This window comes from Pedococcus sp., from assembly GCF_036554925.1.
In the GTDB taxonomy this organism is placed as follows: domain Bacteria; phylum Actinomycetota; class Actinomycetes; order Actinomycetales; family Dermatophilaceae; genus Pedococcus_A.
This window is the reverse complement of sequence record NZ_DATBMI010000082.1, coordinates 1-44,177: the sequence shown is the minus strand read 5'-3', so window position 1 is coordinate 44,177 and position 44,177 is coordinate 1. Positions and strand designations below refer to the sequence as shown.

General features: G+C 72.9%; 43 protein-coding genes. 28 read left to right on the top strand and 15 right to left on the bottom strand.

Going from position 1 to position 44,177, the window contains the following annotated elements:
- The first annotated feature begins 391 nt into the window (after window positions 1-391).
- On the top strand, window positions 392-1,762 hold the full coding sequence (locus VIB11_RS06965; protein ID WP_332029687.1) for a C40 family peptidase: 1,371 nt from the start codon (window positions 392-394) through the stop codon (window positions 1,760-1,762).
- A gap of 72 nt (window positions 1,763-1,834) precedes the next feature.
- Here VIB11_RS06965 and VIB11_RS06960 read toward each other — a convergent pair whose 3' ends face one another.
- On the bottom strand, window positions 1,835-2,458 hold the full coding sequence (locus tag VIB11_RS06960) for an inorganic diphosphatase (RefSeq protein WP_332029685.1): 624 nt from the start codon (window positions 2,456-2,458) through the stop codon (window positions 1,835-1,837).
- A 52-nt stretch (window positions 2,459-2,510) separates the two neighbouring features.
- On the opposite strand from VIB11_RS06960, the gene VIB11_RS06955 reads away from it, so the two are divergent.
- From VIB11_RS06955 to VIB11_RS06915, 9 genes are all read left to right on the top strand, one after another.
- Window positions 2,511-3,998 carry a D-alanyl-D-alanine carboxypeptidase/D-alanyl-D-alanine-endopeptidase gene (locus VIB11_RS06955; RefSeq protein ID WP_332029682.1) on the top strand — a complete coding sequence of 496 codons (1,488 nt, stop codon included), beginning with the start codon at window positions 2,511-2,513 and terminating at the stop codon, window positions 3,996-3,998.
- A 14-nt stretch (window positions 3,999-4,012) separates the two neighbouring features.
- A complete protein-coding gene (locus VIB11_RS06950; protein WP_332029680.1) occupies window positions 4,013-5,080 on the top strand; it encodes a zinc-dependent metalloprotease in 1,068 nt (355 codons plus the stop codon).
- Between the two features lie 7 nt (window positions 5,081-5,087).
- Window positions 5,088-6,071: a tRNA lysidine(34) synthetase TilS gene (gene tilS, locus VIB11_RS06945; protein ID WP_332029678.1), complete on the top strand. Its 984-nt coding sequence runs from the start codon at window positions 5,088-5,090 to the stop codon at window positions 6,069-6,071.
- A 52-nt stretch (window positions 6,072-6,123) separates the two neighbouring features.
- Entirely contained in the window at window positions 6,124-6,660 is a 537-nt protein-coding gene (gene hpt, locus VIB11_RS06940) for a hypoxanthine phosphoribosyltransferase (protein ID WP_414695778.1), read from the top strand.
- A gap of 147 nt (window positions 6,661-6,807) precedes the next feature.
- A complete protein-coding gene (gene ftsH / locus VIB11_RS06935; RefSeq protein ID WP_332029674.1) occupies window positions 6,808-8,895 on the top strand; it encodes an ATP-dependent zinc metalloprotease FtsH in 2,088 nt (695 codons plus the stop codon).
- Window positions 8,873-9,496, top strand: a complete 624-nt coding sequence (folE, locus tag VIB11_RS06930) for a GTP cyclohydrolase I FolE (protein ID WP_332029672.1) — start codon at window positions 8,873-8,875, stop codon at window positions 9,494-9,496. Before ftsH ends, folE begins: the two co-directional genes overlap by 23 nt.
- Window position 9,497: 1 nt before the next feature.
- The gene (folP, locus tag VIB11_RS06925) at window positions 9,498-10,331 is read left to right on the top strand and encodes a dihydropteroate synthase (RefSeq protein ID WP_332029671.1); all 834 of its coding nucleotides are present in this window, start codon (window positions 9,498-9,500) and stop codon (window positions 10,329-10,331) included.
- On the top strand, window positions 10,328-11,212 hold the full coding sequence (folK, locus tag VIB11_RS06920; protein ID WP_332029669.1) for a 2-amino-4-hydroxy-6-hydroxymethyldihydropteridine diphosphokinase: 885 nt from the start codon (window positions 10,328-10,330) through the stop codon (window positions 11,210-11,212). The genes folP and folK overlap by 4 nt, the downstream gene beginning before the upstream one ends.
- Complete coding sequence (locus VIB11_RS06915) at window positions 11,206-11,742, top strand: DUF3180 domain-containing protein (RefSeq protein ID WP_332029667.1); 537 nt, start codon at window positions 11,206-11,208, stop codon at window positions 11,740-11,742. Before folK ends, VIB11_RS06915 begins: the two co-directional genes overlap by 7 nt.
- A 3-nt stretch (window positions 11,743-11,745) precedes the next feature.
- On the opposite strand, the gene VIB11_RS06910 is transcribed toward VIB11_RS06915, so the two are convergent.
- Complete coding sequence (locus VIB11_RS06910; protein ID WP_332029665.1) at window positions 11,746-12,918, bottom strand: NADH-quinone oxidoreductase subunit D; 1,173 nt, start codon at window positions 12,916-12,918, stop codon at window positions 11,746-11,748.
- An 84-nt stretch (window positions 12,919-13,002) separates the two neighbouring features.
- On the bottom strand, window positions 13,003-13,566 hold the full coding sequence (locus VIB11_RS06905; protein WP_332029663.1) for a hypothetical protein: 564 nt from the start codon (window positions 13,564-13,566) through the stop codon (window positions 13,003-13,005).
- A gap of 93 nt (window positions 13,567-13,659) precedes the next feature.
- Here VIB11_RS06905 and VIB11_RS06900 point away from each other — a divergent pair, with 93 nt between their 5' ends.
- Window positions 13,660-14,883 carry a cytochrome P450 gene (locus VIB11_RS06900; protein ID WP_332029661.1) on the top strand — a complete coding sequence of 408 codons (1,224 nt, stop codon included), beginning with the start codon at window positions 13,660-13,662 and terminating at the stop codon, window positions 14,881-14,883.
- On the opposite strand, the gene VIB11_RS06895 is transcribed toward VIB11_RS06900, so the two are convergent.
- Complete coding sequence (locus tag VIB11_RS06895; RefSeq protein ID WP_332029659.1) at window positions 14,867-15,811, bottom strand: SAM-dependent methyltransferase; 945 nt, start codon at window positions 15,809-15,811, stop codon at window positions 14,867-14,869. The genes VIB11_RS06900 and VIB11_RS06895 overlap by 17 nt on opposite strands.
- A 79-nt stretch (window positions 15,812-15,890) precedes the next feature.
- Here VIB11_RS06895 and VIB11_RS06890 point away from each other — a divergent pair, with 79 nt between their 5' ends.
- The 8 genes from VIB11_RS06890 to VIB11_RS06855 all read left to right on the top strand — a co-directional run bounded on the left by VIB11_RS06890 (window position 15,891) and on the right by VIB11_RS06855 (window position 22,946).
- Entirely contained in the window at window positions 15,891-16,790 is a 900-nt protein-coding gene (locus VIB11_RS06890) for a Rossmann-like and DUF2520 domain-containing protein (RefSeq protein WP_332029657.1), read from the top strand.
- A gap of 23 nt (window positions 16,791-16,813) precedes the next feature.
- Window positions 16,814-17,728: a pantoate--beta-alanine ligase gene (gene panC / locus VIB11_RS06885; protein ID WP_332029693.1), complete on the top strand. Its 915-nt coding sequence runs from the start codon at window positions 16,814-16,816 to the stop codon at window positions 17,726-17,728.
- 9 nt (window positions 17,729-17,737) lie between these two features.
- Complete coding sequence (gene panD / locus VIB11_RS06880) at window positions 17,738-18,166, top strand: aspartate 1-decarboxylase (protein WP_332029655.1); 429 nt, start codon at window positions 17,738-17,740, stop codon at window positions 18,164-18,166.
- Entirely contained in the window at window positions 18,159-19,904 is a 1,746-nt protein-coding gene (locus VIB11_RS06875) for an L-aspartate oxidase (protein ID WP_332029653.1), read from the top strand. Before panD ends, VIB11_RS06875 begins: the two co-directional genes overlap by 8 nt.
- Window positions 19,901-20,788: a carboxylating nicotinate-nucleotide diphosphorylase gene (gene nadC / locus VIB11_RS06870; protein ID WP_332029651.1), complete on the top strand. Its 888-nt coding sequence runs from the start codon at window positions 19,901-19,903 to the stop codon at window positions 20,786-20,788. Before VIB11_RS06875 ends, nadC begins: the two co-directional genes overlap by 4 nt.
- A gap of 138 nt (window positions 20,789-20,926) precedes the next feature.
- A complete protein-coding gene (gene lysS / locus VIB11_RS06865; RefSeq protein WP_332029691.1) occupies window positions 20,927-22,384 on the top strand; it encodes a lysine--tRNA ligase in 1,458 nt (485 codons plus the stop codon).
- On the top strand, window positions 22,381-22,542 hold the full coding sequence (locus tag VIB11_RS06860) for a hypothetical protein (protein ID WP_332029649.1): 162 nt from the start codon (window positions 22,381-22,383) through the stop codon (window positions 22,540-22,542). The genes lysS and VIB11_RS06860 overlap by 4 nt, the downstream gene beginning before the upstream one ends.
- Before the next feature lie 71 nt (window positions 22,543-22,613).
- Window positions 22,614-22,946, top strand: coding sequence for an Lsr2 family protein (locus VIB11_RS06855; RefSeq protein WP_332029647.1), 333 nt, complete (start codon window positions 22,614-22,616; stop codon window positions 22,944-22,946).
- Window positions 22,947-23,092: 146 nt separating this feature from the next.
- On the opposite strand, the gene ligD (VIB11_RS06850) is transcribed toward VIB11_RS06855, so the two are convergent.
- Genes ligD (VIB11_RS06850) through VIB11_RS06840 form a run of 3 tightly spaced genes read right to left on the bottom strand, consistent with a single transcriptional unit; the run spans window position 23,093 to window position 25,553 of the window.
- Window positions 23,093-23,968 carry a non-homologous end-joining DNA ligase gene (gene ligD / locus VIB11_RS06850; RefSeq protein WP_332029645.1) on the bottom strand — a complete coding sequence of 292 codons (876 nt, stop codon included), beginning with the start codon at window positions 23,966-23,968 and terminating at the stop codon, window positions 23,093-23,095.
- Complete coding sequence (gene ligD, locus VIB11_RS06845; protein WP_332029689.1) at window positions 23,965-24,909, bottom strand: non-homologous end-joining DNA ligase; 945 nt, start codon at window positions 24,907-24,909, stop codon at window positions 23,965-23,967. The genes ligD (VIB11_RS06850) and ligD (VIB11_RS06845) overlap by 4 nt, the downstream gene beginning before the upstream one ends.
- Before the next feature lie 35 nt (window positions 24,910-24,944).
- Window positions 24,945-25,553, bottom strand: coding sequence for a TetR/AcrR family transcriptional regulator (locus VIB11_RS06840; protein ID WP_332029643.1), 609 nt, complete (start codon window positions 25,551-25,553; stop codon window positions 24,945-24,947).
- A gap of 741 nt (window positions 25,554-26,294) precedes the next feature.
- On the opposite strand from VIB11_RS06840, the gene VIB11_RS06835 reads away from it, so the two are divergent.
- From VIB11_RS06835 to VIB11_RS06825, 3 genes are all read left to right on the top strand, one after another.
- Entirely contained in the window at window positions 26,295-27,374 is a 1,080-nt protein-coding gene (locus VIB11_RS06835) for a hypothetical protein (RefSeq protein WP_332029642.1), read from the top strand.
- Window positions 27,375-27,416: 42 nt separating this feature from the next.
- A complete protein-coding gene (locus tag VIB11_RS06830) occupies window positions 27,417-28,343 on the top strand; it encodes a Ku protein (protein WP_332029640.1) in 927 nt (308 codons plus the stop codon).
- A gap of 124 nt (window positions 28,344-28,467) precedes the next feature.
- Window positions 28,468-29,295 (top strand): Fpg/Nei family DNA glycosylase, encoded by an 828-nt coding sequence (locus VIB11_RS06825; RefSeq protein WP_332029638.1) that lies wholly within the window; start codon window positions 28,468-28,470, stop codon window positions 29,293-29,295.
- Window positions 29,296-29,357: 62 nt separating this feature from the next.
- Here VIB11_RS06825 and VIB11_RS06820 read toward each other — a convergent pair whose 3' ends face one another.
- Window positions 29,358-29,885, bottom strand: coding sequence for a hypothetical protein (locus VIB11_RS06820; protein WP_332029636.1), 528 nt, complete (start codon window positions 29,883-29,885; stop codon window positions 29,358-29,360).
- A gap of 83 nt (window positions 29,886-29,968) precedes the next feature.
- Here VIB11_RS06820 and VIB11_RS06815 point away from each other — a divergent pair, with 83 nt between their 5' ends.
- From VIB11_RS06815 to VIB11_RS06805, 3 genes are all read left to right on the top strand, one after another.
- The gene (locus VIB11_RS06815) at window positions 29,969-30,580 is read left to right on the top strand and encodes a CGNR zinc finger domain-containing protein (RefSeq protein WP_332029634.1); all 612 of its coding nucleotides are present in this window, start codon (window positions 29,969-29,971) and stop codon (window positions 30,578-30,580) included.
- Between the two features lie 403 nt (window positions 30,581-30,983).
- Window positions 30,984-32,561: a glycoside hydrolase family 68 protein gene (locus tag VIB11_RS06810; protein ID WP_332029633.1), complete on the top strand. Its 1,578-nt coding sequence runs from the start codon at window positions 30,984-30,986 to the stop codon at window positions 32,559-32,561.
- Between the two features lie 154 nt (window positions 32,562-32,715).
- Window positions 32,716-34,329: a glycoside hydrolase family 32 protein gene (locus VIB11_RS06805; RefSeq protein WP_332029631.1), complete on the top strand. Its 1,614-nt coding sequence runs from the start codon at window positions 32,716-32,718 to the stop codon at window positions 34,327-34,329.
- Window positions 34,330-34,342: 13 nt separating this feature from the next.
- Here VIB11_RS06805 and VIB11_RS06800 read toward each other — a convergent pair whose 3' ends face one another.
- From VIB11_RS06800 to VIB11_RS06780, 5 genes are read right to left on the bottom strand one after another with little or no spacing between them, the layout of a single operon-like run.
- Entirely contained in the window at window positions 34,343-35,452 is a 1,110-nt protein-coding gene (locus VIB11_RS06800; protein ID WP_332029629.1) for a VWA domain-containing protein, read from the bottom strand.
- Window positions 35,453-35,454: 2 nt separating this feature from the next.
- Window positions 35,455-36,456, bottom strand: coding sequence for a VWA domain-containing protein (locus tag VIB11_RS06795; RefSeq protein WP_332029627.1), 1,002 nt, complete (start codon window positions 36,454-36,456; stop codon window positions 35,455-35,457).
- Complete coding sequence (locus tag VIB11_RS06790; RefSeq protein WP_332029625.1) at window positions 36,453-37,346, bottom strand: DUF58 domain-containing protein; 894 nt, start codon at window positions 37,344-37,346, stop codon at window positions 36,453-36,455. The genes VIB11_RS06795 and VIB11_RS06790 overlap by 4 nt, the downstream gene beginning before the upstream one ends.
- A complete protein-coding gene (locus tag VIB11_RS06785; protein WP_332029623.1) occupies window positions 37,325-38,359 on the bottom strand; it encodes a MoxR family ATPase in 1,035 nt (344 codons plus the stop codon). Before VIB11_RS06785 ends, VIB11_RS06790 begins: the two co-directional genes overlap by 22 nt.
- Before the next feature lie 29 nt (window positions 38,360-38,388).
- Entirely contained in the window at window positions 38,389-39,243 is an 855-nt protein-coding gene (locus tag VIB11_RS06780; protein WP_332029621.1) for a S1C family serine protease, read from the bottom strand.
- A gap of 224 nt (window positions 39,244-39,467) precedes the next feature.
- On the opposite strand from VIB11_RS06780, the gene paaK reads away from it, so the two are divergent.
- The gene (gene paaK, locus VIB11_RS06775; RefSeq protein WP_332029619.1) at window positions 39,468-40,757 is read left to right on the top strand and encodes a phenylacetate--CoA ligase PaaK; all 1,290 of its coding nucleotides are present in this window, start codon (window positions 39,468-39,470) and stop codon (window positions 40,755-40,757) included.
- Window positions 40,758-40,764: 7 nt separating this feature from the next.
- Here paaK and VIB11_RS06770 read toward each other — a convergent pair whose 3' ends face one another.
- Together VIB11_RS06770 and VIB11_RS06765 are read right to left on the bottom strand one after the other, a co-directional pair.
- Window positions 40,765-41,538, bottom strand: coding sequence for a class F sortase (locus tag VIB11_RS06770; RefSeq protein WP_332029617.1), 774 nt, complete (start codon window positions 41,536-41,538; stop codon window positions 40,765-40,767).
- A 43-nt stretch (window positions 41,539-41,581) separates the two neighbouring features.
- On the bottom strand, window positions 41,582-42,415 hold the full coding sequence (locus VIB11_RS06765; protein WP_332029615.1) for a DUF4397 domain-containing protein: 834 nt from the start codon (window positions 42,413-42,415) through the stop codon (window positions 41,582-41,584).
- A gap of 230 nt (window positions 42,416-42,645) precedes the next feature.
- Here VIB11_RS06765 and VIB11_RS06760 point away from each other — a divergent pair, with 230 nt between their 5' ends.
- Together VIB11_RS06760 and VIB11_RS06755 are read left to right on the top strand one after the other, a co-directional pair.
- On the top strand, window positions 42,646-43,161 hold the full coding sequence (locus VIB11_RS06760; RefSeq protein ID WP_332029614.1) for a hypothetical protein: 516 nt from the start codon (window positions 42,646-42,648) through the stop codon (window positions 43,159-43,161).
- A gap of 246 nt (window positions 43,162-43,407) precedes the next feature.
- A partial coding sequence (locus VIB11_RS06755) for a Clp protease N-terminal domain-containing protein (RefSeq protein WP_332029611.1) occupies window positions 43,408-44,177 on the top strand: 770 nt, incomplete at its 3' end.

Below are 44,177 nucleotides of genomic sequence, written 5' to 3'. Positions count from 1 at the left end.
TCTGCGCATCGTGCTTCTCCCCTGTCGACGGCGTGCCCCCTTGCCGTCACGCTACGCACGCTGCGAGGTGCCGCCAAGGGGCTGTCGTTAAAAGAACTCCTCCCGGTCCGGGGACGCTTCCGGAGGAATGCCGCACAGCCGCCTCGGGACCTCTCCGGTCGGGGCTGACCTGCGGGAACGGCGAATCTGTGACCGACTTGTGATGTGGCCGACGCCGTCGCTCTGAGCACGCGGGCCGACCTGCTGAAAAACATCGCTGTCATTTCCAGAATGACACTTCTGTTATTTCGTGATTTCCCTCGTCGGCCGTCATTTCTGTGTGACTGGTGTTTCTCGAGTGAATATCCAGCCTTACTCTTCAGCGGCTGACCTCCGACGCGAAAGGCCCCCTGTGACGAGCCGCGCCCCTGCCTCCCGCCCCGCGCGGCTGGCGCTCGCCCTGGCCCTGTCCGGCGCCCTCGCCACCGGCACCGCGACCGTGGCCGCCGCCGACCCCGGTCCTGGAGGGGTCTTCCCGTCCCAGCAGGAGGTCGACCGCGCCCGGGCCGCGGCCGCCAGCACGGCTGGGCGGGTCGCCGCCCTCGACGCGCGGTTCGCCGCCTCCCAGGCGCGTCTTGCCCAGGTCCAGACCGAGGCCGCCGCCGCGTCCGAGGCCTACAACGGCGCCCGCGTGGCACTGCAGAAGCGGGTGGCCGAGGCCGACGCCGCGCGCGCCCGGGCGGCCTCCGCCCAGCGCCGCGCCGACGCCGCCTCGCTCGAGGTCCGCCAGTACGCCGCCGCCGTCTACCAGCAGGGCGGCAGCCTCGGCGACCTCGAGGCCTTCCTCAGCAGCAGGGGCCCGCAGGAGCTGCTCGACCGCGCGGCGTCCCTCGAGGCGGTCGGGGCGGCCCGCCACCGCACGCTGCAGACCGCCTCAGCGACCTCGGTCGTGGCCGACACCATGCGCCGGCAGGCAGCCGTCGCCGAGGCGCAGCAGCTCGCGGCCGCCCAGCGGGCCGAGACCGCCCGCCGCAGGGCCCAGGCCCAGGCCAGCTCGGTCGCCGCGGCCACCGCCCAGATCCAGCGCGAACAGCAGGCCGTCGCCACCGAGCTCGCGGCCCTGCGCCACACCAGCGTCGCGCTCGAGCGGCAGCGGCAGGACGGCCTCCGGGCCGCGGCCCAGGCCCGCGCGGCGGCCGCGGCGGCTGCCGAGCAGGCCCGCCTCGCCGCAGCCAGGGCCCAGGCAGCCCGCTCGGCCGCCGCACGCCGGGCGGCGGCCCGAGCCAGGGCCGAGGCGGCCCGTCAGGCCGCGGCGGCTGCCGAGGCCGAGCGGGCGGCCCGCGAGGCGGCCAACCGGCCGACACCCAGGCCCAAGCCGAAACCGACGACCCCGCCGCCCCCGCCGCCGCCCCCCAGCACCAGCGGTGGCGTGTCGGCGGTCGTGGCCTATGCGAGGGCGCAGATCGGCAAGCCCTACCAGTGGGGCGGTGAGGGGCCGGGGTCCTTCGACTGCTCAGGCCTGACGATGATGGCCTGGCGGCAGGCAGGTGTGTACCTCTCGCACTACACCGGGGCGCAGTGGGCCGAGACGGCGCGTGTTCCGGTCAGCGACCTGCGGCCGGGCGACCTGGTCTTCTTCGGCTCCTCCGGCGAGAGCAGCCACCACGTGGGCCTCTACATCGGCGGCGGGCAGATGATCGAGGCGCCCTACACGGGGGCCACCATCAGGGAGGCGAGCATCTACCGCTCCGACCTGCTCCCGTACGGCGGTCGCGTCCGCTGACCCGGCCCTACGGCATACGCGAGCAGCCCGCCCGAGACCAGGTCTCCGGCGGGCTGCCCAGGTGTGCGGGGGTCAGGAGTCGTGGAGCGGGTTCTCCTTGGTGGCGAGCTCCTCGGTGGCCCTGGCGCTCGCGCTCAGCGTCTCCTCCGGCGTGTGGGCCACGGGCTCCTTGGCCTCGCCGTGCTGCGGGAGGTTCCACCGGGCGGTCGTCATGCCGGCGTCGGCGGCCCTCTCCAGGGCCTCCTTGACGCACTGCTCGGCCTCGGTGCGGCCCGCCCAGTGCGCGCCCTCGACCGACTTGCCCGGCTCGAGGTCCTTGTAGGTCTCGAAGAAGTGCTGCACCTCGAGCCGGTCGAACTCGCTGATGTGCTCGAGCTCGGTGATGTGGGCCTGGCGCGGGTCCCCGGCGGGGATGCACAGGATCTTGTCGTCGCCGCCGGCCTCGTCGCGCATGTGGAACATGCCGATCGGGCGCGCGCGCACGATGCAGCCCGGGAACGTCGGCTCCTGGAGCAGGACCAGCGCGTCGAGCGGGTCACCGTCCTCGCCGAGGGTGTCCTCGACGTAGCCGTAGTCGGCCGGGTAGCTCATCGCGGTGAAGAGCAGGCGGTCGAGCCGGATGCGTCCGGTCTCGTGGTCGACCTCGTATTTGTTGCGGTGTCCCTTGGGGATCTCGATGGTGACGTCGAACTCCACGACGGCTGGCCCCTTCTTGTGGTGGTGCGGAAATGACCTAGGCTCGCGCCAAGTGTCCCGTATCCGCGCCGGCGAGCACCGAGGGGGTGGAGTGCGCCGTTTCCTGACGGCTGTCCTGGCCGTGATCCTCCTCGCCGTGGGCTACCTCGCCCTGGATGTCGCCGACGTGGTTCCGGGCATCCTGACGCGCGACGCCGCGGCGGCGACCCCTGCCGCCCCGACGCCGTCCGGCACCGCGACGGCGACGTCGCCTCCGGCCACGGTCCCCACGCCCGCCGTCTCCGCCTCGCCCCTCGTGGCGGCCGACGTCTCCGCTCCGCTCCCGGCACCCACGGTGCTCGAGGCCGCGCTCGCCGACGAGCTGGCCGATCCCGCCCTCGGGCCGTCGGTGGGTGTCACGGTGCGCGACGCGTACACCGGGGCACGCCTGCTCGACGTCGACGCCGACCGGCCGCGGGTGCCGGCCTCCACCGCCAAGATGCTGACCGCGCTCGCCGTCGGCGTCACCCTCGACCCGGCGAGCACCCTGCCGACCACCGTCGTCCAGGGGCGCACGCCCGGCGAGGTCGTGCTCGTCGCCGGGGGCGACGCGCTCCTCGGCGTGGGCAAGGGGCGTACCACCGCCGTCGCTGGTCGGGCCGGGCTCGGTGACCTCGCCGCCCAGGTGGCCGCTGCGCTGCAGGCCGCCGGCACCGGTGCCGTGACCGTGCGGCTGGACATGACGTATGCCGCGGGGCCGCGGTACGCGCCCGGCTGGAGCATGGCCGACGTCCACGCCGGCTTCAGCCAGGGCGTCTCGATGCTGGGCCTGGCCTCCCAGCGCCCGCGGCCCGGCCATCCCTCCCCGTCGGTCTCGGAGGACGCCGTGCTGGAGGCCTTCGTCGCGGCGCTGCGCAAGGCCGGGATCAGTGCCAAGGCCGCGCCCGACGGCACCCGCACCCTCGCCGCGGCGGCTGACGCAGCCGAGCTGGGGCGGGTGGAGTCGGCGCCGGTGCGCGACGTCCTGGCCCTCGCCCTCGACGACAGCGACAACGCCCTGACCGAGTCCCTGGCCCGGCAGGCCACGGTCCGGGCGGGTGGTGCCTCCACCTTCGCCGCCGCCGTGGCGCACGTGCGAAAGACCGTGGAGGGGCTCGGCGTCGACCTGACGGGAGTGCGGCTCACCGACACGAGCGGCCTCGCCCGGGGGCAGGTGGTCCCGGCCCGGGTCCTCGGCGACGTCCTCGCCCTCGGCGCCAGTGGCACCGTCCCCACGATGCGCGACACCCTGGCCCAGCTGCCGGTGGCGGGACTCGACGGCACCCTCGCAGACCGGTTCGACGAGAGGGGGAGCAGGACCGCGGCGGGCGTGGCCCGGGCCAAGACCGGCACCCTCACCGGGTCGAGCGGGCTCGCCGGCACCGTCGTCGACCGCGACGGCCGCGTGCTGACGTACGTGGTGCTGGCCGACCGGGTGCCCGGGGGCTTCGCGGGAACGGTCACCGCGCGCGCGGCGTTGGACCGCTTCGTTGCGGCGCTCGCGTCCTGCGGCTGCCGCTGACCTACCGTGAGGGAATGACCGTGACCCAGATGCCCCACGCCGCCGGCCCCGTCGACTGGGCGTTCGCCAAGAGCACCGGCGCCCGGCTGGTGCCGCCGGGGCCCAAGGTCAGCGCCGACGAGGCGGCGGGCGTGGTCGCGTCCATCCGCGCCGCCTCCCGACGGGCGCAGGCCCCGGTCTCCGAGACCTCCCGGCTGCACGCCCCCGGCGAGGCGCCGCCGCCACTCGTCGTGGACCGTCCCACCTGGATCGGCATCAACGCCGACTCGATGTCGGCCATGGTGGACCCCGTCTTCGTCGACATCGTCGCGCGGCGCAACCAGCGCCCGTCGGCGGCGGTGGCCGCTGTCGGCGGGAAGGTCACCGGAGGCGAGGCCGGAGCGCTCCTGGCCTTCATGGCGAGCAAGGTGCTCGGGCAGTACGACCTGGCGCCGGAGGGCACCCCCCGGCTCCTGCTCGTCGCCCCCAACCTGGTGCACGTCGAGCGCGAGCTCGGCGTCGACCCCGAGGACTTCCGGCTGTGGGTCTGCATGCACGAGGAGACCCACCGCGTGCAGTTCACGGCCGTGCCCTGGCTGCGCGACCACATGATCGACCGCGCCCGGGCCCTCGCCCGCGAGATGGCTCCCGACCCCGACCAGCTCCAGGACACCCTCTCGCGGATCAGCAGGCAGCTGCCCGACGCCCTCAAGAAGGGCGGCAGCGGTGTCGTCGACCTCATCGCCACCCCGGAGCAGCGCGAGAAGCTCGCCCAGATGACCGCCGTGATGTCCCTCCTCGAGGGCCATGCCGACGTGATCATGGACGAGGTCGGCCCGCAGGTGATCCCGTCCGTCGCGCAGATCCGGGCGCGCTTCAACGAGCGACGCCAGGGCGTGGGGGCCTTCGACCGGCTGCTGCGCCGCCTGCTCGGGCTCGAGGCGAAGATGCGGCAGTACCGCGACGGTGCCGTCTTCGTGCGCGCGGTGATCGACGAGGTGGGCATGGACGGCTTCAACCAGGTCTGGTCCTCGCCGGAGACGCTCCCGCTCCCGCGCGAGATCGAGGAGCCGTCGGCGTGGGTGGCGCGCGTCCACCGGTGACCCCGACGTGACCGGCCCGCACCCGGCGGTCGCGGCCACCCGGGTGGCCGTCCGCGAGGTGCTCGCCGCGCTCGACCCGGGATCCCGCGTGCTGGTGGCGTGCAGCGGGGGCGCCGACTCCCTGGCCCTGGCTGCCGCCACGGCGTTCGAGGCGCCCCGGCTGGCCGTCTTCGCCGGCGCGGTGGTCGTCGACCACGGCCTCCAGGAGGCCTCGGCCGACGTCGCCGAGCGGGCCGCCGCCCAGTGCCGCGGCCTGGGGCTCGACCCGGTGGACGTGGTCAGGGCCCGGGTGGGCACCGCAGCAGGGCCGGGCCCGGAGGCCGCGGCCCGCAACGCCCGCTACGCCGCGCTGGACGCGGCCGCCGACCGGCGAGGGGCGGACGTCGTGCTGCTCGGGCACACCCGCGACGACCAGGCGGAGCAGGTGCTCCTGGGCCTGGCCCGGGGGTCGGGGGCCCGGTCCCTCGCCGGTATGCCGCCGCGGCGGGGGCGGTACGCGCGCCCCCTCCTGGGCCTGTCACGGCGCGAGACGGCTGCCGCGTGCGCGGCCACCGGGCTGGAGCCGTGGGCCGACCCGCACAACGCCGACACGGCATACGCGCGGGTGCGGGTGCGCGGGCTGCTCGCACAGCTGGAGGAGGCGCTCGGCCCGGGCGTCGCGGACGCGCTCGCCCGGACCGCCGACCAGCTGCGGGAGGACGCCGACCACCTCGACGGGGAGGCCGCCCGCCGGGCCGCGGCACTGGGGGAGGGCCCCCACGCGGTCGCCGACCTGCTCGACGTGCCGCGGCCCGTGCGCACCCGGCTGTGGCGCCTGCTGCTCGTCGCCGCCGGCGCACCCGCCGGATCGCTCACCTTCGCCCACGTCGAGGCGTGCGACGCCCTGCTGACGCGGTGGCACGGCCAGGGTGCGGCGAGCGTCGCCGGCGGCCTGCGGGTGACCCGCTCCGGTGGGCGGGTGTCCATCGCCGGGTCAACTCGGGTTGAATAGGCCGAGCCCCCCGAGCCGAGCGGTCAGGAGTAGGAACGTGGACGCTGCCCACATGGGAGCCGACCTCGAGAAGGTCCTCATCACCGAGGAGCAGATCCTCGCCAAGCTCGAGGAGCTCGCCAAGGAGATCTGGGCCGAGTACGAGGGCAAGGACCTGCTGCTGGTCGGCGTCCTCAAGGGCGCCGTCATGGTGATGGCCGACCTCTCCCGGGCACTGCCCGGCACCGCGCCCGTCGACTGGATGGCCGTCTCCTCCTACGGCTCGGGCACCAAGTCCTCCGGCGTCGTGCGGATCCTCAAGGACCTCGACACCGACATCACGGGCAAGCACGTGCTCATCGTCGAGGACATCGTCGACTCCGGCCTGACCCTGTCGTGGATCCGGGCCAACCTGGAGTCGCGGTCGCCGGCCTCGGTCGAGATCTGCACGTTGCTGCGCAAGCCCGACGCCGCCAAGGTCGACATCGACGTCAAGTGGGTCGGCTTCGACATCCCCAACGAGTTCGTCGTCGGGTACGGCCTCGACTACGCCGAGAAGTACCGCAACCTGCGGGTCGTCGGCACCCTCGCCCCGCACGTCTACTCCTGAGCACTGGAACACCCGTCACGGGTCCGTCGTTGAGCACCACGGACGGCCGTGCCGCCGGTGTACCGTCGTCCCATCGCCACGCCCCGTCGGGGTGTCGGCGCACTGGCTGATCGAAGCAGGAGGCACGGGGCCGAGCCCCGCACACACATGGACTTCAAGCGCATTCTCCGGACCCCGCTGTTCTGGGTCATCGTCGTGGTCGCCACGACGCTCATGGTGTTCTCCTTCAGCGACGGCGGCGGCTACACCCGGATCGACACCTCGGCCGCCGAGAAGCTCATCGCCGAGGACAAGGTCGAGAAGGTCAAGCTGACCAACAACGAGGTCATCGACATCGACCTCAAGTCCGGCCAGACCTACTCCGACGGCGAGAACGTCAAGGACGCCACCAAGGTGCGCGCGCAGTACGTCGACGCCCGCGGCCCCTCGATCATCGACCTGCTCGCCAAGAACCCCCCGCCCGGCGGCTACACCGACGAGATCAAGGACACCAACCCGGTCCTGGCCCTGCTGGGCTCGCTGCTGCCGATCATCATCCTGCTCGGCCTGTTCTGGTTCCTCATGTCGCAGATGCAGGGCGGCGGCTCGCGCGTCATGCAGTTCGGCAAGTCCAAGGCCAAGCTCGCCTCCAAGGACACCCCCAAGGTGACCTTCGCCGACGTCGCCGGGGCCGACGAGGCCGTCGAGGAGCTCCACGAGATCAAGGAGTTCCTCGCCGAGCCCGCCAAGTTCCTCGCGGTCGGCGCCAAGATCCCCAAGGGCGTCCTGCTCTACGGCCCGCCCGGCACCGGCAAGACCCTCCTCGCGCGCTCCGTCGCCGGCGAGGCGGGCGTGCCGTTCTACTCGATCTCCGGCTCGGACTTCGTCGAGATGTTCGTCGGTGTCGGCGCCTCCCGCGTCCGCGACCTCTTCGAGCAGGCCAAGGCCAACGCCCCCGCCATCATCTTCGTCGACGAGATCGACGCCGTCGGCCGTCACCGCGGAGCCGGTCTCGGCGGTGGTCACGACGAGCGTGAGCAGACCCTGAACCAGCTGCTCGTCGAGATGGACGGCTTCGACGTCAAGACCAACGTCATCCTCATCGCCGCCACCAACCGCCCCGACATCCTCGACCCGGCGCTGCTGCGTCCCGGCCGCTTCGACCGGCAGATCGCGGTCGAGGCGCCCGACATGATCGGCCGCCACCGCATCCTCGAGGTGCACTCCCAGGGCAAGCCCATGGCCACCGGCGTCGACCTGCTCGCCGTGGCGCGCCGCACCCCGGGCTTCACGGGCGCCGACCTGGCCAACGTCCTCAACGAGGCAGCGCTGCTGACCGCCCGCAGCGACCAGAAGCTCATCGACAACGCCGCCCTCGACGAGGCGATCGACCGCGTCATCGCCGGCCCCCAGAAGCGCACCCGCATCATGTCCGCCAAGGAGCGGAAGATCACCGCCTACCACGAGGGCGGCCACGCCCTCGTCGCCGCGGCGATGAACCACACCGACCCGGTGACGAAGGTGACGATCCTGCCGCGCGGCCGGGCCCTCGGCTACACCATGGTCATGCCGACCGACGACAAGTACTCCACGACCCGCAACGAGATCCTCGACCAGCTGGCCTACGCGCTGGGCGGCCGGGTCGCCGAGGAGGTCATCTTCCACGACCCGACCACCGGCGCCGCCAACGACATCGAGAAGGCCACGGCGATGGCGCGCAAGATGGTCACCGAGTACGGCATGAGCGAGCGCATCGGCGCGATCAAGCTCGGCCAGAGCCAGGGCGAGGTCTTCCTCGGCCGCGACATGGGCCACCAGCGTGACTACTCCGAGGAGATCGCGAGCGTCGTCGACGAGGAGGTCCGCCGGCTCATCGACGCGGCCCACGACGAGGCCTGGCACGTCATCAACGACAACCGCGGCATCCTCGACCACCTCGTCCTCGAGCTGCTCGAGAAGGAGACGCTGAACGCCGCCGAGCTCGCGGAGGTCTTCGCCACGGTGCGGAAGCGCCCGCTGCGTCCGACCTGGCTCTCCAGCGAGACCCGGCTGCTCTCCGACCAGCCGCCCGTGCTGACCCCGGCCGAGCGCGCGGCCGCCAACGGTGGCGCGGAGAGCGCCGACGGCGCCCAGGCGACGGCGCACGCCATCGACCAGGCCGCAGAGGCGGGTGCCTACCCCCGCCACGAGGAGCACCCCCCGACCAAGGTCATCGAGGTCCCCGAAGGCGGTCATGTCGACCCAGACACGCACTGAGGCCGAGGGTGACGCCGCCGGAGCGCGCAACGCGATCGACTTCGAGCGTGCCGAGGCAGCGGTCCGCGAGCTGCTCATCGCGGTGGGGGAGGACCCCGACCGCGATGGCCTGAAGGAGACGCCGGCGCGGGTCGCCCGTGCCTACGCCGAGACCTTCGCCGGCCTGCGGATGAGCCCGGAGGAGGTGCTGTCAGCGACCTTCCCGATCGAGCACGACGAGATGATCCTCGTGCGCGACATCGAGGTCTACAGCACGTGCGAGCACCACCTCGTGCCCTTCCACGGCGTCGCCCACGTCGCGTACATCCCGGCCAAGGACGGCCGGGTCACCGGGTTGTCGAAGATCGCCCGGCTCGTCGAGGTGTTCGCCCGCCGGCCCCAGGTCCAGGAGCGGCTCACCACGCAGGTGGCCGATGCCCTCGTCGAGCACCTCCACGCCCAGGGCGTGATGGTGGTCGTCGAGGCCGAGCACCTCTGCATGTCGATGCGCGGCGTCCGCAAGCCGGGCTCGCGCACCATCACCTCGGCCGTGCGCGGCCAGCTGCGCAACGCAGCCACGCGCGCGGAGGCGATGTCGCTGCTGCTGGGCGGCAAGCGCTGAGATGATCCCGACGACGTCCGGCGGGAGGCCGCTGGTGATGGGGGTCGTCAACGTGACCCCCGACTCGTTCAGTGACGGCGGCCAGTGGTTCGAGCCCGAGGCCGCGATCGCCCACGGCCGCGCGCTCCTGTCACAGGGAGCCGACCTGCTCGACGTCGGAGGCGAGTCCACCCGGCCGGGCGCCGACCGGCCTCCCGTCGAGGAGGAGCTGCGGCGGGTCCTCCCGGTCGTCGAGTCCCTCGCCGCGGAGGGCGCGACCGTCTCGGTCGACACCATGCGGGCGGAGGTCGCGGCTCGCGCCATCGAGGCGGGCGCGTCGATCGTCAACGACGTGAGCGGTGGCCTGGCCGACCCCGAGATGGCCGCGGTGGCGGCCGACAGCGGCCTGCCCTTCATCGCGATGCACTGGCGCGGCCACAGCCGCGACATGCAGGACAGGGCGGTGTACGCCGACGTCCCGGCCGAGGTGTGCGCCGAGCTGGCGGAGCGGGTCGAGCACCTCCTCGCCGCCGGCATCGCCCGCGAGAACCTCGTCGTCGACCCCGGCTTCGGGTTCGCCAAGCTCGCCGCCCACAACTGGAGCCTGCTGCGCCACCTCGAGCAGGTCGTCGGCCTCGGGTACCCCGTCCTGGTGGGCACGTCGCGCAAGGCCTTCCTCGGCCGGCTCGGGTTGCCCGAGGGCAGCGCACCGCGCCCGCCGGTGGAACGTGACGTCGCCACCGCCGCCACCTCCGTGTATGCCGCGTTGGCGGGAGTGTGGGCGGTGCGGGTCCACAACGTCCCGCCGACGCTGGACGCCCTCCGCGTGGCAGCTGCCGTCACGGGGGCGCCATGACCGACCAGATCGTCCTGACCGGTGTCTCGGCGACCGGCTACCACGGCGTCCTCGAGCACGAGCGGCGCGAGGGCCAGACCTTCGTCGTCGACGTGACCATGGACGTCGACCTCGCGCCCGCCGGGGCCAGCGACGACCTCGCCGACACCGTGAGCTACGCGGAGGTGGCCGGCGACGTCGTCGCCCTGATCGAGGGCGAGCCCCTCGACCTCATCGAGTCCCTCGCCGAGCGCATCGCCCGCAGCGTCCTGGCCCGGCCGCTGGTCGAGGCCGTCGAGGTCGTGGTCCACAAGCCGCAGGCGCCGGTCGGCCACCCGTTCACCGACGTGGCGGTGCGGGTACGCCGGGAGCGCGAGACGCCGGTCGTGATCGCGCTCGGCTCGAACGTCGGTGACTCCCTCGACACCCTGCGCGACGCCGCCGTCGCGCTGTTCGGCCTCATCGACATCGACGCGGTCTCGCCGCTCGTCGAGACCGACCCGGTCGGTGGGCCCGAGCAGCCGCCCTACCTCAATGCTGTGGTCACCGGCACGACGTCGCTGTCGCCGCGGGCGCTCCTGCGGTTCCTGCACGACATCGAGGGCGCCCACGGTCGGACCCGTGACGTCCGCTGGGGCCCACGCACCCTCGACCTGGACCTCATCCAGTACGGCGACCCCGCGTTCAACACCGACATCCAGATGGACGACGCACTGCTGACGCTGCCCCACCCGCGGGCGCACGAGCGCGCCTTCGTCCTCGTTCCGTGGGCCCAGGCGGACCCCGAGGCGACCCTGCGCGTGGCAGGCGAGGTGCGCCGGGTGGCCGAGCTGGTCATGGCCATGGACACCTCGGGCGTGCGTCCCGGGCCCGACGAGGACCTGCTGGACGACGCATGGTGAACGACGGCCGCGGCCTGCGCCTCTCCCACCTGCTCGGCGTCGCCCTCGTCGTGGGCGGGCTCTCGTGGATCGGCTGGAACCTCTACCTCGGCAGGGGTGGCCTGCTCCCGCCGGCGCCGTGGGTCTCGGCCGTCCTCCTCGCCGTGATGGCTGCGCTGGTCTTCGCCGCCGGCCTGCCCGTGCGCAGGTTCCTGCGGGGGCAGGCGACCCGCCCGCTCAGCCCGATCCGGGCCGCGCGCACCGTGGTGCTGGCCCAGGCCGCCGCCCTCACCGGTGCCGGTGTGCTGGGCTTCTACGGCGCCGAGCTGCTGATCGTGCTGCCGGACCTCGACATCCCGTCCTACTCAGCCCTCGCGTGGCGCCTCGCTGCCCTCTGCGCGGGCGCGCTGCTGCTGGCCTGCTCCGGGATGGCCGTCCAGCGGATGTGCCGGATCGACCGCGGTGACCGTGACGAGCGAGGCGGCCGAGGGGACGGGCGCGAGCCCTGGGAGCAGCACGGCGAGCGCGACGAGGACCGCGACCGCGGCTGAGCGCTACTTGTCGATGTCTCCGACGACGAAGAACATCGACCCGAGGATCGCCACCATGTCGGCGATCAGGTTCCCCGGCAGCACCTCGCCCAGCACGGCGATGTTGTTGAACGACGCGGAGCGCAGCTTCAGCCGCCACGGCGTCTTCTCGCCCCGGGAGACGAGGTAGTAGCCGTTGAAGCCGAGCGGGTTCTCGGTCGCGGTGTAGAGGTCACCCTCGGGCACCTTGAGCACCTTGGGCAGCCGCACGTTCACCGGCCCCTGCGGCAGGGAGCCGAGTCGCGCGAGGCAGGCCTCGGCGAGGTCCAGGCTCACGTGCACCTGCTCCAGCAGCACCTCGAGCCGGGCCAGGCAGTCACCGGCGGAGCGGGTGACGACCCTGCCGGGGCCGCCGGGGCCGAACAGCTCGCCGTACGCGAGGTAGGGCTCGTCGCGGCGCAGGTCCATGTCGACGCCGGAGGCTCGGGCGATCGGCCCGGAGACGCCGTACGCCCGGATGGTCTCGGGCGTGAGCACCCCCACCCCGCGGGTGCGCGCACCGAGGATCTCGTTGCCGACGATCAGGGACTCCAGCTCGGGGAGGCGGCCCCGCACAGCGGCGATGGCACGGGAGACCCGGCCGAGCCATCCCGCCGGCAGGTCCTCCTTGAGCCCGCCGACGCGGTTGAACATGTAGTGCATCCGACCGCCGGAGGCCTCCTCCATCACCGCCTGCAGCTCCTCGCGCTCACGGAAGGCGTAGAAGATCGGCGTGATGGCGCCGAGCTCGAGCGGGTAGGAGCCGAGGAACATCAGGTGGTTGAGCACCCGGTTGAGCTCGGCGAGGAGAGTCCGGGCCCAGACAGCGCGCTCGGGGACCTCCATGCCCAGCATCCGCTCGACGCCGAGCACCACCCCGAGCTCGCTCGAGAACGCGGACAGCCAGTCGTGGCGGTTGGCCAGCACCAGGATCTGGCGGTAGTCGCGCACCTCGAAGAGCTTCTCCGCCCCGCGGTGCATGTAGCCGACGATGGGCTCGGCCGAGACGATGCGCTCGCCGTCGACGACGATCCGGAGCCGGAGCACGCCGTGGGTCGCCGGGTGCTGCGGCCCGATGTTGAGGACCATGTCGGCGGTGGCGAGGCCGCCGGCGCCGAGGCCGACCGTGAGCTCCTGCGGCCCGGTCGGAGAGGTCATGGCGCCATCCTGCCGCATCGGCCGGGCACCGCGCCCCAGGCCCGGAGGCGACCGCGTCGCGGAAGGCGGACGACCGTTCGTCGATCAGCCCGGGCAGCCGGGCAGGTTGTCGATCGCCACGGCGCGGCCCCGGTCGTCGAGCTTCACGACCAGGAGCCGCTCGCGCTCGTCGAGGCCGGCCAGCTCCTTCGCGTCCGCCGAGCGTGTCTGCAGTGGCTCGCCGTCCGCGACGCAGTGGTGGTAGAGGATCCGCGCGGTCTCGGCCAGGGGGATGTCGTAGTCGAGCCGGCTGTTCTGGTTGGTGTACGGAGTCCCCTTGAACGGCCGGACGGGCAGGCCCTCTCGCGCGAGCTTGGCGTCGTCGAGGCCCTTGTACGTCCAGCGGTCCAGCGTGAGGACCGTGGTCTCGCCGACGCGCCGCACGTCGACCGCCGTGCCGAAGTCGAAACTGCGCCCCCTCACCTCGCTGCGCACCGAGGCCGGCGCGGCCTTCGTCGTGGTGCCGGCCTTGGGCTTCGACGTCGACGTGACGGTGGGTGTCACGGTGACGGTGACGGGTGCGCCCTCCGGCGACGAGCCGCCGCCGCAGCCGGCGAGCCCGACGGTCGCGAGAGCACAGAGGGCAGCGCCGATCCGCTGTTTCGTCATGGGGACGGGGGTCCTTTCGCTCTGCAGCAGCCGCCCAGTCTGCCGTCCGCGGCCGGCCTGACAAAACCCGCCGGCATCCGGCAGGCTGCCGTCGTGAGCCCCAGTGGACCCTCCGCCGAGGTCGATGCCGCCGACCTGCTCGACCTCTCCGACCCCGCGGTCGTCGCGGATCCCTACCCCCACCTCGCCCGGCTCAGGGAGCGCGCGCCGGTGGCGTGGCACAGCGGCTTGGGGGTCTGGGTGGCCACCAGCCACGCGGCCGCGGGGGCGGTGCTGCGCGACCGGCGGCTGGGCCGGGTCTTCCGCCCCCGCACGCCCGAGAGCGACTGGGGCACGTTCAACTGGCTGCACGCCGACTCCGTGCTCGACAGCGAGCCGCCCAAGCACACGAGGCTGCGACGGCTGGTCGCGGGGGCCTTCGGCCGCGGACATGTCGCCCGCCTCCAGCCCCGGATCGAGGAGCTGGCCGCGGGACTCCTCGATGCCTGTGCCCCCGAGGGCACCACCGAGCCGTTCGACGCCATCGCCGGCTACGCCGAGCCGCTGCCCGTGCTGGTGATCGCCGAGCTCCTCGGCGTTCCCGAGGCCGACCGGCACCTGCTGCGGCCCTGGTCGCAGGCGATCGTGCGGATGTACGAGGTCGACCGCACGCAGCAGGAGGAGGCGCAGGCCCGGCAGGCGAGCGCGGAGTTCGCCGCCTACGTCGAGGACCTCGCGTCCGAGCGGGCCCGCCGACCCGGCCCGGACCTGCTCACCGACCTCGTCCAGGCCCGTGACGGCGGCGACCGCCTCTCCGGCCGCGAGCTCGTCGCCACCGCCGTGCTCCTGCTCAACGCCGGGCACGAGGCGAGCGTCAACGGGTTCGGCAACGGGTTGCACTCGTGGCTCACGGCCGGCCAGAGGGTGCCCGTCGACGTCGGCGACGACGCCGCGACCGCCCGGCTGGCCGAGGAGTTCCTGAGGCACGACTCGCCGCTGCACCTCTTCGAGCGGACCGCGAAGGAGGGCGCAGAGGTTGCGGGAGTCCGTTTGGAGCCCGGCGTGAGGATCGCGGCCCTGCTCGGCGCGGCCAACCGCGACCCCGCGGTGTTCGCCGACCCGGACCGTTTCGCCCCCGGCCGCGACCCCAACCCGCACCTCGCCTTCGGCGCAGGCATCCACTTCTGCATCGGTGCCCCGTTGGCCCGCCTCGAGCTCCAGGTGGCCGTGAGGACCCTGCTCGGCCGGTTCCCCGGGCTCGAGCTCGTCGAGTCGCAGCGGCGCCCCACGTTCGTCCTGCGCGGCTTCGAGCGGCTCGTCGTCAGCCCACGTGCTTGATCGACCACAGGAAGTCGCCGAAGCCCCCGCGCGCCATCAGCGCCCCGGCCGCTGACGACTCCTCCAGCGCCCGGAGGTAGGCCTGCGGCTCGCGCGCGGCGAGGGACATCGGGGGCGTGGCGCCGCTCAGGCCGAGCCCGCGCAACGCGGTCCGCTGGTCGATGAGGTCGTCGTGGTCGAGGGTGTCCATGGCCACGTGGGCGGTCAGGTCGCAGCTGCCGTCCGGCACCGGGTCGGTCACGCTCCCCGACCGGTATGCCGTGAGCGTGCCCCCGGGCGGGCGCTCACCGCCGCGGTGGCCGTAGTCCACGGCGATGGCGACGCCGCTGGTGATGCGCGCGAGCAGGCCCGCCCACGCGTCGTCGCGGCTCTCCCCGATCTCGACGCGCTGCCCCGGCTCGCTCGTCGGCCAGTGCCGCTCCGCCCAGACCAGCGCCGAACCGGACACGGGGTCGCCCCAGGCCTCCGCCCCGGTCGCGGCGTCGACCAGGCGGTGCCGCAGCACCCCGTCGGCGTCGACCTCGGCGATGTCGCACGGCACGACGTCGAGCCACTCGTGGGCCAGGACGAGCGCGTGGTCCAGCCGGTCCAGCGACGCGGGGAGCGCCGGACCGCCGGGGGAGACCGCCCAGTCGACTCCTGGGGGCAGCTCGGCCGGGGGCTGCACCACGTCGACCCCGGTGAGCCGCAGACCCGCGTCGACGGCCGCGAGGTGGCCGAGCAGCTCGCCCCGCCCCGCGCCGATGTCGACGATGTGGGTCAGCCCGCGGTCACCGGCGAGCTGGACCAGCGCCCGCGCCAGGGCCCGTCCGAGCACGCCGTGGGTCGCGGTGGTGAAGTGCCGTCCCGGGCCGCCCGCCGCCCGGTAGAACCCCCTGGGGCCGTAGAGCGCCTGCTGCCAGGCGTCACGCCACGAAATCCCTCCCATCCGGCACACGGTAATCGCGCGGCATGCGCCGCGGGAGTGCAGGGAGTCGGCGACCTTGCCACGCGGTAGCGTTCACGCCGTGAATGCCGCCGACGAGCGTCCTGCGCGCCTCGACGTGGGGGTGGTCGGGGCCGGCCGGGTGGGTGCCGTCCTCGGGGCCGCGCTGCAGCAGGCCGGCCACCGGGTGGTGGCCGTCTCCGCGGTGAGCGACGCCTCTCGTGCGCGCGCCGCCGACCTGCTGCCCGGTGCCCCGGTGCTCCCGGTCGAGGATGTCGTGGGTCGGGCCGAGCTGCTGCTCCTCGCCGTGCCCGACGACGCCCTCGCCGGCCTCGTCGCCGGGCTGAGTGCCACCCGGGCCTGGCAGGCCGGCCAGATCGTCGTGCACACCTCCGGCCGCCACGGCCTCGCCGTCCTCGAGCCCGCCCTGCCGCAGCACGTGCTCGGCCTCGCCCTGCACCCGGCGATGACCTTCACCGGCACCTCCATGGACCTCGTCCGGCTGGCCGAGTGCTGCTTCGGGGTCACGGCGCCGGAGCCGCTGCGCCCCGTCGCCGAGGCGCTCGTCCTCGAGATCGGCGCGGAGCCGGTCTGGATCGAGGAGGAGCAGCGCGCGCTCTACCACGCCGCCCTCGCCCATGGGGCCAACCACCTCGTCACCCTGGTCGCCCAGTCCATGGAGGCGCTGGCCGCCGCCGGGGTCGAGCGCCCGCACCGGCTGCTGGGCCCGCTGGTCCACGCGGCGCTCGACAACGCCCTCCGGGCGGGTGACGCCGCTCTCACCGGGCCGGTCGCGCGGGGTGATGTCGGTACGGTGGCCGAGCACCTGCGCCAGCTCCAGGGCGTGGCGCCCGATGTCAGGCCGACCTACGTCGCCCTCGCCCGGGCGACGGCCGAGCGGGCGCTCGCCTCGGGGAGGCTGCGGCCCAGCGCCGCAGAGCCCCTGCTGGACATCCTTGCGACGGATCAGGAGCGACAGTGAGCGACACGGACACCTCCCGGCCCATGGCGGGGCACGCCGTCCCGGTCGTGGCACGCACCCGGGAGGAGCTGGCCGACGCGCGGGCGCGGCTGGGTGGCGACGTCGCCGTGGTCATGACCATGGGTGCCCTGCACGACGGCCATGCCACTCTCATCCGCACGGCCCGGCGGGGTGCCGAGCACGTGATCGTGACGATCTTCCTCAACCCGCTGCAGTTCGGCCCCCGCGAGGACCTCTCCCGCTACCCGCGGACCTTCGACGCCGACATGGAGATCTGCCGGGCAGAGGGCGTCGACCTCGTCTTCGCCCCGACCCCGGACGTCGTCTACCCCGACGGCGACCCCGGCGTGCTGGTGTCGGCCGGCCCGCTGGGCAACGTCCTCGAGGGGCAGGCGCGGCCCGGTCACTTCGACGGGGTGCTCACCGTCGTCGGCAAGCTGATGCACCTCACCCGCGCCGACAGCGCCTACTACGGGCAGAAGGACGCGCAGCAGCTGCTGCTCATCCGCAGGATGGTCCGCGACCTCGACTTCCCCGTCGACGTGGTCTCCGTGCCGACGGTGCGCGAGCCGGACGGCCTCGCGATGAGCTCGCGCAACACCTACCTCACGGCCTCGGACCGCGAGGTGGCGCTGTGCCTCTCCCGCGCGCTGCGGGCAGGGGCCGACGCGGCGGCGGAGGGGCCGTCGGCGGTGCGCCGGGCGGCTCGCGCCGTGCTGGTCGCCGAGCCGCTGGCCCTGATCGACTACCTCGTGCTCGTTCACCCGACGACCCTCGAGGACGTCCCCGAGTGGTACCGCGGTGAGGCCCTGCTCGCCGTCGCCGGCCGGGTCGGCACCACGCGGCTCATCGACAACATGCCCATCAAGGTCGGCCCGGGAGGTGGCGCGCTCGAGGTGTTCTCGGACGTGCACGCCGAGCCGCCGGCCGCGAGCTGAGGGACGCCCATGCAGCGCTTCATGCTCTACGCGAAGATCCACCGGGCCACCGTGACGCAGGCCGACCTGCACTACGTCGGCTCGCTCACCCTGGACCGCGACCTCATGGACGCGGCGGGCCTGCTGCCCGGCGAGCAGGTCGACGTCGTCGACGTCGACAACGGCAACCGGCTCACCACCTACGTCATCGAGGGGGAGCGCGGCTCGGGGACCGTCTGCATCAACGGCGCGGCCGCCCGGCTCATCTCGCCCGGTGACACCGTGATCATCATCGCGTACGCCGCGATGGACGACCACGAGGCGCGGACCTTCGAGCCTCAGGTCGTCTTCGTGGACCGGGCCAACCGGATCGTCGAGGTGGGCCACGACGCGGGGGACGTTCCCGACGGGTTCGGGCTGGCCACCTCCGCGGTGACGCACCGGTCGCACCATGGCTGAGGGGTCGGCGGCCGGAGCCGGCGCGCCCGGCGCGTTCGCCGGGCCGGGAGAGCGCGCGCAGCGCCACGACCTGCGGCTCCCGGCCCGCCTGGTCGCGCCCGGCCCCGGGTGGAGCACCAACGCGGACGTCATCGTCGTGGGCTCGGGCATCGCCGGGCTCACGACGGCCCTGCGGCTGCGCCAGCGGGTCGACCGGGTGCTGCTGGTGACCAAGACCGTGCTCAACGCCGGCTCGACGTTGTGGGCGCAGGGCGGGATCGCGGCTGCGCTCGCCCCCGAGGACACCCCGGACGAGCACCTGCACGACACCCTGGTCGCCGGCGTCGGGGTGTGTGACGTGCCCGCGGTGACGGCGCTCGTCCACGAGGGTCCGGCGCGGGTCCGCGAGCTGGTGGCGCTCGGCGCCGAGTTCGACCTCGACGAGGAGGGCGGCCTGAAGCTGACCCGCGAGGGCGGCCACCGGCGCGACCGCATCGCGCACGCCGGCGGCGACGCCACCGGCCGGGAGATCTCGCGTGCCCTCATCGCCGCCCTGCAGGCCGTCATCGACGACCCCGGCATCGAGGTCATCGAGCACGCCCTCGTCGTGGACCTCCTCCAGGACGCCGACCGTCGGGTGTGCGGGGTGACCCTGCACGTCATCGGCGAGGGCCAGATCGACGGTGTCGGCGCGGCCCATGCCCGCGCCGTGGTGCTGGCCACCGGCGGCCTCGGACAGGTCTACTCGGCCACGACCAACCCCGCCGTCGCGACCGGTGACGGCATGGCGGCGGCGCTGCGCGCCGGTGCCGTCATCGCCGACCTCGAGTTCGTGCAGTTCCACCCGACCGTGCTCTGGCTCGGCGAGGGCAGCAGCGGCCAGCAGCCCCTGATCTCCGAGGCGGTCCGCGGCGAGGGGGCCTTCCTGGTGGACCGGGACGGCGTGCGCTTCATGTCGGGCGTTCACCCGCAGGCCGACCTGGCCCCCCGGGACGTCGTGGCCCGCGCCATCGTCGACCGCATGCAGGCGACGGGTGAGGACCACGTCCACCTCGACGCCCGGCACCTCGGGAGGGAGTTCCTGGAGGAGCGCTTTCCCTCGATCGTGGCGCGCTGCCGCGAGCTCGGGTTCGACCCGGCCACCGAGCTGCTCCCGGTCGCGCCGGCCCAGCACTACGTCTCCGGCGGCGTTCGCACGGACCTGCTGGGGCGGTCCTCCCTCGACGGTCTCTACGCCTGTGGGGAGGTCGCCTGCTCCGGCGTCCACGGGGCCAACCGGCTGGCCTCGAACTCGCTGCTCGAGGGGCTCGTGTTCGCCCACCGCATCGCCGACGACATCACCGGACGGCTGGCGGCAGGTGAGCTGCCGGTCACCGAGCCGGTGCAGCCGGTGGGGCCCGCGGCGCTGCTCGACGCGTCCCAGCGCGTGGCCGTGCAGCACGCCATGACCACCGGCGCCGGTGCCGTGCGCTCGGCGGCGTCCCTCGCCGCGACGGCGCGCGACCTCGAGGACCTCGCCCGCGGCGCCCGCGGCTCCGAGCCCGGGCCGCAGTCCTGGGAGACGACCAACCTGCTCCACATCGGCCAGCTGCTCACCCTCGAGGCGGCCCTGCGTGAGGAGACGCGCGGCGGCCACCTGCGCTCCGACTTCCCCGACCGCGACGACGAGCACTGGCGCGGCCACAGCCACGCCGAGCGCCACGACGACGGCTCGGTGACGACGACCTTCCACCCCGTGCCCCGACAGGACCCCGCATGAGCGACGCCCCCGACCTCGCGTTCCCCCAGGCCGACGCGGCAGCCCTGGTGCGGACGGCTCTCGACGAGGACCTCGGCCCGGACAGCCTCGACGTCACCACCCTCGCGACGTTCGCCCGCGAGGCGACCGCGACGGCTCAGGTCCTGGCCCGGGGCAGCGGGGTGGTCGCGGGGATGCCCGTGCTGGCGCTGGTGCTCGGCGAGGTGGCGGGCAGGCTCGGCCTCTCGGTGCCGGAGGTGCTGCCGGCCGTCTGGGACGGCGAGCGGGTCCACCGCGGCGACGTGCTGGCCACGGTGACCGGTCCCACCCAGGTCCTGCTCGTCGCCGAGCGGACGATGCTCAACATCCTGTCGCGGCTGTCCGGGGTGGCCACCCACACCCGTCACTGGGCCGACGCGCTCGAGGGCACCGCCTGCACGGTGCTGGACACCCGCAAGACGACCCCCGGGATGCGTGCGCTCCAGAAGTACGCCGTGCGCGCCGGCGGCGGGACCAACAAGCGCATGGGCCTCTACGACACGGCCATGATCAAGGACAACCACAAGCTGGCCGCGGGCTCGCTGACCGCGGCATACCGGGCCATCCGCGAGCGGTTCCCGCAGGTGCCGGTCCAGGTGGAGGTGACCACGGTGGACGAGGCCCTCGAGGCCGTCCGCATGGGTGCGCGCTTCATCCTCTGCGACAACATGTCCGTCGCCCTGCTGCGCGACACGGTCACCGCGGTCCGGGCGACCGGTGAGCGGGTGGAGGTCGAGGCCACCGGCGGGCTCACCCTCGCGGTGGCTCGGGAGTACGCCGAGACCGGGGTGGACTACCTCTCGGTGGGCGCGCTGACCCACTCCTCGCCCATCCTCGACATCGCCCTCGACGTCGTCGAGCCCTGACCGCGGAGGAGTCGGCACGCGACCTCGCCAGTGGGCCGCCCGCCCCTCGCCGGTGACAGGGCGGTATGCCGCGCTGGGTACCCTTTGGGGGTGAGCGAGACCCCCACGACCCACCACGATGCCGACCTGCCCGAGCAGATGCGCGTGCGCCACGAGAAGCGCGAGCGGCTGCTGGCCGACGGGCGGCAGGCCTACCCCGTTGCCGTCGAGCGCACCCACACCCTGGAGCAGGTGCGGGAGCAGTGGGGCCACCTGCAGACGGGCGAGGAGACCGAGGACGTCGTCGGCGTCGCCGGCCGGGTCATCTTCGTCCGCAACACGGGCAAGCTCTGCTTCGCCACCCTCCAGGAGGGGGTGGGCACCCGGCTCCAGGTGATGCTGAGCCTGGCCGAGGTCGGCGCGGAGGCGCTCGCCGACTGGAAGGCCCACGTCGACCTCGGCGACCACGTGTTCGTCCGGGGCCGGGTGATCTCGTCCAGGCGGGGGGAGCTCTCCGTGATGGCCACCGAGTGGCAGATGGCCTCCAAGGCACTGCGTCCGCTGCCGGTGCTGCACAAGGAGCTCTCAGAGGAGGCGCGCGTGCGGCAGCGGTACGCGGACCTCATCGTGCGCCAGGAGGCCCGCGACATGGTCCGCACGCGGGCGGCCATCGTCAAGGCCGTGCGCACGACCCTCGAGGAGCGCGGCTACCTCGAGATCGAGACCCCGGTGCTCCAGCTCATCCACGGTGGGGCCACCGCGCGTCCGTTCACCACCCACATCAACGCCTTCGACCAGGCGATGACGCTGCGCATCGCCCTCGAGCTCAACCTCAAGAAGGCCGTCGTCGGCGGCATCGAGAAGGTCTTCGAGATCGGCCGGATCTTCCGCAACGAGGGCGTCGACTCCACCCACAGCCCCGAGTTCACCATGCTCGAGGCCTACGAGGCCTACGGCGACCAGCACACCATGGCCGAGCTGATGCGCGAGATGTTCCTCGCCGCGGCGGACGCCGTCGGGTCGCGGCAGGTCGAGACCCCGAAGGGCACGGTCGACCTCGACGGCGAGTGGCGCTGGCTGCCGGTCTACCAGGGCGTCAGTGAGGCCGTGGGCGAGGAGGTCACCCCCGAGACCGACGCCGAGACGCTGCGCGCCATCGCCAAGCGCCACGACGTCGAGCTGGACCCGAAGTGGGAGGCCTCCAAGATCGTCACCGAGCTGTTGGGTGAGCTGGTCGAGCCCAACCTCCTCCAGCCGACGTTCCTGTGCGACTACCCACCGCACGCCCAGCCGCTGGCCCGGCCGCACCGCGACGACCCGAACCTCATCGAGGCCTGGGACCTCATCATCGCCGGCGTCGAGCGCGGCACCGCGTTCTCCGAGCTCGTCGACCCCGTGATCCAGCGCCGGGTCCTCGAGGAGCAGTCCCTGAAGGCTGCCGGCGGCGACCCGGAGGCGATGCAGCTCGACGAGGACTTCCTGCGCGCGCTGGAGTACGGCGCACCCCCGATGGGCGGCCTGGGCCTAGGCATCGACCGGCTCATCATGCTGTTCACCGGCGCCAACATCCGCGAGACGATCCTCTTCCCCCACCTGAAGCCCGAGGCGCATTCGTGAGCGAGATCTGGCCCTACATCGTCGCCCTGATTCCTTCGGCCGGCGTCGGCTTCCTCTTCTACATCGTCATCAAGAACATGATCGAGGGCGATCGGAAAGAAAGGCTCGCGCATTCCCAGTGGGAAGCCGAGCAGGAAAAGCGCGCCAAGAATTCCTGACCTGCTTTTCCGCGCTCCGGACGTGGTAGTACGTTGATCGCGTCCATTTCAGCCGGGAAAGGGAAATACCCATGGCGCAGCGCGTGAAAATCATTCTGGAGGACGACCTCGACGGGTCGCCTGCGGACGAGACCGTCACCTTCGGCCTCGACGGGGTGACCTACGAGATCGACCTCAGCGCGGGGAACGCCGCGCGCCTGCGCGATGACCTCGCCTCGTGGGTCGGCCACGCACGCCGTTCCGGCGGCCGCAAGAGCACCTCGTCCGGCCGCGCCTCGGCCTCGTCCGCCAAGCGCACGGACCTCGGCGCGGTGCGTGCCTGGGCTCGCGAGAACGGCTATGAGGTCAGCGACCGCGGGCGCATCTCGGCGGATATCCAGGCCGCCTACGACAAAGCGCACTGAGGCATTTGCCCGAAAGGGGGCGTTCCATTCCGGGAGCGTGAATTGAAGCCCGGAGCAGCGTCCCCTTTCGGAATGCCCGGGACCGATGCCGGCGCGGGCCGAACCACCCCGCCCGTCGTTTCCGACCGCGCCGTCGGGGCTGAGGCTCAGTCGCCGAGCAGGTCCGCCAGCAGGTCACCGTCGCGCGCGACGCGTTCGAGCACCTCGTCGAACATCAGCTGTTCCAGGGCACCCTCGCGCTCGGAGCCTGCCTCGACCTCGTCCCAGGTGCGCGGGGCGGCGCACGTCGGGGTCTCCCGGCCACGCAGCGAGTACGGCACGACGGTGGTCTTGGCAGCGACGTTCTGGCTCCAGTCGAGGAACACCTTCCCCGGACGCAGCGACTTCGTCATCTTCCACAGGATCAGGTCGGGGTGCTTCTTGGTCAGCTCCTGGGCGAGCTGCTGGGTGAGGTCCCGGACCTGGTCGGACGTCAGATCGCCGCCGAGGCCGGCATACAGCTGCATGCCCTTGCTCCCGCTGGTGACCGGGTAGAGATCGAGCCCGAGCGCCCCGAGGCGGTCGCGCACCATGAGCGCCACCTGGGAGCACTGTCGCAGCCCGGCGCCCTGCCCCGGGTCGAGGTCGATGACCAGGCGGTTGGGGTTCTGCGGCTCGCCCTCGCCGTCGATGGTCCACTGCGGGACGTGGAACTCGATCGAGTTGAGGTTGACGAGGTAGGTCAGCGCTGCGAGGTCGTCGACGAGCGGGTACGTCACGTCGTCGACCCGGACCGAGGGCAGCCACGACGGGGCCCCGCTGGGGAGGTTCTTCTCGAAGAAGCTCTGGTCGGCCACGCCGTGCGGCCAGCGCACGCGGGTGACGGGACGGTCCGCCAGGTGCGGCAGCAGCACCTCGGCGACCTGCGCGTAGTAGTGGAGCAGCTCTCCCTTGGTGGTCTCGGTGGCGGGGTACATCAGCTTGTCGAGGCTCGTGAGCTTCAGCCGGCGGCCGGCCACCTGCACGGACGTCGTCTCGGTCACCGGGGCTCGCCTCCCACCGCGTCGGCCATCAGGTCGTCGGCGGTCAGGTCGGAGCGCACGCCGAGGTATGCCGGCTGGCGGAGCCGGCCGTCACGGGTCACCTCGAGGACCCGCGCCTCGACGACCACCTCCGGGCGGACCCACACCGCGCCGCGAGCATCCATCGCGGGAACCTCGTCGCAGAACGGCGACTCGTCGGCGCGCAGGGGCTCGAGCAGCGCGGCGAGCTGCCGCTGGGCGGCACCGGCGATCCCGCTCCCCATGCGGCCGGCGTAGCGCCATCCCTGCGCGGTGGGGACCCCGAGCAGCACGGCGCCGAGGCGGCCCGCGTCGTTGGTCCTCTCCGGGCGCCAGCCGCCCACGACGGCCGAGATCGTCGTGCGGTGGGGCGACTTGAGCCACTCGGAGGACCGTCGCCCCGGCACGTACGCGGAGCCCAGCCGTTTGCTCACCACACCCTCCAGCCCCTGCTCGAGCGTGGCGCGGAACAGCTCCTCGCCGTCCGGGTAGACGGGCGGGACCTGCCAGTGGCGGCCGGTGAGGTCGAGCCGCTCGAGCAGCTCGCGCCGCGCCGACAGGGGTTGGCCGGTGAGGTCCTCGCCGAAGAGCCGCAGCAGGTCGAAGACCATGTAGGTGACCGGGCGGACGGCTGCCAGGCGCTCGGCCCTGCGGCGGTCCGCGACGTGCATGCGGTCGGCCAGCGCCGCGAAGGACGGGCGACCTTCCTGCAGTGCCACCACCTCGCCGTCGAGCAGGAGGTCGTCGTAGGTGTCGGCCAGCCCGGCCAGCTCGGGGTAGCTCGCCGTGACGTCGTTGCCCGTGCGGGACGTCAGCGTGAGCTGTCCGCCGTGGATGTCGGCGAGGACGCGCATGCCGTCCCACTTCACCTCGTGGACCCACGCCGGGCCGGTCGGCACGGCGGCGGCGGGGGTGGCGAGCATGGGGCGCACGGCCCCATCCTGTCAGCGCCGCCCCGTCAGCGCGGTGGGTTGCGCACCCCCAGCACCCGCTCCGTGGTCTCGCGCAGTGCAGCCGACTGCTCGCGGGCGGAGAACGCCGGCGTCGCAGCGATCCGCTCGAGGAAGCCGTTGAGCAGCAGCAGCAGCCACTGGAGGGACTGCTCCGTCGGCCAGTCCTGCCGGATCTGGCCTGCGGTGCGCGCCGCCTCGACCCACGGCAGGAGCCCGTCGTGGATCGCGCGCTCGTCGGCCTCGAGCACCGTGGCGACCTCGGGGACGGTCATCACGCCGCCCACGGCGAGCACGAAGCCGGCAACCCGGTCGTCGCGGGCCTCGTCGGCAGCGTGGTCCACGTAGTCGAGGACCACCGCGAGGGCGTCGTCCCGGCCGCTCTGCGCAGCGAACCACTCACGGGTCTCGGCCGTGCCGAGGTCGATGATCGCGGTCAGGAGGTCGAGCTTGGTGGGGAAGTAGTGGAAGAAGGTGCCTGACCCGATGCCGGCGGCCCGGCAGATGGCGGCAGTGGTGGTCCGCTCGAATCCCGCCCGGGCGAAGCAGGTGAGGGCCGCGTCGATGATGGCGAGGCGCCGCTCCCGGTGGCGTTCTGGGTCGACGGTTCGCGCCATGCGTGGGCGACCTCCTCCCTCTCCTGCTCGTGCCGGCGTCGGCGCCGCACCTCCGCAACCGCGACCACGATCGCCAGGAGAACCGGTGCCCAGTACGTGCGTGACTGCAACACTGCCAGCAGCCAGGCCGGCGGGTGCGGCCGGGGGACCTCCGGCAGGTCTGGGAATGGGATGCGCGGCAGGTCCGGCAGGCGAACCGTCGGCAGGTCGATCCGCGGCAGGCGGAGCTGGGGCAGCCAGCCCCACAGGTCGAGGCTGAGTGCCAGCCTCAGCGTCAACAGCGCCACCGCGACCTGCGCGACGGCGATGACGACATGGCGCGAAGCGGCGAGCCACGGATGGCGCCGCTGCCACTGGTGGCTGCGGTGGGCCCGGGTGCCCTCGGGCGGCTCGAAGGGGATGGTCCTGCGCCGGTGGCGGCGCAGGCCCGCTGGGAACGTGGGGGTCAGGGCTCCCGGCAGCACGAGCTGGACGCGTCCGGGGCCCCCGACCACCGGGTACGCCGCCGCCCGCACGGTCAGGCCGGCCAGGGCCGCCGGAGTGGAGTCAAGCGTCGCGACCTCGAAGGCGATCGAGGACAGCTCCGCCGACCTGGTCGACACCGCAGTGCCGTCCACCCTCAGCTCGGCGGTGGCCAGGGCGCCCTTGCGGGTCAGGGTCACCTCGAGGAGGTGGCCACGGTGGACGAGGTGGTGGACAGCGGACACGACTCAATAATAGAGTACGTGCTCTAGTAAAACCATGACCGCGGTCGACCGGGAGCGGAGGACGACGGTGAGGCACCTGAGTCGCGTCACGCGCAGCAGGGCGCTGCCGCTGGGCGTCCTGTTGGTCCTGGCGCCGATCTGCGCCGAGTTCATCCAGGCCTACCTCCCGATCACGGGCAGGCCGCTCGAGCTGGTGGGGGCCCTGCTCGTGCTCGCGCCGCTCTACGGTGGCACGGCCGTGCTCATCCGCGAGACGGCGGTGCGCACGGGGCGTGGCTGGCCGGGGGTGCTCCTGCTGGCCGCCGCGTTCGGCGTGGTGCAGGCGGGGATCGTCGACATGAGCCTGTTCCTGTCCGTCGACACCGGGGTGCCGGCCTTCGACGAGGCGTTCACGCCCACCCTCGTCGGCCTGCTCGGGGTCAGCGCAGCTGCCTCGACCACGTGGGTCGGCGGCCACGTCGTCATGAGCATCGGCGTCCCGGTTGCCCTCGTCCACTGGGCGTGGCCGCGGTGGGCAGGTCGGCCGTGGCTTGGCCCCCGCGGGCTGGCGGTCATGGCTTCGCTCGTGCTCGGGGCCGCGGCCCTCATCCATGCCGACCAGCGGAGCGTCCAGGGTGGGGGGCCCTCGAAGGCACAGCTGGTCGGGGCGACGGTGGTGGCGGGGGCCCTGGTGGCCCTGGCCCTCAGCCGCATCGGCAGGCCGCTGCCCACGACGACGCAGCGAGTGCCACCTCGGGCGCTCTGGCTCCTGTGCGGGGCGTTCGCGGTGAAGCTGACCGCGGAGCTGGTGCCCCCGACGTGGCTCGGCGTCAGTGTGGTCTGGGTCCTGGCGGCCGGGACCGTGGTCTCGGTGGCCCGGCTGTCGGTCTCCGGGCACTGGCGGGACGGGCAGCCCGCGGCACTCGCTGCCGGAGCCCTGCTGGCCTGGGCCGTCATCGGGTTCCTCGCCCCCGCGGTTCCCGGGGTGGACCCCACCAACCGCCTGGTCCACAACCTCGTCTTCGGTGTGCTCGCGGTGCTGCTGGCCATCGTCGTGGTCCGCCGAGACCAGCGTCGGTGTGCCACGGGGTCCGCAAAGGACGATGCACCCACGCCGCGGGCGAGGCATGCTTGACCCGTCGACGCGACCGGCACGGCACACGGGAGGAAGCAGGGCATGCGAGCGATCTGGAAGGGGGCCGTCTCCTTCGGCCTCGTCAACGTGCCGATCCGGCTCTACTCCGCGACCGAGAACCACGACGTGCAGTTCCGACAGGTGCACCGCGAGGACGGCGGCCGCATCAAGTACCAGCGGATCTGCTCGATCGATGGGGACCAGGTCTCGTACGACGACATCGCGAAGGGCTACGAGACCGAGGACGGCGAGATGGTCGTGCTCACCGACGAGGACTTCAAGGAGCTCCCGGCGGCGAGCTCGAAGGAGATCTCGGTCCAGAAGTTCGTCCCGGCCGACCAGATCGACCCGATGCTGCTCGACAAGTCCTACTACCTCGAGCCGGACAAGTCCGCAGCCAAGCCGTACATCCTCCTCCGCGACGCGCTCGAGCAGGCGGACCGGATGGCCGTGGTGACGGTGTCGATCCGCACCCGCATGACGATGGCCGTGCTGCGGGTCAAGGACGGCGTGATCGTCATGCAGACCATGCTCTGGCCCGACGAGATCCGCGCCGCCGACTTCGCCAGCCTCGACGAGGACGCGCACGCCACGGCGAAGGAGCTCGAGATGGCGAACATGCTGATCGAGTCGCTCGCCGGCGACTACGACCCCGACGAGTACGAGGACGACTACGCCCAGGCCGTCGAGGCGCTGGTCAGGGCCAAGGTCGAGGGCGGCGAGGTCCGGATGGCCCCGGAGTCCAAGGACGAGTCCGGCGAGGTCGTGGACCTCCTTGCGGCGCTGGCGAAGTCGGTGGAGAAGGCGAAGGCGTCACGCGGCGAGGCGCCGGCGGCGGAGAAGGCGCCCGCGAAGCAGGCCGCGACGAAGAAGTCCACGGCGAGGAAGCCGGCCGCCAAGAAGTCGACGGCCAAGAAGGCCGCGGCGAAGCCGGCCGCTGCCAAGAAGGCCGCCAGCAAAGCGAGCTAGCCACAGACCTCAGGCCGGGTGTGCCGCGCGGCCGGGCCACGCGGCATACCCCTTCCCTCCGCGGTGCACGCCGGTCTCGGTGGCCGCCATGCGCCGCAGTGCAGGAGTGCCGCAGGATGTCTCCATGCCAGAAGGCCACACGCTGTTCGCCCTCGCCCGCGACCTCGACGCGGCCTTCGCCGGGTCGAGCCCGCAGGTGAGCAGTCCCCAGGGCAGGTTCACCGCCGGGGCCGGCCTGCTCGACGGCCGCGAGATGCTCCACGCCACGTCGTGGGGCAAGCACCTGTTCGCCGAGTTCGCTGGGGACGCCTGGCTGCACGTGCACCTTGGCCTCATCGGCACCTTCACCATCGACGAGCGCCCGTATGCCGGTGAGGTCCCCGTCGTCGGGCAGGTGCGCCTGCGGCTCGCGACGCCCGAGCACGTGGGCGACCTGCGCGGGCCCAACCTCTGCGCGGTCATCACCCCGGAGCAGGTCGAGGCGGTCACGTCGCGTCTGGGCCCGGACCCGCTGCGGCCGGACCCCGACCCCGGGACGGGATGGCGCAAGGTCTCGCGCAGCTCGCGCAGCATCGCCGAGCTGCTCATGGACCAGTCGGTGCTCGCCGGTGTGGGGAACGTCTACCGCTGCGAGGTGCTCTTCCGGCAGCGGGTCAACCCCCACCGGCCCGGGAAGGAGATCCGGCGCTCGACCTGGGAGGCGATCTGGGCCGACCTGGTCGAGCTGCTCCCTCTGGGGGTGGCCACCGGCAGGATCGTCACCGTCGAGGAGCAGGTCGAGCAGGTGCGCGCCGACCTCGCGCGCGGTGAGGTGGACCGGCTCGAGGAGCGCACCTCCTACGTCTACCGGCGAGCCGGGGAGCCGTGCCGGGTCTGCGGCTCGAGGGTCCGCACCCAGGTGGTGGCCGGCCGGAACCTGTTCTGGTGCGGCCGCTGCCAGCGGCGCAGGTAGCGCCCGGACCCCGGGCCGGAGGGGGTGGCCCGGCCCGGGGCGGTTCTCGGGTGCCGCACGCCTCAGTCGATCGCCTCGCAGATGTTCTCGGCGCTCCCGTGCCTGCCGAGCGTGAAGGAGCGCGTGCCGTCGGCGCCCAGGCTCAGCGTCGTGCCGCGGCCGTCCAGGACGTAGATGCCACTCGCCGGGCTGCTCCCGGCGGGCATCGTCGCCCCGAAGGCTCCGTGCTCGGACACCATCGAGGCCATGGAGCCGTCGGGACGGTAGTGCACGGTCGCCGTGGCGCTGAGGTCGCGCACCACGGACGCGCCAGTGGAGACGTTGGTGTAGCGCATGACGAGGGGACCCCGCCACCGTTGCGTCTTCACCGTGCCGTCCGGGTAGAGCTCGGTGTTCCTGTAGTACTCGTCGTCCTCGACCACCGTCTCCTGCACGTCGAACGCGCAGGTGGAGCGCGCCGCGGGGACGAGGATGTCCGGCTGCTCGTAGGGCACCCAGGGCGACCCGCCGGCGGAGGCGGGCGCGGCCCCCGCGCAGAGCGCGAAGGCCGCTGCCACAGCGGTCGAGGCGGCGACAGTGCTGGTGCGCATCCAAGTCTCCTAACCAGTAAAGGCAAAATGTGTGGTTAGACCCAACCATGGTCCCCGGCGGCCGGTCAAGGCACAATGGGCCGGTGCACTGGGAGTCGGTCGAGGGCGTCAGGGTCCCGCAGCGGGCCGGTGGCCACCCCGCGCTGGACCTGTGCAACACCCTTGCCGGGTGGGCCGACCCGCCGGCCGACCGCAGCGAGTGGCTGCCCGGCTACGACGAGCTCGCCGTGTGGTCCGAGCTCGCCGGGCTCCTCGGTGGGGTGCCCGCGGCGACGCTGCGGCGTGCGGCGACGCGGGATCCAGAGGGCGCGGCTGCAGTGGTTGCGGAGGTGCGCAGCCTCCGGCACCACCTGCGTGCGGCGATCCTGGACCCACACCACAGCCGCGGGCTGCGCCCCGTGGGTGACGTGGCGCAGCGTGCCGCAGCCCGGGCCACGCTGACCGCAGGTGACCCGCCCCTGTGGCGACTGCCGGTGGACCTCGACCTCCCGCTGCTGGCCGCGGGCCGGGTGGGTGCCGAGTTCCTCACCCAGGGCCGCCTCGGCGATGTGCGCGCCTGCCCGGGGCCGGGCTGCGGGTGGCTCTTCCTCGACGCGCGCGGCCGGCGCCGCTGGTGCTCCATGGCGTGGTGCGGCAACCGTGCGAAGGTCCGCGCGCATGCCGAGCGTGCCCGGCTGGAGGGCGGGCGGGGCTGACGGAGCCCTCCCTGTGGCCGCGGTCACACCGTTTCTGCAAGATCCACATCCTGAGATGCGGTTTTCGGTCCGCGCGCACCGCCGGTGAGCACGGGACTGCAGCCGGCCGTCGCCATACCCGTTGGTATCCGTTGCAAGGGGAGGGCAGCGTTTTGCGGCGGATCGCCCCGTTTGCCTAGCGTTGGCGACGCACGCCGGAGCCTGAGGGCGACGGGCGGGGAGAGGAGCAGGAGGCTTCCCGCCGCCGGTGAGCGGACCACCCCAGCACGCCAGGATGCCGCCTGCGTCGAAGCAGGCGCTGCGTGACAACGTTGTCAGTGGACTGCCCCCGATGGTGTGGGCACGTGACGGGTGAGTCCCCGGAAGGATCCCGACCCCCCACCACCCCAGCAGGAGGACATCCATGTCTACGTTCCGAAACCCCTTGCCGCACAGATCATTGCGCCGCGCTGGTGCGGTCGCTGCCGCCGGCGCGGTGGCCACCACCCTGCTCGTCGCGGCGCCGACCTCGGCCGCGGACGGCGACGTGCCGGAGCCGACCAGGCACACGCAGAAGGCGTACGACCCCGAAGCCGACTTCACGGCCAGGTGGACCCGCGCCGACGCCCGGCAGATCATGGCGCAGCAGGACGCGTCCGCCTCGCGCGGAGAGAACTCCGTGCCCCAGTCGCAGACCATGCCCGAGATCCCGAAGGACTTCCCGACGATGACCGACGAGGTCTGGGTCTGGGACACGTGGTCGCTCACCGACGAGAGCGCGAACCAGCTGAGCTACAAGGGCTGGGACGTCATCTTCTCGCTCGTCGCGCCGCGTGACATCCCCTTCGACGACCGGCACTGGAACGCCCGGATCGGCTACTTCTTCCGTCCGACGAACGCCGACCCGAGGACGACGCCCTGGAAGTACGGCGGCTACCTCTTCCCGGACGACGCCTCGATCAGCACCACGGAGTGGTCCGGTTCGACCCGTCTCATCCGCGGCAACACCGTCCAGACCTTCTACACGGCGACCACCGGGCCCAAGGGCAAGCGCCCCGGCACCGAGGGAAAGCCGGCGGTGATCGCCTCGTCGTTCGGGAAGATCCACGCTGACAGGAGTGGCGTCTCGTTCGACGGCTTCACCCAGCACACCGAGCTGCTCGAGCCGGACGGCACGTTGTACCAGACCCCCGAGCAGAACCAGATGTTCGCGTTCCGGGACCCGTTCACCTTCGAGGACCCCGCCCACCCGGGCAAGACCTTCATGGTCTTCGAGGGCAACTCGGCCGGCGAGCGCGGCTCCGACGCGACCAGGTGTGATGCCTCCGACCTCGGCTACCGCAAGGGCGAGGAGAACGGTGAGACCGTCTCGCAGGTGAACGACAGCGGTGCCTACTACCAGCGGGCCAACATCGGCCTCGCGGTGGCGGAGAACAAGAGCCTGACGCGGTGGAAGCTGCTGCCCCCGCTGCTCTCGGCGAACTGCGTGAACGACCAGACCGAGCGCCCGCAGGTCTACATCCAGCGGGAGAACGGCAAGCTGAAGTACTACCTGTTCACCATCAGCCACCAGTTCACGTACGCGGCGGGAACCCGCGGCCCCGACGGCGTCTACGGATTCGTGGGCGACGGCATCCGCTCGGACTACCAGCCGCTCAACGACAGCGGGCTCGTCCTCGGCTCGCCGACGGACCTCAACCTCCCCCCGGACCGCCCCGAGTCCCCGACCCAGGGCCAGAACCCGCGCCAGTTCCAGGCGTACTCGCACTACGTGCAGCCGAACGGCCTCGTGCAGTCCTTCATCGACAACGTGGACGGCCGACGCGGCGGCACGCTCGCGCCGACGGTCAAGATCAACTTCTTCGGCGGGAAGTCCACGGTCGACAGGGAGTTCGGCGACAACGGCCTCGGCCCCTACGGCTGGCTGCCGACCAACAAGCACGTCGGTGGCAAGGGCTTCACCAAGGCCCCGGCAGCCCCGCGGGCCGAGAAGCGAGGCTGAGCCGACGGCGCGGCCGAGCCTGCCACACGGCATACGGCACGCGCAGCACTGAGCAGGGCGGGCGCCCGGGGCAGGGGCCCGGGCGCCCGCCCACCAGCAACGCGGAGAACAACGTGGCCAACCGACCCATGACAGCCCCGAGGAGCGACCTGCCGTGTCCACCACCACACCTCGCCAGCCGACCCACGCGGTCGCCGTCGCGGTGGCATCGTTGCTCGTCGCGGTGCTGGCCGTCCTGCTCGCCCCGCGTGGGGGGAGCGGGGAGGATGGCGGCGTGAGCATCGCCGAGACCCCGCACTGGAGGCCGGTCGCCCACCTGACCCCGCAGCAGAACTGGATGAACGACCCCAACGGCCTGGTCTACGTGGACGGCCGCTACCACGTCTTCTACCAGCACAACCCGCACGGCAACGACTGGGGCAACATGTCGTGGGGCCACTCCTCGAGCACCGACCTCGTGCGCTGGAAGGAGCACCCGGTCGCCCTGCCAGCCACGCGAGAGGAGGAGGCCTTCTCGGGATCGGTGGTCTACGACCGGGAGAACCGGTCGGGTCTCGGGACGGCCGAGAACCCGCCGCTGGTGGCGGTGTACACCAGCGTGTTCAAGGAGGGCTCCGGCCATGAGCCGGGAACCCAGGCCCAGTCGGTCGCCTGGAGCACCGACCGGGGGGAGACCTGGCAGCGCCACACAGGCAACCCGGTGCTCAGCCTGGACCCGCCGTCACGGCACTTCCGCGACCCGAAGGTGACGTGGTACCCCCAGGGTGGCTACTGGGTCCTGACGACCGTGGTCGCCGACGACCACGTGGTGAAGCTCTACCGGTCCGACGACCTCCTGCACTGGGACTTCCTCAGCGACTTCCGCGCGGACGCGCCCGAGGGTGTGCTGTGGGAGATGCCGGAGCTCGTCCAGGTGCCGGTGGAGGGGCAGCCGGGCCGACGCGAGTGGGTGATGCTGCTCAGCGTGAATCCCGGCGGCGTTGCTGGAGGTTCGGGTATGCGCTACTTCACGGGCACGTTCGACGGGACCACCTTCGAGGCCTCCGACGAGCGGTCGACCGGGCCCACCCCGGACGAACAGACCTGGCTGGACCACGGGCCCGACTTCTACGCGGCGACGTCGGTGTCACACGCACCGGGCGAGCGGCCGGTGGTCATCGGCTGGATGAGCAACTGGGCGTATGCCGCCGACGTCCCGACCGCGCCGTGGCGCGGCTCCATGGCGATCCCGCGCGAGCTGGTCCTGCACCGGACGCCGACCGGGCTCGTTCTCGGGAACCACCCGGCGGCGCCGGTGGAGAGGGCCGTTGGCGGTCCGGAGCAGGCGCTGGCGCGCGTGGACGTCGACGGACGGCGCGAGCTGGCCCCGCTGGACCGCGAGGGGGCGTACTGGGTGGGCGCGACCCTGCGACCCGGGGACGCCGCCACCGCCGCCGTCCAGCTGTTCGGTCGCGGCGGGCGCGAGGGCGCCCGGGTCTCCTACGACCGGACGGCGGGCGAGCTCGTGGTGCAGCGGGCCGGCTCGGGTCCGGCCGCCTTCACCGACCGCTTCGGCACCCGGTACCGCGTGCCGGTGCCGCTGGAGGACGGGAGGGTCCGGCTCGACGTGCTCGTCGACCGCGGCTCCGTGGAGGTCTTCGCCCACGGTGGGCGTACCTCGGTGACCACCCTCGCCCTGCCCGAGGCCGGCACCACCGGCCTGGCCCTGTTGAGCGACGGTGGGGCGTCCACCTTCGAGGACGTGAGCGTGAGGGCGTTCGGGTCGTGACGCCCCGCCGTACCTAGGGGAAGACCCGCCACCGCGCGGAGAGGCCCACCGCGGCGAGCAGGGCGAGCGCAGCCAGTGCGACCAGGCCCGCACTGACCTCCACCTCGCGCGTCTGCCGGTCCACGTGGCGGGGAAGGTCGGCGAGCACCCCCTGCAGCTGGTCCGCGTCGCTGGCGCGGAAGTAGGTGCCGCCCGTCGTGTCGGCGACCTCGCGCAGCGCGTCCTCGTCGACGACGAGGAAGTTGCGGCCGTCACGGCCGAACCCGCCCAGTCCGGAGCCGAAGCGGTTCACGTCGCCGGCGCCGAGCTGTTCGCGGGTGCAGAAGAGCCGGGTCGGGTTCGTGGTTCCGAAGCCGATCGGGAAGACCCGCACCCCGCGGGCGGCGGCCTGCTCGGCGGCTGCCTCGGGGGTCACCCCGCGGGTGTTGGCGCCGTCCGTCAGCAGGACGATGATCTCGGGTACCGGGTCAGGCCTGCCGCCTTGCGGGCTGCTGCCGGGGGGGCCGGACGGCGTGGCGGGTGCCGGGGTGCCCTGCACGTCCGCTCCGCGCTCGTCGCCCGGGTCCGCCGGCGCGACGTTCGGGTTGATCTCCGCGATGGCGTCCACGGACTTGAGGATGGCGGCGCCGATCGTCGTGCCACGCCCCGTGGTCAGCGTGTCGACCGCCCGGAGGACCGCCTCGCGATCGGTGGACGGCGGCACCGCCAGCTGCGCGAACCCGGAGAACAGGACCAGGCCGATGCGCAGGTCGTCCTCCTGCGCACTCACGAAGTCGCGGACCGCCTCCTGTGCGGCGGTGAGACGGTTGGGCTCGACATCGGTGGCGCACATCGAGCCCGACACGTCGAGGGCGAGGATGACCGCCGTCCCTGCCGTCGGGACCTCGGCCTCGACCTGCGGACGGGCACCCGCGAGGCCGAGGAGCCCCAGGCTGGCCAGCACCAACGCGAACGGCACGTGCCTGCGCCAGCGCGCCGACGGCGGTGCGGCCGCCCGGACCAGCGCCACCTGGGAGTGGCGCACCGCCACGCGACGCCGTCGCCGCAGCTGCCACAGGTATGCCGCGGTGAGGGCGGGCAGCACGAGGAGGACGGCCAGGGCCCACGGCCAGGCGAAGGACATGGCTACACCACCCTCCCCGTCCGGACCAGCGACACGACGGCGCCGACGAGGAGCAGCAGGGCGGCTGCCCCCGCCAGCACCGCGGTCACCTCGAGGCGCCGGGTCTGGGCGGTCCAGTCGAGGTCGATGGAGTCGTAGACGTCGGCCAGGGCCGCGGCGTCGGCGGCCCGGTAGTACGTGCCGTCCGTGGTGGAGGCGATCTCACGGAGCAGCTCCTCGTCAAGGGCGGTCGCCACCGAGAAGCCGTCCACCTCCAGCACCGTGCCCTCGGGACTGCCGAGGCCGATGGGGTGGATCCGGACGCCTGCGACCGAGGCCAGCTCGGCGAGGGGCAGGGGGTCGGGGTCCGAGGTGTTCTCCCCGTCCGAGAGCAGCACGACCGCGGAGGACCCGTAGTAGCCGACGTCGACACCCTCGAGGTCGCCGGCCGTCGGCGACTCGGAGGCGACGATCGGGCGTCCCGCGATGGCCGTCAGGGACGTCAGGATCCCCCGCCCGAGCGCGGTGGCGCCCTGCGGCGCGAGCCGGTTGATGGCGGCCAGCACCTGGGCCTGGTCGGTGCTGGGCTGCAGGGCGATGACGCCGCTCTCGCCGAAGGCCACCACCCCGATGCGGATGCTCGTCGGCTGGCGCTCGACGAACGTCCGCGCCGCGGCCTTCGCGGCCTCCATCCGCGTCGGCCGCAGGTCGGTCGCGCTCATGCTCGTGGAGACGTCGAACGCCAGGATCACGGTGCCCTCGCGGCGGGGGTCCGCGACCGTGGCCTCCGGCCGGGCCAGCGCGACGAGCAGCAGCGTGAGGGCGGCGAGGAGGAGTGCCGGCCCGAGGTGCCTGGTCCGACGGCCCCGGGACGCGGCGCGGTGGTCCCGCGCGTGGACCACCAGGCCCATCGACGCGAGCTGGTCGCGCCGCGCGTCCTGCCGGCGCACCAGCCTGCGGTACCCCGCCAGCAGGAAGGGGATCGCCAGCAGCGACAGGAGCATCCAGGGCCAGGTGAACGTCATCGCCGGCCCCGCTTGCGCAGGTCGGCGATCCGCGCGAGGGCGCGGACGAGGTCCTCGTCCGTCGCGACCTGGTACAGCTCGACCCCCGCGGACCTGGCGCCGTCCCGGAGCTCGGCCTGTCGCTCGTCCGCGGCGGCCCGGAGCCTCTGCTGGAATGCCGCGTCGTCGGTGTCGACGAAGATCTGCTCCCCGGTCTCGGCGTCCTCGACGTAGACCATGCCGACGGCGGGCAGCTCGAACTCGCGCGGATCGACGACCTGGACGGCGACCACGTCGTGCCGTCGGGCCAGCAGGGAGAGGGGCCGCTCCCAACCGGGGCTGCTGATGAAGTCCGACACGAGAACCACCAGGGAGCGCCGCCGCGCGACACCCAGGGCGGCTCGCAGCAGCACCGACAGGTCGGTGGCGGTGCCGGTGGGCTCGGCTGGGCGGAGCAGCTCGTGCGTGATGCGCAGGACCTGGTTGCGGCCCTGACCCGGTGGGATCGTCAGCTCGACGACGTTGCTGAACAGCATGGCGCCGACCCGGTTGCCGCCGCGGGCGAGCAGCTGCGCGATGGTGGTGGCCAGCTCGAGGACGACGTGCTCCTTCTGCCGGTCGACCGGGCCGAAGCCCATCGAGGGGGACCGGTCGAGGAGCAGCCAGGCGGTGACCTCACGGTCCTCGACGTACTGGCGCACGAACGGCGTGTCCATCCGCGCCGTGACGTTCCAGTCGATGTGGCGCAGGTCGTCGCCCGGCTCGTACTCGCGCAGGTCGTGGAAGTCCGTGCCGGCGCCCCGGAACAGGGTGCGGTAGTCGCCCTGCAGCCGGCCGTCGAGCAGGCGGATGACCCGCCACTCCAGGCGGCGCAGGACCCGCTCGGGCGTCAGCGGGGGCGCGTGGTCCATGGCTGTCCCGGGGCCGGGGCCCGCTCGCGGAGGGGGATGTCGGGCACCGCGACCGCGTCCAGGACCGGCTGCAGCAGGTCGTCGGGGGTGAGGCCGTCGGCCAGGGCCTCGTAGGAGAGGACCACGCGGTGGCGGAGCACGTCCAGGGCGAGGTCGCGGGCGTCGAGCGGCAGCGCGTAGTCGCGTCCGCGGAGGAAGGCGAGCGCCTTGGCGGCACGAACCAGGTTGATCGACGCCCGCGGGCTGGCGCCGAAGGACACGTACCGTGCGAGGTCGGGCAGGCCGACCGAGACGGGCTGGCGGGTGGCGGTGGCGAGCTGCACGGCGTACTGGATGACGGCGGGGTCGACGTAGACCGCGTCGGTCTCGCGCTGGTACTGCAGCAGCTGCTCGGTGGTGACGACCTGCTGGGTCGCCTCGAGGCTGCCGGTCATGCGCTCGACCACGACGAACTCCTCGCCGGGTGTGGGATAGCCGACGAGGACCTTGAGCATGAACCGGTCGACCTGCGCCTCCGGCAGGGCGTACGTCCCCTCGGACTCGATCGGGTTCTGGGTGGCCATGACCAGGAACGGGTCGGGCGCCGGGTAGCTCTCGCGGCCGATGGTCACCTGGCGCTCCTGCATGACCTCGAGCAGTGCGCTCTGCACCTTGGCCGGCGCGCGGTTGATCTCGTCGGCCAGGAGCAGGTTGGCGAAGACCGGGCCGAGCGAGACCTGGAACTCGCCGTCCCGCTGGTTGTAGATGCGCGTCCCGGTGAGGTCAGCCGGGACCAGGTCGGGGGTGAACTGGATGCGCTGGAACTCGCCACCGATGGCCTGGGCGAGAGTCTTGATGGCCATCGTCTTCGCCAGGCCGGGCACACCCTCGACGAGCAGGTGCCCACGCGAGAGCAGCGCGACCAGCATGCGCTCCAGGAGCAGGTCCTGGCCCACGATCGTCTTCTTGACCTGGTAGAGGGTGTGCTCGAGCGGGTGCTGCGCCTGGGGGTCGTCTGTCCCGTGGACGTCCATGGCTGTCCTCCCGTGGCCTGGCGGCCGGGCTAGAGGGGCGGTGCGTCGGCCGCGCCGCCGGCGGTGGCGATCGGCACGGCGAACCCGATGCCGACGAAGAACGACTGGTCCGTGGGGTTGGCGAGCCCGGTGACGACGCCGATGACCTGACCTGACCGGTTCAGCAGCGGGCCGCCGGAGTTGCCGGGGTTGACCGCGGCGTCGAACTGGATCAGGCCGGAGAGCTCACGGTCCTGGTCGAGCCGCGCCGAGCGGTCCAGGGCGGACACCACGCCGGTGGTCAGGGTGCGCGACAGGCCGAAGGGGTGGCCGACCGCGATGACGGGGTGGCCCACCTGTGCCCCGCCGCCGAGCACGGCCGGCACCACGACCTCCGGGAGCTGGTCGACCCGCAGCGCCGCGATGTCGTTCGCCGGCTGGCGTGCCACGATCTCGGCCCGGGCCAGGGTGCCGTCGGCGAAGCGGGCCTCGATGCTCTCGGCGTCCGCGACGACGTGCAGTGCGGTGAGGATCGTCCCGTTGGCGTTGACGACGATGCCCGCACCGGTGCTGGCGGACGACCCGTCCGGTCCTGCCCCGCCCGTCGAGGTGAGCTGCACCAGGGACGGCAGGATGCCCTGGTAGACCACAGCGGCGTCCGGTGGCTGCGCCCGCTGCTCCTCGAGGGCCTTGGTGATGCGCTCCTGCACCTGCCGGTCGACCTGGCCCCGCGTCAGGGGCTCGGGGCCGGAGCCGCCCTGCCAGAGCAGCGCGGCGACGACTCCGACGAGGGCCACCGAGGCCAGGACCCAGCGCCAGTGCCATCGCGGGCGCCGCCGGGCCGGTCGCGGCAGTGCGTCGGCGGGCGTCGGGCCAGACGCCCCCACGGTCTCCGGCGCTGCCATCCGGGCCACCCTTCGGACTGTACGTGTGTTTCCGGGCCTTGCCCACGGCCTGCAGCAGACTCACACCGTCTTCTCAGGAACTCGCCCTTTCGGGCACTCGCCCTCTCGGCACCCGCCCTCTCGGCACTCGCCCTTCTCGGGAACTCGCCGCGGCGGCACGGCGAGGAGGCGCCGACGCCGACGCCTCGCGCGACCGGTCCCGGCGCGAGCGCTAGGTTCCAGGGATGGACACCGGAGTCTTCGGCCCGCCCGACCCTGCGTCCCTGAGGGACCTCCAGCTGGAGCGGATGCGGTGGAGCCTGCGCCACGCCTACGACAACGTCGCCCACTACCGCCGCGCCTTCGACGAGCACGGCGTCAGCCCCGACGACCTGCGCGAGCTGTCCGACCTGGCGCGGTTCCCCTTCACGACCAAGGCGGACCTGCGCGCGAACTACCCGTTCGGGATGTTCGCGGTCCCGCGCGAGCAGGTCTCGCGCATCCACGCCTCGAGCGGCACCACCGGCCGGCCCACCGTCGTCGGCTACACGAGAGACGACCTGGAGACGTGGGCCGAGGTCGTGGCCCGCTCCATCTCGGCGGCCGGGGGACGGGCGGGCGACATGGTGCACGTCGCCTACGGCTACGGCCTGTTCACCGGCGGCCTCGGCGCCCACTACGGCGCGGAGCGGCTCGGCTGCACGGTGGTGCCGGTCTCCGGCGGCATGACCGAGCGCCAGGTGCAGCTCATCACCGACTTCGGCCCCCGCATCATCATGGTCACCCCGTCCTACTTCCTCGCGATCCTCGACGAGATGGAGGCGCAGGGCATCGACCCCCGGCAGACCTCCCTCGAGATCGGGATCTTCGGGGCGGAGCCGTGGACCGAGCAGATGCGCGAGGAGGTGGAGCGCCGCAGCGGGATCCGCGCCGTGGACATCTACGGTCTCTCCGAGGTGATGGGGCCGGGCGTCAGCCAGGAGTCGGGGCAGACCCAGGACGGCCTGCACATCTGGGAGGACCACTTCCACCCCGAGGTCGTCGACCCCGTCACCGGGGAGGTGCTGCCCGACGGGGAGGAGGGGGAGCTGGTCTTCACCTCCCTCACCAAGCAGGCCATGCCGGTGGTGCGCTACCGCACCCGCGACCTGACCACGCTCCTGCCGGGCACTGCATACCCGCAGTTCCGGCGGATGGCCAAGATCACCGGCCGCAGCGACGACATGATGATCGTGCGCGGCGTCAACGTCTTCCCGTCGCAGATCGAGGAGCACATCCTCGCCGTCGACGGCCTCGCCCCGCACTACGTCTGCGTGCTCACCCGGCCGGGCCGCCTGGACGAGCTGACCGTGCGCGTGGAGGCGGTGGCCGAGGGGCTGCCGGAGGCGCGCCGCACCGCGCTGGCCAGGGACCTGCAGTCCCGGGTCAAGCACCGGGTCGGTGTCACCATCAGCGCCGAGGTCGTGGAGCCGCACGCCCTCGAGCGCTCGCTCGGGAAGGCCCGTCGCATCGACGACCGGCGGCACCTGCGCTGACGCCGCGTCACCGGGACTGCGCCGGCACGGCGAAGACCACGACGTTGCGCTCGTAGTGCCCTGTGCGGCGGTCGAACTCGCCGCCGCAGGTGACCAGGAGGAGGCGGGCCGGCACCTCCTGGCGGAACAGCTCACGCCAGGGCAGGGTCGCCTTGGGGTAGGAGCGGCGGGCGACGACGCGGTAGGTGGCGGAGCTCCCCTCGGGACCTCGCACCGTGACGGTCGCGCCGACCGGCGTGCGGCTGAGGTCGACCAGGCTGCCCAAGCCCTCCTCGGCGGAGTCGACGTGACCCGCCATGAGGATGGTGCCGTAGGGGGCGCCCGGCGCGGCCCCGCCGGACCACCAGCCCACCTCTCGCGGGCTCTCGGGCACCACCAGCGCGCCCCCAGCGTCCACACCGGTCGGCACGACGGGCGCCTCGACACCGATCGCCGGCACCCGCACAGCGGTGGGGCGGAACGAGCGGTCGGGCGCCACCGTCAGGCTGGGCGTGGCGCTCGTGACCGCGGTCGTGGAGGAGCTGGGTGGGGCGGGGCTGGGTGGGGCGGGGCTGGGTGGGGCGGAGGGTGCCGAGGGGCTCGGCGACGCGGGTGCTGCAGGGTCCGACGTCGTCAGGTCGCCCGGGCTGGGTGGGGAGAGGACGGCCGAGGGCACATCGCCGGCGTTCGGTGCCGCGCGGTCGGAGGCCTGGACCGCCGCACCCACGCCGGTGGCCGCGAGCAGCAGGACACCGGCGACCAGGGTGGTCAGCCCCGGTCGCCGGTGCCTGCCGTGCTGCACGCGCGTCCCTCGTGTCGACTCGGTGTCGTCTCGTGGAGACGGGTCAGCGCCCGGCGGCGGCGCGGGCCAGGCGGCGCGAGCCCGCCGCGGCCAGGGCGGCCCCGGCGAGCCCGGTCAGGACCAGGAGCGGTGCGGCTGGGGTGCCGTCGGCCTGGCCGCCGGTGCCGGCGTTGACCGTGGTGGGGGCGGCGCCGCCACTGCTGGCGTACGACTGCGTGACCGCGGTGAGGGTGTCGCCCTCGAGGCTGCCGACCGCGTAGACCACCAGGGTCTGGCCCGACTGCACCGGCAGGTCGACCGGGCCGATCACCGGCTCGGTCGTGCCCGCGGCCGCGACGGAGGCCGAGACGGTGCCGGCCGGCACCATCAGCATCTTCTCGTCCGGGTTGCTGAGGTCGCTGATGACCGCCTCCCCACCGGCGAGCACGTCGACGGCGGGTGCGGCAGCCGTGTGGCGCACCACGAGGCGCCCCATGCCGTCCGGCACGGCTTCAGTGGGGTTGATGAACGGCTTGATCGAGGGCTGGCCCTCCGCCGTCAGGTGGGCCACCACGGTCGCGTTCGCGCCCGCGGGCAGGTCTGGGGAGAGCTCGAGGATGGGGTCGGAGCCGGCGGCCGCCCCGGCGGGCCGCACCTCGATGTCGTGCGACCCGGCCGGCAGGCTGATCGGGTCGGTGACGGTCTCGAACTCGAAGTTCGACAGGGCGCGGTTGCCGTCGACGTAGACGTCGACGGGGGTGTCGGGTATGCCGTGCACCACCGTGACGGTGGCACCTGCAGTGGCGGCCTGCGCCGGCAGCGCGGCCAGACCGGCCGCGGCGAGCACGCCGGCAGCAGCAAGGGTCGCTCGCCGCGCGTGGGTCTTCTGAGTCTTCATGGGTATGCCCTTCCCTCCGTGGGCCCCCTCGTGGGGCGTCCTGACGAACCCGGTTCGGTTCGGCGGCCTCGATGGATGGGAAAGTTCTTCAATTTCTTTGACTGGTTGCGCAAGTTTCGCCTGCCGGGGCGTCCTCGGTGGCCGCCCGGCAGACCGGTCGAACCCCGGTTCCGCTGTGGGCGGACACGGTGGCCATGGCGCTCCGCCGTCAGCCTTGTAATCATGATTACATGACTACACGCACAACGACTGCGGAGGCATGGCTGGCCGGTCGCCTCCCGGAGGAGTGGTTCACCGGCCCGGTCGAGGTCCGCCGCGACCGCGACGAGATCGTCATCGTCGGCTCCCTCCCGGAGCCGCAGCTGCCCGACGACGCCGACGAGGCCGCCCGCGAGGTCGCCGCCCGTGGCCGGACCACGTCCTTCCGCGAGGACACCCGCGACAAGCGCATCGAGATCGCCCGCGAGCTCGAGCACCTGAGCGGCAAGAAGGTCTCGTGGGGCGTGCGCGTCGGGGACCGCGAGGTGCTGTTCACGCACCTCGCCGCCCCGGTCATGACCCGGCTGCGCCAGCCGGAGCGCCAGGTCCTCGACACGCTGGTCGAGGCGGGCGTCGCTCGTTCCCGTGCGGACGCGCTGGCCTGGTGCGTCCGGCTGGTCGGCGAGCGCTCCGAGGCCTGGCTGGGCGAGCTGCGGACCGCCATGAAGCAGGTCGAGGAGGTCCGCAGCAAGGGCCCGGACGCGTGACACGGGCGGTGTGCCGCGGGGCCGGCCACGTGGCGCACCGCGGCTGCGCGTCCGCCCACGGCGAACATGAGTCGGGTCGGCTCAGAGAGGGGAACACCGTGGCATACGGCCGCGTTTGCCCCCATGTATCACCGTGCGGGTCGCTGCAGGGCGGTCCCGATCAGGCATCGGTCGCTCTGACACGTTCACCGGCGTCGTCCCGCACGGATAGCATCGAGGTGATCTCGATTAGGCAGGAGCAGAGAGATGTTTGAACGGTTCACCGACCGTGCCCGTCGGGTGGTCGTGCTTGCGCAGGAGGAAGCGCGCATGCTCAACCACAACTACATCGGCACGGAGCACATCCTGCTCGGCCTCATCCACGAGGGTGAAGGCGTCGCCTCCAAGGCTCTGGAGAGCCTCGGCATCTCGCTGGAGTCGGTCCGCGAGCAGGTCCAGGAGATCATCGGGCAGGGCCAGCAGGCGCCGTCGGGGCACATCCCGTTCACGCCGCGTGCCAAGAAGGTCCTCGAGCTGAGCCTGCGCGAGGCGCTGCAGCTCGGCCACAACTACATCGGCACCGAGCACATCCTGCTCGGCCTCATCCGCGAGGGCGAGGGCGTCGCGGCCCAGGTCCTCGTCAAGCTCGGCGCGGACCTCAACCGCGTGCGCCAGCAGGTCATCCAGCTGATCTCCGGCTACCAGGGCAAGGAGGGCGCAGGCGGCTCGTCCATGGGAGCCGGCGTGCAGCAGGAGGGCACCCCGGCGGGGTCGCTCGTCCTCGACCAGTTCGGCCGCAACCTCACCCAGGCCGCCCGCGAGGGCAAGCTCGACCCGGTCATCGGGCGCGAGAAGGAGATCGAGCGGGTCATGCAGGTGCTGTCCCGCCGCACCAAGAACAACCCCGTCCTCATCGGCGAGCCCGGCGTCGGCAAGACCGCCGTGGTCGAGGGCCTGGCCCAGGACATCGTCAAGGGCGAGGTGCCCGAGACCCTCAAGGACAAGCAGCTCTACACCCTCGACCTCGGCGCGCTCGT

Coding starts and splice junctions, on each gene's coding strand:
- VIB11_RS06810 (WP_332029633.1), top strand. CDS start 30,984: ATGTCTACGTTCCGAAACCCCTTGCCGCACAGATCATTGCGCCGCGCT.
- folK (WP_332029669.1), top strand. CDS start 10,328: ATGACCGACCAGATCGTCCTGACCGGTGTCTCGGCGACCGGCTACCAC.
- paaK (WP_332029619.1), top strand. CDS start 39,468: ATGGACACCGGAGTCTTCGGCCCGCCCGACCCTGCGTCCCTGAGGGAC.
- nadC (WP_332029651.1), top strand. CDS start 19,901: ATGAGCGACGCCCCCGACCTCGCGTTCCCCCAGGCCGACGCGGCAGCC.
- VIB11_RS06825 (WP_332029638.1), top strand. CDS start 28,468: ATGCCAGAAGGCCACACGCTGTTCGCCCTCGCCCGCGACCTCGACGCG.
- folE (WP_332029672.1), top strand. CDS start 8,873: ATGTCGACCCAGACACGCACTGAGGCCGAGGGTGACGCCGCCGGAGCG.
- VIB11_RS06855 (WP_332029647.1), top strand. CDS start 22,614: ATGGCGCAGCGCGTGAAAATCATTCTGGAGGACGACCTCGACGGGTCG.
- VIB11_RS06910 (WP_332029665.1), bottom strand. CDS start 12,918: ATGACCTCTCCGACCGGGCCGCAGGAGCTCACGGTCGGCCTCGGCGCC.
- VIB11_RS06780 (WP_332029621.1), bottom strand. CDS start 39,243: ATGGCAGCGCCGGAGACCGTGGGGGCGTCTGGCCCGACGCCCGCCGAC.
- VIB11_RS06790 (WP_332029625.1), bottom strand. CDS start 37,346: ATGGACCACGCGCCCCCGCTGACGCCCGAGCGGGTCCTGCGCCGCCTG.
- VIB11_RS06800 (WP_332029629.1), bottom strand. CDS start 35,452: ATGTCCTTCGCCTGGCCGTGGGCCCTGGCCGTCCTCCTCGTGCTGCCC.
- VIB11_RS06835 (WP_332029642.1), top strand. CDS start 26,295: ATGACCGCGGTCGACCGGGAGCGGAGGACGACGGTGAGGCACCTGAGT.
- VIB11_RS06820 (WP_332029636.1), bottom strand. CDS start 29,885: ATGCGCACCAGCACTGTCGCCGCCTCGACCGCTGTGGCAGCGGCCTTC.
- VIB11_RS06840 (WP_332029643.1), bottom strand. CDS start 25,553: ATGGCGCGAACCGTCGACCCAGAACGCCACCGGGAGCGGCGCCTCGCC.
- ligD (WP_332029689.1), bottom strand. CDS start 24,909: ATGCTCGCCACCCCCGCCGCCGCCGTGCCGACCGGCCCGGCGTGGGTC.
- VIB11_RS06785 (WP_332029623.1), bottom strand. CDS start 38,359: ATGGACGTCCACGGGACAGACGACCCCCAGGCGCAGCACCCGCTCGAG.
- panC (WP_332029693.1), top strand. CDS start 16,814: ATGGCGGGGCACGCCGTCCCGGTCGTGGCACGCACCCGGGAGGAGCTG.
- VIB11_RS06875 (WP_332029653.1), top strand. CDS start 18,159: ATGGCTGAGGGGTCGGCGGCCGGAGCCGGCGCGCCCGGCGCGTTCGCC.
- VIB11_RS06915 (WP_332029667.1), top strand. CDS start 11,206: ATGGTGAACGACGGCCGCGGCCTGCGCCTCTCCCACCTGCTCGGCGTC.
- VIB11_RS06830 (WP_332029640.1), top strand. CDS start 27,417: ATGCGAGCGATCTGGAAGGGGGCCGTCTCCTTCGGCCTCGTCAACGTG.
- VIB11_RS06895 (WP_332029659.1), bottom strand. CDS start 15,811: ATGGGAGGGATTTCGTGGCGTGACGCCTGGCAGCAGGCGCTCTACGGC.
- VIB11_RS06905 (WP_332029663.1), bottom strand. CDS start 13,566: ATGACGAAACAGCGGATCGGCGCTGCCCTCTGTGCTCTCGCGACCGTC.
- VIB11_RS06950 (WP_332029680.1), top strand. CDS start 4,013: ATGACCGTGACCCAGATGCCCCACGCCGCCGGCCCCGTCGACTGGGCG.
- VIB11_RS06765 (WP_332029615.1), bottom strand. CDS start 42,415: ATGAAGACTCAGAAGACCCACGCGCGGCGAGCGACCCTTGCTGCTGCC.
- VIB11_RS06795 (WP_332029627.1), bottom strand. CDS start 36,456: ATGACGTTCACCTGGCCCTGGATGCTCCTGTCGCTGCTGGCGATCCCC.
- hpt (WP_414695778.1), top strand. CDS start 6,124: ATGGGAGCCGACCTCGAGAAGGTCCTCATCACCGAGGAGCAGATCCTC.
- ftsH (WP_332029674.1), top strand. CDS start 6,808: ATGGACTTCAAGCGCATTCTCCGGACCCCGCTGTTCTGGGTCATCGTC.
- VIB11_RS06760 (WP_332029614.1), top strand. CDS start 42,646: ATGACTACACGCACAACGACTGCGGAGGCATGGCTGGCCGGTCGCCTC.
- folP (WP_332029671.1), top strand. CDS start 9,498: ATGATCCCGACGACGTCCGGCGGGAGGCCGCTGGTGATGGGGGTCGTC.
- panD (WP_332029655.1), top strand. CDS start 17,738: ATGCAGCGCTTCATGCTCTACGCGAAGATCCACCGGGCCACCGTGACG.
- lysS (WP_332029691.1), top strand. CDS start 20,927: ATGCGCGTGCGCCACGAGAAGCGCGAGCGGCTGCTGGCCGACGGGCGG.